This window comes from Paralcaligenes ginsengisoli, from assembly GCF_054781135.1.
In genome coordinates, this window is sequence record NZ_BAAGUZ010000016.1 from 1 (window position 1) to 44,327 (window position 44,327).

Below are 44,327 nucleotides of genomic sequence, written 5' to 3' on the forward strand. Positions count from 1 at the left end.
CTTGCATCCCGATCCAGGCGCCGGCCGCGGCGGACTCAAGCTCGCTCACCCTGCCTGGGCCGCCACCCCCGCTCGTATCAGGACTTTCCGTATGAAGACTTTCCGTATGAGGGTTTTTGCGTGAGAGATTTTGTAGGGGGGGGGGGCCTCCTTTGCATGGGGTCTGTTTTTTTGCAGTTATGAACTATGGCCGTAAGTTCACGCGATTATGTGGGGATTGCAGGGGCATCTACGTGCTTGCTTGCGGACTCGTAAGGGCTTGTTGTTCACGAGTTCGGAGTCAGTCTGTGACTGCTCGTCGGAAAAACGTTTGAAACTGGCATCCATAATTAGCGTTCCATCAAGATGTATGACATCTCATATTCTTTTATAATCTATTGTGGCCAAAGAAAAATACAATTGGAAAATCGGGTTTACTATGGATAAACTAAGATATTAGTATTTCTGCGCTTTGGCTCCGTCATGCTGCTTCAGGGTTTACGGGCCGGTTTCATGGCCGGCAAAGCTACTTTTTAATTAATGGATGGCTATGGCATACAGCCGCTGCCGTCCCTGCACGACAAGGTATATTGTGAATATTACGGGTGCTATGCTGATCGGCGCCGAAGATGTCTTCGGTTCCAACAAAGAAATCAGGGCCATCAATCCGGCCACCAACGAAACTCTGGAACCGGGCTTCAAGGGCGGCAACGCCCAGGACGTCGATCGTGCCTGCCGCCTGGCGCAGCGCGCCTTTGCCAGCTACCGCGAAACCACGCTCGAGCAACGCGCCGTGTTTCTCGAAGAGATTGCCGAACAGATCATGGCGCTGGGCGATGATCTGATCACCCGCGCTCACCAGGAATCCGGCCTGCCTCTGGGCCGCCTGCAGGGCGAACGCGGACGCACCGTCGGTCAGTTGCGCCTGTTCGCCTCGGTTGTGCGCGCCGGCCGCTGGCTCGATGCGCGCGTCGATAACGCTCAGCCCAATCGCACGCCCATACCGCGCAGCGATATCCGCCTGCGCTACATTCCGCTGGGACCGGTCGCCGTCTTTGGCGCCAGCAACTTTCCGCTGGCCTTTTCCGTGGCCGGCGGCGACACCGCGTCGGCGCTTGCCGCCGGCGCGCCGGTCATTGTGAAGGCTCATTCGGCCCATCCCGGCACCTCCGAACTGGTTGGCCGCGCGGTGCGCAAGGCCGTGCAGCAATGCGGCCTGGACGAAGGTGTGTTTTCGCTGTTGTTCGGCGCTGGCAGCGATGTCGGGCAAGGCCTGGCTGCGCACCCCATTATCAAGGCGGTTGCCTTTACCGGCTCGCGCAATGGTGGCGTAGCGCTGATGCATACGGCAGCGGCTCGCCCAGAACCTATTCCGGTATACGCCGAAATGAGCAGCATCAACCCTGTGTTCCTGATGCCCGCCGCGCTCAAGGCTCAGCCGGAAAAAATCGCGCAAGGCTTCGTGGCCTCGCTGCTCATGGGAGCCGGCCAGTTCTGCACCAACCCCGGTCTGGTCATAGGCCTGGCCTCGCCTGAACTGGATACGTTCGTACAAGCCAGCAAAGACGCTGTCGCCCAAAGCGCCACCGCCACCATGCTGACTCCGGGCATCCATAGCGCCTATCAAAAGGGTGTGGAGCAGCTTAGCCATCATGCCGACATTGAAGTGTTGGCCCGCGGCCAGGCTTCCAATGCGCCCAATCAGTGCCAATCGGCTCTGTTGCGCACAACGGCCGACGCTTTCCTGAAAGACCCGCACGGACTGGGCATGGAGGTGTTCGGCTCGAGTTCGCTGGTCATCGAATGCCGCGACGCCGCGCAAATGCTGGCCATCGTCGAAGCCCTCGAGGGCCAGTTGACCGCCACATTGCAGATCAAGGAAGGCGAAGACCAAGCACTGCTGTCCACACTGATCCCCGCCCTGGAGCTCAAGGTAGGCCGTATTCTGGCGAATGGCTATCCCACCGGAGTCGAAGTCTGCCACGCCATGGTGCACGGGGGCCCATTCCCCGCGACGTCGGACAGCCGCAGCACGTCGGTTGGAACCGCCGCCATCTATCGCTTCCTGCGTCCAGTGTCTTATCAGGATATTCCGGACGCATTGCTTCCCGAAGCCTTGAAGGCCGCGAATCCATGGAGCATTCCGCGCCTGGAAGATTGAAACGTAACCCTAGCCATTTGGCGTAAGGGCGCCATTTTAGGCGCTCTTACCTCTTTTTAAATGCGCCGACCCCGTTATTCGAGCGTATGATTTTCACATACCAAAAACACTTTAATTTTCAAGTGGAGGTATGTCATGGACGGAAAAGTAGAAGCACATAATGAACGCCCCGCAACCGTGTGGGGATCCGGCGGAGACGCCTATAACGAAATCAGCCATCAGATCGCCAGCGCGCTCGATCACTGTGTACTCAGAATCAATCCACAGCCAAACGAACGCATTCTGGATTTGGCCACAGGTACCGGATGGACATCGCGCCTGCTGGCACGCCGCGGGGCGAAGGTGACCGGCGCCGACATCGCCACCGACCTCCTCGCTGCCGCCAAAGCGCGAGCAAAAGCCGAGAACTTCGAGATCACCTACCAAATCGGCGATGCGGAAAAACTCCCTTTTGCGGATGGCAGTTTCGACGCCGTCGTTTCGACCTTTGGCGTAATGTTCGCAAGCCATCCGGAAGCGGCGGCGGCCGAGATGGCCCGGGTCTGTCGCAAAGGCGGACGTCTCGGCCTGGCGACCTGGACGCCGGACGGCAATGTCTACAAGATGTTCGTGGTGATGCGGCCCTATATGCCTCCGCCGGCGAATCCCGCGCCACCATCCCCATTCGCCTGGGGAAACCGCGATCGCGTCCAGGAGAGGCTGGGTTCCAGTTTCGACCTGAAATTCGAGGATGGCATCACCACCTACTACGATCAAAACGGCAAGGCCGCGTGGCATGCATTCTCCACCGGATACGGCCCCACCAAAGCCCTGGCCAACAGCCTGGACGATGTCCGACGGGCGCAACTCCAGAGCGACTTCGCCGCCTTCCACGACGAATTCGCCACGGACATAGGCATCGCCGTCCCCCGCGAATACCTGCTCACGATCGGCACGCGGCACTAGACTCATCGATGCCGTGCGTAGGGGCGACTCTCGCGGCCGCCCGTGGGTGACGTACCGGCCTGAACGGGCAGGCACAAAGCCCGCCCCTGCAGAGCCTGGTGTGGGCGTTCCCAGAATCCCCATGCCAGATTACGACACCTTGCGTGAGCATTCCGGGGATGTCCATGCCAGGTTACAGAACTTTGTGCGGAAAAATCCTAGAATGCCCACACCAAATTCAAACGAGCGCCGTGGTCTTGCAGGCGGCGGGCGAACTGGCCGGCGTAGGCAACGCCCAGGCTCACATTCCTGGCGAGTCTGGCCTGCACACCCAATTCGAATTGCCAGGCCTGGCGCGCCAAAGCTTGGCCCTCGGACTCAAAGACCGCATGCCGAGCGCCGTCCCTGAAACTTTGATGGGAAAAAGAGCGCACGGCACCGCTGACGTGGCGCCAGGCCAGCAGGCCCCGGATCCTGGCGGCGCCCACGGCCGTTTCAATTTCGTGCGTCAGCCTTAATCCCAGCGTGGTAAATAGCGCCGACGAGCGGGCAGGCAAAACATCGAGCGCTGCTGGCCCGCCCTGTTCGGTAAAGCCGTCGATATGGGTTCGCACCCAGGCCAGGCGCACGAAGGGCGCAAGAGTCGATGGGGATTTCGTTGCAGGTGAATGCGATGACGGGGATTGCAGGTGATCACTCGAGTCGCCCCTACCCATGAAATCCGTGCCCGCGGAGAGCGGAGATATCCGAGCCGATGTTGCCGCGCCCGCCGATGGCAACGATATGGGCCAGGCCACTTCCCCGAAGATTTGCGTGCCGCCGGCTTGATAGCGGCTTTGCAGATCATCATACAACCCGGCCACAGCGACCTTTCGGCGGCTTTCCACGCCATGCCGGGAATGCGCGGCGCCCAGCGCAAGCACGCTGCCCCGCCAGCGGCCGGCCAGGTTCAGGCCAAGGTGCGCGCTGTGAATCCGGGCATTGGCCATGGATTGGCCGCGCCACACATGGCTTTGCTGGGCGCCAAAGAAACCGCCCACGGCCCAGTCGGTGTTGACCGGCGCACCAAGCCCCAGCACCAGGCCCTGGATACTGCGCTGATCGGCCGGCGTTCCCGATTGAGCGGCTCGATCGGCCGAGGAATAATACGCTTGGCTCCAAAACCGGGGCCGATGCGATTGAGCAGGCAATGCATCCGGCAAGACGCGGGAAGTATGGCCGACCGCTTGCGGACTATCGGCATGTCGCGCTGTCTGTCGAACCGAGCGGCCTTCATCAAAAGGCAAGCCTGGCCCGAACGGGCTTGCGTGCTCAAGCACAGCCTCCCGCACAAAACGGCTATCGTCGATCAAACTGGATTGCAGCGACGCAGCCCAGCTACCCGACAATTGCTGAAATGCCGATCGGGCCTGGGGCTCATCCAGCACCACCACTTTATCGTAAAGCGCCGGCCCTGCCGATCCATCCCCTCCCGCCGCCTCGTCTTCGACGGCATCGGCCACCTGCTCTTGCGTGGGCGTTTCCGCCACCTCGTCGAACGCCGTATCGTTGCGGGTCAGAGTCAGGTACACCTGCTTGTCGTCATAGGTCAAGGACGGCGTCAAAAATGCAAAATTGCTTTGCACCGAGGCGAAGCGACTATTGTCCAGTCCTTGTTCGGCGCGCAAGATCGGATAGTGGGTGCTGGTTTGCCAATCGCCCGCTTCGGCCAGGGCAATTACATCGCCATCCAGCAAGGCCTTGCCGCCGACCTGCACAAAGTCCGCGGCGCCCAGCGGCGTTGCCTCGACCTCGAACCGCGCATTGGGCTTGAACACCAGGTCGCCCTGTACCGTCAGCGTGCCTAGGCTGTTGCCCGCGGCCAGCGTGCCGCCGTCCATGATCGTCGCCGACCCGACCGAGCCCACGCCTTGCAAGCGCGCGCCCCGATTCACCCGCACCGATCCCGAAAAAAATCGATCCACCGCCAGCGTACCCTGATTCACCGTCGCCGCGCCGAAATACGCCATGGCATCGGCACTGATCCGCAAGCGTCCCGCCCCCTGCTTCACCAGCGGCGCCGCGCCGGCCAAAGTGCCCGCCTGGATAGCCTCGCCGCTATCCACCGTCATTTGCACGCTATCGGCATAATCGGCCGGCACGACATCAGCGTACGAACCCGCCGGCACTTCCCGGCTGATATCCATCGCCTGCAACTGCAGCGTATTCAGCAGCGTGATGCCCGGCGCATAACTCAGGACCGTGCCCGTATTGGCGTTCAGCGTCCGGTAGTCGCCTCCCAAAGCGCTATTGCCGGCTACATGCAGCGTGCCTTGCAGCAGCAAGGTATTGCCGGCATAGGTGTTGGCTCCCGACAAAACCAGTGTGCCGGCCCCCAGCTTGGCCAGACCCTCGCGCGACGGCCATACATTGCCGATGGGGCCGTTCAAATGCAGGGCCGTATCCGCCAAGGTATTGATAACAGCCCGTTCGCCGATCCGCACTTCGCGGTTTGACTGAAACGATCCGCCCACATGCAACGCACCCCCAGAAAACACAAAAGGCGCATCGGGGGAACCCCATTGCGCCTCGTTCTCGATAATTTCCCAGCCATCCGGCGGCGGCGACCACAACACCGCCGACAAAGGATCGTGCTGCCGCTTGTGCTCAGTTTCGGCCAGCGGCGCGGCCACCACCAAATCGCCCAGCCCCATACAGGAAACCCCCGCGGCCGCCACTAAACTCCACAAATACCTGCAAACCGGCAACCCTTGCCGCGGCCCATTGCCCGCGCCGACCACCTGAATCCCACTTTCTTCCAACGGCAACACCGATACTCTTTGAATCGTCATTGTTTCCTCCGATAGGATAAAAAAGTCACATTCGTGACGATCGGATTATGAAACATTTAGATTTGTTTTGGTATATTTATTTATATTTTGATGCTTGGACGATGGCGTTCAATCGCCATGCGTGGGGCTGGCTGGGGGCTGGTCTAAGCGCCGCGGCCCGTCAGGGGCGCCGGCCTTCAGCAAGGAATTAAGCGCCCCTGTGCCCTTGGCGCCGCAGGACGACATGCGTGGCCTTCTCCGACGCTACGGATTCAACGCATTCGTATCCCAGCGCCCGCAAGTCAAGCCCTTCGAACAGCGATTCTCCCCGGCCGAGCAGGATCGGCGAGATAGCAATATGCAGTTCATCAATGAGCCCCTCACGCAGATACTGCCGTACTGTGCCCGGCCCACCGCCGATCCGTACGTCCATGCCGGCAGCGGCTTCGCGTGCACGGTCTAGCGCCTCGCGAATGCCGCCTGTTATGAAGTGGAACGTCGTGCCGCCTTCCATCTCGATGGGTGGGCGCGCATGATGGGTCAAAATGAAGGCTGGCACGTGATACGGTGGATTGTCTCCCCACCAGCCTTTCCAGTTGGAGTCCGGCCAGTCCCCACGAATGGGCCCGAACATGTTCCTCCCAAGGATCCAGGCCCCAACATTCTGAAAGCTACGGGCGGCGAAATCATCGTCAACTCCGGTCGTACCGCCGTCCCTGCCGAACAAGACCCTCTGGAACGTGCGTGTTGGGACTAGCCACTGATGCAGTTCCGTCCCGCCAACGCCGAGCGGATTGTCGATGTCTTGATTTGGGCCTGCCCCGTATCCGTCAAGCGAAATGGTGAAGCCATCAACGCGAACTCGTGTCATCGTTTGCCTCCGTTCAGACACCCAACAAGTAATGAGCTTAGCGACGATCTACCAGAGGCATCCGGTGCGGTAATTTATTGGACTGATGCGGTGCCATACCACTAATCTTCCGCCTTGGGTGCGCTAAGGCTCTCGCTATAGTAGCCCGATTGGTCGAAGCAGCAAACACATCGCAGCTACTCGTCGGATAAACACAAACCAGCTTACATCGTTCACAGGAAACTGCCCGAGCGCACCAATTTAGCCAAGCCCAAAAATTCCGAATCAGCTTCTGGCCACAAGGCGATTTTACAAACGCAGGGCCATCCGCTTCAACTGGCCGATTGACACGCACTGGCTAGGTGAGGTTCAAGCCACCATCCGACAGTAGAATTTCGCCCGTCAAATAGTCCGAGGCGACCAGCATTGCAACAGCCTGGGCAATGTCTTCTGGACTAGCCGCCCGACGCATAGGCGCCCGTTCTTTCCAAAGTTGCTGTGCCTGCGTCCAGCCCGCCGTCATAGGCGTATCTACCAGGCCCGGTGCGACGGCGTTCACTCGGATATGCGGGGCAAGCGAAAGAGCAAGCAAGCGGGTCACATGGTTTAACGCGGCCTTGGTCGCTGCGTAAGGAATGGATGCACCCTTTGGTCGGACCCCGGCATGCGAACTAACATTAACGACACACCCAGGCTTGCCCCGCGCGGCAGCATCCCGGAGCGCGGATTCCGCATGCGCTACCAAACGAAATGGGGCAACGACATTGACTTCATGCAGTTCCTGCCATACATCCGGCGTGGCCGCCAAGATATCCGCATGCGGAATTACGCGACTGACGCCGGCGTTATTGACCAGCACGTCGAGTCGCCCCCACACGGCAATTGCTTCGCGGACAAGCCTCTCCCGGTCCGCCTCATTAGCCAGGTCGGCTTGCACATACGCCCCCTTGGCGAACTCGCCGGCCAACGCATGCCCTGCATCGACCGAACTGCGCGAATGCAAAACGATAGCGAATCCCTCGTTTGATAGCCGTCGGGCGATGGCAGCGCCGATACCGGAAGTAGAGCCGGTGACAAGGGCAACAGGAGACGAAGAGTTCATAGACGTATCGATATCAAGAGTAAAGGGCTATCCATCGCAGAGCGCAGGACGTAATTTGGCGGCTTAACTTGTGGCCGATTGTAGCCAAATACAGATGGTCGAATCCGCCCCAAAGCAGCCTGTCGAAGATTGCCGATGAAGGCTACACACTTTCGATGTCGCTTAGCGACCAGCCCGTCGCTTTAGCAATCTGCGCATCGGGTATCTGCATTGTTTGCAGATTGCGGACAATCGCCGCCGCAGGCCGGGCAAAGACGCTGACACAAGTCTTTGATTGTGGGCAAACTGGGCCATGTTGTGAACGACCCATTGATTTTGAGAAGATGAAGTTCCTCGCCAGCCACTTAATCAGGATTTGGTGAGAAAGAGTTCAAAAGTTAGCGAGACCGGATTGCAATTGCGAGCGGCGGGTCTGCAACGGTAGCGGTCGGGCCCGTTGGTTGTGAATATTGGCAGAAGGGCGTGAGAAGCTGACGGAGGCCTCGTATTGGGAGTAAGGTACAAAGTAGAGGCCTTGATTGCCCGGCACTTTGGCCTGTGCCGCCAGCGGAAACCAGAACCTTATGAAGACCCTCCACTTAGCACTGCGGCCAGTCCTTGTCGCGGTCGCGTGCGCGTCGATTGCCGCCTGCGCGGATAATCCGCCCCGGCAAACCGATCTGGACTATCGGAGCCATCCATCTTCCACGACGCGAGGCGCGAACAGCACCCCTGGTTCTTCGGGTCAGCGTTTGACCATACAGTCCGGCGAAGGGGAAAGGTTGAATCTTCCCTGGTTCATCCGGGACACACAAGATTGGATCAACAGCAACTGATCCCGACAGGATTCACTAGTCGTGAGCGACCGCTTCTGGCCGAGGCTATGTGGAAACGTATTGGAAGCCTGAGCATGTGCGGCGTTTGGTACTGAAGCATGCCGTTGATCATACGCCGCCATCCAACTTACTTATGCGTTGAGCAGCCTTGCAAGCGATGCTTTGGCTTCTCGCTCAAGCCGACGACTGGACTGGATACGATTAAGGTATCCGTAGATGTAGAGTTTTAGCAGAACAGCGGGATGATAAGCGGGGCGCCCCGACGCAGCAGAATCAACACCACTGAAGCCCAGCGACTGAAGATCAATCTCATCGACGAAGAGGGTGGGCTCATTTTAATGGGGATCAGGCGAACAGCGAAGGGTTTTCGCAAAGCCTCGGCCGATAGAAGACATGGGCTTGAACGATTGAACTACCAACCACATTCAAGGTTAGCTTACTAAACCACGTCAGTTCATTTCTTGAAAAGATGAAGCCAAGTCAGCCAACATAATGCCATTCAGCTCCTTGATAAAACTATCTTGGGCTTTTTGAAGTGCGCCGTCAATCGCGGCATTTACAACTTTCTCCACCGGGCATTTTGGATGGTCAGACGACAGACCAATTGAAAATATTTGCGTATCACTCAGCGCGGCTTGTACTTCGCGTAGAGAGATATCCTTCGCTGGTTTCGCAAGCACCCAACCGCCACCTTTACCTCCTTCTGACTGTACGATGCCGTGAGTTCGCAGGCATCCCATCGTCCTTCTCACGACGACGGGATTGGTATTGAGCATGAGTGCAATGGTTTCTGAAGTCTCACGACCACCAAATAAATGCATATGTACCAAAACATGCAGCATGCGAGGCAAACGTGTATCGGTACGCATTTTTATCTTTCTGACTTGAAGAGATTATGGGTTGACCTCGAAGTATGCGTAACTTATCATGTTACGCATACTTCGAGTTGGGAGATTTTAGCGTGAACTACACACAGCATCGCATAATTAGCGTCAATGGAATCAACATGCATATTGCCGAACAAGGTAATGGCCCTTTAATTTTACTCTGCCATGGCTTTCCTGAAACATCATATTCCTGGCGTCACCAACTCAAAGAACTGGCGGCAGCCGGATTTCATGCTGTGGCACCGGACATGCGTGGCTATGGAAAAACGGATAGTCCTGCTGAGATTGAATCGTTCAACGTGTGCGAAATTGTCGCTGACATAGTTGGATTGCTCGATGCATTAGGAGAGGAGAAAGCAGTCATCGTTGGCAATGATTGGGGAGCCACTGTCGCATGGCAAGCAGCCTTACGGCAACCACAGCGCTTTCGTGGTGTAGTGGCATTAGGTGTTCCCATGATGCAGCGAGCACCAGTAGCTTCTTCCAGCTTCTTTCCAAAAACCGACGACGAGGAACTCTACGCCTTGTACTTTCAAACACCAGGCGTTGCCGAAGCTGAGCTTGATGTTAACGTAAAAGAAACGCTTCTTAAGATTCTGTTTGCCGCTTCTGGTGAAGCGGGCCCACGACTTCCCAACGACGGAACACCCAATCCATTCGGTATGGTCTCGCGTAGCGAAGGTTTGCTCTCCGCTCTCCCAATACCCGACCAGCTCCCACCTTGGCTAACTCAAGATGACCTGGCCATTTTTGCTGAATCATTTGAGTTCAGTGGATTTCGCGGTGGCTTGAACTACTACCGGAATCTGGACAGAAATTGGGAACTCGAAGCGGCCATGGCTGGCATTCCAATAACAATTCCTGCACTTTATCTGGTCGGCGAACGCGATACAGGACTAAGTATTCCAGGAATGAAGGAAATAATCGCGTCAATGCCTTCTTTAGTCACTGACCTTAGAGGCAGTATCGTTGTGCGTGACTGCGGTCATTGGCTTCCACAGGAGCGGCCCTCCATTCTCACTGATTCGATTATTGATTTTGCGAATAGCTTGTAAAACCAACACTACTGGATGTCTGCTTTTAGCCGATTGTAGCTAAGGATGGATGGCCGAACCCGACCCAGTCCTGCCGTTCGTCTGCTTAATCAGACTCATCGAACGCCTTGAAACGTGGGGCGGTTCAGTGCTTCATGCGAAGGGGGGCCGGCTCATATGGGCAGATGCCTGCACAAGGACAACGCATCGCTCTTTAGCACGTGTGACTGCGTTATAGAGCAAACGCCTCTTCTGGTCGGCGCTGGGAGAACGACTGCTCGACCAACTTCATGACCTCTTGCTTTGAGAACTCCAACTTCGCCCGGGTTCGACGTTGAATCTCCAGCCATTCGGTGACATCCCTGGCTGTCCTAGCTTTCGTGCACTGCTGCAAGTATTGAGCTTTTCACCTGAGTTTTATTGGTCATGGCAGATCTCCTGTAACGATCCGTTCTCGACGGCTTCCTTCAATTGTGATTCGATAAGTTAATGCTTGCATTAGTCCCAATATGGGACTATAGTTATTTCATGCGAGTGATAGCGATCTGCACCTTACGTCAGTTCTGGGAAACTCACCCTGCCGCTGAGCAAGCAATTAAAGCCTGGGTGGACGAGGCCACTCAAGCAAACTGGGCCCAACCTGCTGATATCAAGATTCAATATCGTAGCGCCAGCGTTCTGAAAAACCGACGCGTCGTGTTTAACATCAAGGGCAATGACTACCGCCTTATTGTCGCCATTGCTTACCGCATCGGCATTGTCTACGTAAAATTTATCGGCACCCACGCCGAATACGACAATATCAACGCCGAAACCGTAGAAATGGAGTAACTCATGGAAATCCGTCCCATCCATACCGATGCCGACTACAAGGCCACCCTAAAAGAAGTTTCTCGTCTCATGGAAAGCGACCCAGAGCCAGGGACGCCAGAAGGCGACCGCCTTGATGTGCTTGCTACCCTAGTGCAATCCTATGAAGCAAAGAACTATCCAATTGACTTGCCCGACCCCATTGAGGCCATCAAGTTTCGGATGGAGCAAGCAGGCCTCACCGCCAAAGATCTGGAACCGATGATTGGCCAGCGTAATCGCGTCTACGAAATACTGAACCGCAAACGCGCCTTAACGCTCCCGATGATCTGGAAGCTGCACCGGCAGCTTGGCATTCCGGCCGAAAGCCTCATCAGGCCCACCTCGCACGCATGACTAAAACTAGCCGCATCAGGGCGAATGAGGACCTTCGGCTTGCTCCAGCACCAACACCGAAAGATCAGCGACCCGCATATTTATGCGCATTGAGAGGCAACATGGAAAAGATCTCTTTAAAGAAGACCGCGCCCAAGCGGGCAACGAACATCACTCTATCTGTCGATGTTTACAATGAAGCCAAAGCCTTGGGCATCAACCTATCGCAGACTTGCGAGCGCAGCGTGCGCGAAGCGATACGCACTGCCCGCGCCTGGACTGCTGAATATTCGGATTTCATTGCGGCCCATAACCGCTTGGTGAAAGAAGAAGGCCTTCCTCTCGATCAATGGCGCTCGTTCTGACACGGCGCGTTTTTAAGCACCACCGCCCTCCCCCAAACTACGGCTTTATTTCCGGCAATTCATCCGCCAATATTTCCAGGCCCGCGCGCAACACGCGGTTGTAGCGCTGCCTTTCCGCCTTGATGTCGGCATCGGACCACTTATAAAACCCCTGGCCCGACTTCATGCCCAGGGTGCCGTTCTTGGGCTTGTCGGCCAGGACCGGCGGCGGTACGGACGCATTCGACAGCGATGGGTAAATCGTCGCCGCGGCCGCGGCGTGAACGTCCAGCCCGGCATGTTCCTTCTGCATGATGGGCCCGGCAGCCAGGTAGCGGAAGCCAAAACCGAAACGCACCGCGGCATCAATGTCTTCAGGCGTGGCAATGCCTTCTTCGATCAAGGAAAACGCCTCGCGCCCCAGAGCATGCTGCAAGCGGTTGGCAATGAACCCGGGCACATCCTTGCGGACCAGAATCGGCACCGAGCCGCAGCGGCGCATGAAGGCGATCATCGCATCGGCCACGCCCTGATCGGTAGCGGGACCCATAACGACTTCCACCAGCGGCACAATATGCGCCGGCATGAAAAAATGCAGCCCCACCATACGTTCCTGTGTGGCCAGGCCTTCCCCCACCTGGCTGATGGGAAAGCTGGAACTATTGCTGGCCAGAATTACATGGGCAGGCGCCTTGTCGGCCAAGGTTTTGAATAGCGCGCGCTTGATGTCCAGCACTTCCGGCACACACTCGATCATCAGGTTCACATCGGCCCAATCCAGATCGTCGACGGAACTCGCCACCCGCAGAAGCCCCAGGTTGTTCTGCTTGCCTATGGCCTGAAGGTTCGCTTCGATCCGTTCACGAATCGTGTCGTGCTGCGCCCGGTTCGGCTCAACCACACAGGTCCGGCAATCGGCCCGCAGCAACACCACGGCAACGTCCGCCCCCATCGTCCCGCCGCCCACTACCACAGCACGCGCGCCGGACGGCGCCCCAAGCAAGTTTTTCTGCGTCATGTATTCAGCCTTTTCGAATCAATGCCGATATCGTACCGCGATCGTGCCTAGGGTTTATCCCGATCTCTTTCACGAGCAAAGTTCTTGCAATGCGGATCGATCATCAATATATTGATATACACTAAATATTATTTATATGCGATATTTTCAATATGACTACAAATACCCTTGACACCCTGCAGGATGACTGCGAGCTGGCGGCAAAATTTTGGGGCCGCACTTTTGGAGCCTTGGGCGCTGTAGTGGTCCGAGAAAAGGGGGAGCAGGCGATCAAAACGCTATGGTCTTTGATGCTGCACCAGCATCAGCAGGGCTTTTATCGCCAAGGCTTGCAGAAACTCGGCATAAAAGACGACGAACCGCCCGCGGTGGCGGCGGCCAAATATCACTGGTACACCAACCTGATAGGCGGCCTCTCAATGGAATACGTTGAAGAAACGCCCAAGAAGGTCTGGATCCGCTATACAGCTCCCATGTGGACCTACCCCGGCACCACTCTCATGGCGATGCCCTCTTCCCTGCGGCGCACCATTTTTTCCATCTGGCATCCCGCCAACGGACGCATGATGGGCAACAAACGCCTGGGATGGGTCGCGACGAAATTCATCATGGAAGGCCATCCCTACGATGAAGGCTATTTCATCGAGTACGACCACGACCTCGCGCCGGGTGAAGAGCTCAAGTTCGAGCAAGCCCATAGCACGCCGGAATTCGATGCGGCCAAGGCGCCCAGGCTGGACCCCGAAGTCTGGCCGGAAGCCCGCATGCTCAAGGCGCGGCGGAATTGGTCGCGCGAATACGTCAACACGACGGTCGATTGCCTGATGCAAATGTATGGCCCATATACAACCCATTATTTGGTAGAGCAGACCATGCGATGCATGGCAGTCCAATACACCCACGAGTTGAAGAAAGATGCGGCGGTGAACGGAAACAATGCCGCCGCCGTGGCGGAGTTCTTCGCACGCATGCTGAGATCGCAAAATCAAGATTTTCAGGTCAAGGAACTCAGCGACACACATATCCAAATCGAACTGGCCTCGTTTCTTCCATTCAGTGGCCAGGTATCGGAAGGCCTGCGCCAAGCCAGTTTCAGTTTCCAGACCATGGCGGCATGGATCATGAACGGCCGCATTTCCGTTACACGCAAATCATCGCCGGATATTTTCAATCCCGAACGCGAAGTATGGGAAATCAAAGATACCGGGCACTGGCTTTACTAATACCGATTCAATATCCGGGGGGGGGCATACACAGTGTCTTCTTATATAGATTCCCGCCTTACGATCAGTGCGCTTCTACGCGAACGGGCTTTGCAAAACCCCGATCGGATTTTTTGCCGCTGGCAAGGCCAGGAAATATCCTATGCGCAACTTGACAGCGCTGTGGACCGGATGGCGCATCGCCTGCTTGAAACGGGCGTGGCAAGCGGACACCGGGTAATCGTGATGCTGCCGCATCACCCCGATCATATCTTTGTCTTGTTGGCGCTGATTCGATTGGGCGCCATCACCGTTCCCGTAAATACGCAATTACGCGGCGCGAGCCTGGCTTATATCCTGGAAAATGCAGAACCCACGGCGGTGATTTGTGATTCCATGTACGCAGGCCAGCTCTTGCCCGAGCTGACAGGCAAACCCACGCTCACGCTGTGGCGGACTTCCGTGCCCGCCGATGCCCCCGATTCCGCTCTGCCGCTGCCGATGGGCGAGTTCAACCTGCAGGGCGTCGAATGCCCCCCGCTACCCTGCGCGGGGAAGGCCGATGACGTCGTGGCCATCTGTTATACGTCCGGCACCACGGGCCCACCCAAAGGCGTCCTGATCACCGACAAGATGTGCCGCTGCGCCGCTACCAGCTCTCTGCTTGTCTCAGGCATGCACGATGGCGATATTCCCTTGTTCTGGGAACCCATGTACCACTTGTTCGGCATCGAAGTGCTGATTCTGGCCCTGCTGAAGCCCATAACACTGGCCATGGTGGAATGCTTCAGCGCCTCGCAATTCTGGCAATGGGCGCGGGCAAGCAATGCCACGCATATCCATTATGTGGGAGGAGTGCTGCAGCTGTTGCTCAAACAACCCCCGTCGCCGGCGGATCGCTGCCATAGCGTACGCGTAGTCTGGGGCGGCGGATGCCCGCCCGAGGTTTGGGAAGAATTCGAAGCCCGGTTCGGAGTCCGCCTGCGAGATACTTTCGGCATGACCGAAACCTCCGCGCTGAACCTGATCAACACCGAAGGAGTGCCCGGATCGGTCGGAAGGCCGTTGCCTTACTTTGAAGCCAAGCTTGTCGACGACCAGGGCAAGGCGGTTCGGGCCGGACAACTAGGGGAATTGCTGATCCGTGGAAAAGAGCCGGGGCTCACTACGCCGGGCTACTTCAGAAACGACGAGGCAACTCGCCAGGCCATCCGCGACGGCTGGCTGCATACCGGCGATTTATTGAAGACCGATGAAAACGGCCTGTTCTATTTCTTTTCCCGCAAGAAGGACTGCGTGCGTCGGCGTGGCGAGAACGTGTCCGCCTGGGAAGTCGAGCACATCATCAACAAACATCCCGAGGTAGAAGAAAGCGCATTGGTTTCGGTCGACAACGAGTTCGGAGACGAAGACCTGAAGGTGTTCATCAAGCGCACTTCCGGCGCCGACCTCAATGAACCTGGACTGCTGGAGTGGTGCGAGTCGCGGATGGCGCGATTCCAGATTCCGCGTTTTGTCGCTTTCATTGATGAATTCCCCAAGACATCGACCCAGCGCATTCAAAAGCATCGGCTCAGCAAGGCAAAAGACGATTGCTGGGATGCGGAAAAAAGGGTTGCTCAATGACACGCAGGACCGTCAGGCACGAAGCCCGACAGTCTCATTCGACAGGTTTTGTTTCAACAGAAAGGATTACACCATGGCTAGCAACGAAGTTCTTGTCGCCCGCAGCGGCGATGTCGCAGTAGTAACGCTGAACAAGCCGGAACGGTATAACGCCTGGACGCGAGCCATGCGCATGACGGTGGCCGAGGTGCTGGGCCGCCTGGGCGCCGATGACAGCGTCAAGGCAATTGTGGTGACGGGAACAGGCGACAAGGGGTTTTGCACGGGTCAGGATTTCTCGGAGTCGCAGAATTTCAAAGACGACCAGACCAGCCGCGCATGGCTATATGAAATAAAAGATTTCTATGATTTGATCCGGCGCATTGAAAAACCGATAGTCGCCGCCTTGAACGGCATTGCGGCCGGCTCGGGCTTTCAGTTCGCCCTGCTCATGGATTTTCGTATTGCTCACGAAGACGTCACCATGGGCCAACCTGAAATCAATAACGGTATTCCCAGCGTGGTAGGGCCTTGGGTGATGTCGGAACGCATCAGCCTGACGCAAACGGTAGATCTGGCTTTGACAGGCCGGCTGGTAGGCAGCAGCGAAGCCAAGGCCATGGGCCTGATTAATAAAATCGTGCCGCGCGACCAAGTCTTGCCTACCGCGGTGGCGCTCGCCGCCGAACTGGGTTCGAAACCCCCTGTTGCCTTGCGTTTTACCAAACGGGCATTCCGCCAACGCACCCAGGCGGGATTCGATCTCGCCTTCCAAGTCGCGGAAGAGGCTCAGATCTCGGCATTCGCCTCGGGCGAACCGCAGCGTTGCATGGAAGAGTTCTTTCGCATACGCGAAGCCCGAAAAGCGGGCTGACCCATTGTTCATATATCAACAAGGCAGGCAGTGAATCAAAGAGGACCGGATGTGCTGATTACTTTTCGACAGCTGGTGCAGCTGAGGGCTATGGAAAATGGCGCCGACACGTTTTGTCTGTTCGGCGACGAAATCCTTACCTTCGGCGAGCTGAAACAACGAATCGATGAAACCGCGGCGGCGCTCCGCTCGGCCGGAGTGCGGCCTGGCGACCGGGTGGCCTTGATGCTGCCAAATTGCCTGGATCATATCTATTTGTTCTTTGCACTGGCCTGGATAGGCGCCATAGCGGTTCCCGTCAATATTCATCTGCGAACATCCGGCCTGTTCCTGCAGCTTAAAAACGTCAAGCCGCGCTTTGCCATTGCGGACTCCGCATATACCGAATTAAGCGAGGCATTGGCCCAGCTCGCCGATGTCGAACAGGCCTTTTGGCGGGGCGGTTCCATTCCTCCCAACTCCCGGGGCGATGCGTCTCTTGAAGACGTCCTGCGTCATGGCCGGAACGACCCCGTACCGGATTTTGACGCAGGTCTGGATCAGCACTGCGCCATTTCCTATACCTCCGGCACCACGGGCGAGCCCAAAGGGGCTGTGCTGAATCAGCGCTGGTTTCAAATAGGGGCGAAGAACGCGGGCCTGCTGGCGGATGTGCGGCCCGGCGACGTCCTCTTCATGTGGGAGCCATTTTTCCATGTATCAGGATGGATGACCGTGCTGATTTGCCTGCAACACGGCACCGCGATGGCCATGGTCGAACGCTTCAGCGCCAGCCAGTGCTGGGATCAGATCAAACGCTATGGCGCGACTCAGTTCCATTACCTTGGCGGAGCGATGAACCTGCTGCTCAAGCAGCAGCCCAGCCCCGTCGACAAGGACAATCCTGTGCGCATCGCATGGGGTGCCGCAGCTCCGGCGCATAGCTGGCGCGAATTCGAATCGCGTTTTGGGGTGACCGTCAGAGAGGGCTATGGCATTACAGAAGCCGGGAACTTCACGATGCTCAACCTGAACGGCCCGGTGGGTTCGATCGGCAAGCCGGTCGAAGAGTTCGACGCATGGATCGAGACAGACGATGGCAAAAAGGCCGTTGCAGGCGAAGTGGGCGAAATCGTGCTGCGCGCCAAAGCGCCTGGTATCGCCATGGTCGAATACTTCGGCCAGCCGGGGAAATCCGCCGAGGTGCTGCGCAATGGCTGCGTGTACTCGGGCGACTTGGGGTACCAGGATAAAGACGGGTTCTTCTATTTTTCCGGGCGCAAGAAGGAAGCCCTGCGCCGCCGCGGCGAAAACGTGTCCGCCTGGGAAGTGGAGCGGATTGTCAACGCGCATCCAGCGGTGGAAGAGTCCGCCGTGATAGGCGTGCCTTCGGACATGGGGGAACAAGACATCAAAGTCTTTGTGCGCGTGGCCGCGGGCATGGCAATAGAACCGCTGGAAGTCATCCGCTGGTGTGAACGCAGCCTGGCGTATTACCAGATCCCCCGCTACGTAGAATTTGTGAGCGACTTTCCACGCGGCCCTACGCAGCGTATTCGTAAAACCGAACTCCCGATTGCGGTCGCGGATAGCTGGGATTTTGAAACATCGGGCCAGGAATCGGACGCCCACCGCGTGAAGACAGCGAATTAAACGCCATCGGGCCGGCACGGCCGGCATCTGAAAGGCGTGGCCGAAGTCGGGCCTTGCGGTATTCTGCCGCTGCGATCCATGTAAATGGGCGCCACGGCGAATGTGTAGTCACCATATTATTAATGAGACAGGAGACCTACCATGAAAAATAGTGAACTCAAGGGGCCGGCAATGAGCCGGAGATCATTGCTGAAGGCTGCGGCAGCATCCGCCATCCTGGGTGTGGGAACCTTGCCATGGGCGCGACGGGCCATGGCGGCCAATCCCCTGGTCATGGTCAGCTATGGCGGTTCGTATGCCGATGCGCTCAAGACGGTGATAGCCGATCCGTTCAGCAAGGAAAGCGGCATTCCCGTACAAATCCTCAATACGCCGGACCTTGCCAAAGTAAAAGCGCAAATCACTTCCGGCAATGTCAGCTGGGATATATTCGACGCGTCGGGCCCCTTGATCATGGCGGGGTCAAACGCTGGCTACTGGGAAAAAATCGATACATCCATCGTGGACACTTCCAAAGTCGTCGGCGGACTGGGCCCAGACCGCGTACCCAACTACATTTTTTGCGGCGGCGTAGCCTGGAACCAGGAGCAGCACCCCAGCAATCAGCCCAAAAATTTCAAGGACTTTTGGGATGTGAAAAAATTCCCCGGGCACCGGGCCTTGCGCAATCGTGTTTCCGAAACATTGGAAATGGCTTTGCTTGCCGATGGCGTGGAGCCTAAAGCGCTGTATCCGCTGGATGTGGAACGCGGCTTCAAATCATTGGACCGTATCAAACCCCATGTCAGGAAATGGTTCGAGCAAACAACCCAGATGGTCACCTTGATCCAGAGCAAGGAAATCGACTGGATCTACGCCTACCCCAACCGGATCCGTGTCGCCCAGGAATCAGGTGTACCTCTCCAGTTCTCGTTCGCGCAGACGCTGAACGCTTTCAACTATATGGCGGTCTTGAAAGGCGCCAAAAACAGGAAAGCGGCGATGGAGTACATTAATTTCGCGCTTCGCCCTGAAATACAAGCCAAGCTTGCCGACAAGCTTGGCCTGGCGCCCGCGGTCAAAGGGGCGGACGCCATGATGTCCGAAGCGTCGCGCAAGTGGCTGCCCGATGTCAAAAGCCCGAACAATGTATTCATAGACGACGAATATTGGGGGAAAAATTACGCGACATTGGACAAGCGCTTCAAAGAATGGATACTCGTCTAATTGTCTATGATCAAACGCGTTCCTCATATCCAGCCATCGCTTCTGGCCTTTGCCTTTTTGGCAATAGCGGTCTCTGTGCTTTTCTTCGTGGTGCCCATGGTGCTTATCAGCTCGCACATCGGCAGCGCGGAGAAAAGCATAGTTGCGGGGCTGGTCGAGGTTCTTCAGTCGAAACTGGTCTATGTGGTTTTCCTGAATACGCTGGAAATCAGCTTTACCGCCGCGATACTAAGCGTGGCGCTGGGATACCCGGTTGCACTGCATATCATGCGGCAGAAGGGCCGTTTGAAGATAATCTGCTTCATGCTGATATTGATGCCGTTCTGGACCAGTATCCTGGTCAAGAGCTACGCGTTCCTGGTGATTCTTGGCGACAATGGCTTTATCAACAACCTATTGCGTGCAGTTTTCGGCATAGAGGGTTTGAACATGATGTTCAACCGTTTTGCGGTCATGGTGGGGATGACCAATTTCCTGGTTCCTTATGCGATTTTCCCCATCCTGGCCAGCCTGACTGCGCAAAACCTGTTGGTGCAACGCAGTGCCGAAGTCATGGGAGCCTCCAGGCTAAGGATCTTCTGGAGCATTACATTCATACAAAGCCTGCCCGGGGTACTGGCCGCACTGCTGATGTGCCTGGTCATTTCGATGGGCTTTTTCGTGACGCCGGCTTTATTGGGCGGAAGAAAGGACATGATGATGGCCAATGTCATCGATATGTACACCCGTGAAATACTCGATTGGCAGAGCGCATCGTTGATTTCCTTATTCCTGCTGGTATTTTGCGCCTGCCTTTCAGGGCTGATCCTGAAAATCCAATCGCGCACCGGAGGCTAAGCGGCCATGGCCATCTCGACCCGCTCCGATTCCATCCCGCCCCAGGCGCCGCCATCCGACACCCGCCGCAAGCGGTTGCGCTGGCCTCATATTTCGACGCTTCTGGCCTGCTTCATTTATATCTACCTGATCCTGCCCAGCCTGACGGTCATCCCGATCTCTTTTTCCAAAGATTTTTCGCTGAGGGCATCGAGCTTCTCTTTAATCCTCTATCGCAAGCTATTTGCGTCGAACGAATGGACCTCGGCCATTGCGCACAGCGTCACGGTTGCCGTACTGGCATCCACGCTGGCCGTGCTTGCGGGCATTCCGGCGGCGTATGCGTTTGCGCGAGGCCGCTTCAAAGGCAAGTCCATAGCGCAGTTGATGGTGATATGCCCGCTCTTTGTTCCGGTTATCGTTATAGCGCTGGGCCTGTATTTCCTGGGTGCGGCAACGGGCATCCTGGGAACCCTGACCATCCTGGTAATGGCCCACACCATGTATGCAATGCCTTTTGTCGTGGTGATGATTCTAAGCGGGCTACGCCAGGTGGACCCCAGCCTCGAGCGCGCCGGCCTGATCATGGGCGCATCATCGCTAAGAGTATTCCTGCAGATCGTACTGCCGCAGCTGTACATCGCCATATTCGCAGGCTGGCTATTCGCATTCCTGGTCTCATTCGATGAAATCGTCATTGCCTGGTTCGTGTCGGGGCCCAAGACGGTCACCCTGCCCGTACGCATGTACAGCAGCATCATGTGGGACAACACGCCGGAAATAGCCGCCGTATCCACTCTATTGACATTGTTCTCGTTTGCCATTTGCCTGGCTTTTGTATGGCTTGGGGCAAGCCCCTTGCATCCGGCCAAGCCGCCACGGCAAGATCCCGCCAGGCGAATCCAGGGCTAGAACCACTGAACGACACAAAAGGAAGAGACATGGGCAGTGTGACTTTAGAAGCGATCGGCAAGACATACGCGGACTGCATCGCACTGGATGGCGTGAGCCTGACGGTAAAACAGGGCGAGTTCATGACTCTGCTGGGCGCAAGCGGGTCTGGCAAAACAACGTTATTGAATGTGGTCGCCGGCATGATTGCCCCGGATCAAGGCAAGGTCCTGATCGACGATGTGGATATGACCTGGATCGAATCGCGCAAGCGCGGACTCGGCATGGTGTTCCAAAGCTATGCCCTGGTGCCGCATATGTCCGTGCTGGAGAACATTGCATTTCCCTTGAAGATCCGCCGCGTTCCCAAGAGCGAGATAAAGCGGCGCGTGATGTCGATACTGGATATAGTCCAGTTGGGGCATTTAGCCAATCGCAAGCCCAAGGAACTTTCAGGAGGCCAGCAACAACGCGTAGCCATCGCCCGATGCCTGGTTTATGAACCTCCCGTCATTCTCATGGACGAGCCATTAGGCGCCCTCGATAAGAAACTGCGCGATCAGCTACAACAGGAAATCCGCCGCATCCATCGCGAGACCGGGGTAACCATACTTTACGTCACCCACGACCAGGAAGAAGCACTGTTTCTATCGGACCGCATCTGCTTGATGCGGGGAGGAAAGATCGAGCAATTGGGCACTCCGACAGAACTGTATTTCCAACCGCAAAATGCATTTGTCGCCGACTTCCTGGGCGAATCCAATCTTTTCGACTGCATCCTGGAATCAAAAAATAGCGCGCGGCTGGCAAATGGCCAACCTGTGTCGGTGGCCAACAGCGATCAAATCGATTTGAACAGCAAAGCGCAACTGCTTGTGCGCCCGGACCGCCTTTCCTTCCTGACCGCATCCGAACATCGAACCAATGAAGTGAATGGAATAGTTGAAGAAACAGCCTTTGTCGGCGAGGTAACACGCTATAGCGTCCGCGTCGGCGGTCAGATTATCCTGGTGAAATCCAACGGCCACAGGCTGCCAGGCGGCCTTGGCATTGGCTCGCCCGTTCGGCTGGGCTGGGAATGTGCGGATAGTTTGCTTCTGGCTCAGTAAAGCAAAACAATCAACGTGGCTGGCCCGAAATCGCCGCGGCTGTCGACATTACCAGATCGGCTATCCGTTTCTCATCGCGATGCGCATTCCAACGGCTTTTGGAAACGGATACGTTAACGGCACCGATGGGATTCCTATTGCTATCCAAGATAGCAGCAGCGGTGGAAACATCGCCTAGATAATATTCCCCCTCTGCGCGCACGAATCCCGCCGCCCGTATTTTCTTCAGACGAGCCAGGATTTCTTCCGGGCTATTGGATGTATAGGGCGTATAGGCAATCAGGTTAGTGCGAGCCAGTATTGCCTCTGCTTCTTCACTTGGCATATACGCCAATATTGCCAACCCGGGTGCGGCACAAAAAGCCGGAATGCGCGTGCCCACAATTACGTTGGGCGCAAGCATATGGGAACTGGCAATGCGCATAACATAAACGATATCAACATCGTCCAGTACCGTCAGATTGGTGGCTTCTTCCGCTTCCTGGGCAAGATGTTGAATATAGGGAATTGCCCTACGCGCCAATTCGTTCGAGGCCAAATAACGGTATGAAAAATCCAGCAATCTCGGCGCCAACTCGAATTTTTTCGTAGCGGCGTCCTTACTCAGATAACCGAGCGTAGTCAGCGTATACGTGGCGCGCTGGGCAGAACTCAGATCCAGATCAGTATGATCGGCAATTTGAGACAGTGAAAGCTGCGCCTGAGTGCCATCAAAAGCCAACAATACACGCAAGGCTTTATCGACCGAATTAACAAACAGCGTAGATTCTTTTCCCTTCAACGCCCGCGACCCGGTTGACGGTAATACGCCAGAGTCAGAGGGATGTATTGAAACCCTCTCGAGCATTGCAGATTTTTTTGGGGCTGTCATAGTGACTGCTTATCAATATTGCGACATAGAGAATTGTATGATAACCAATACTCCTTCATGAAAAAACGTCGCAGCCCTCATTGCAGTCGCCCTTCAAATGCAACGACACCAATCCATCGCCACCCGGGCGGGCACAAGGCCCGCCTCTACACGAACCGAGCGGTGGTGACCACAAGGGCCAACCCACTACGGGTCGATCCAGCCAGCTACCGCCGAGCAACCCCCATATACTCCAAGGTCCGAATCACCCCCCTTAACTCCGCCAGTCCTTTCAACCGACCTATATACGAATACCCAGGATTGGTTTTCTTATTGATATCATCACCCAGCAAATGACCATGATCCGGGCGGAACGGGATTTCGATCTGCGCATGGCCCTGCTCACGGCGGCGGCGTTCTTCCTTCAGCAGGCACGCCACCACACCTATCATGTCCGACGAACCGTCCAAGTGCTCGTCCTCGAAAAACGAACCATTGGCTTCATAGGTCACATCGCGCAAATGCGCGAAATGGATGCGATCGGCAAAGGCCTTCACCATATCCACCAGCACATTGCCGGCCCGCACACCCAAAGATCCCACGCACAAAGTCAGGCCATTGGCCGCAATCGGCACGGCATCCAGCAAGCGCCGCAAATCGTCCTGCGTGGACACAATGCGCGGCAAGCCGAACAAGGACATCGGCGGATCATCGGGATGTATGCCCAGGTGCACGCCTTCGGCCTGGGCGACTGGCGCGACCTCTTCCAGGAACAGCGTCAGGTTGCGGGCCAGGTCATCGGGGCTGATGTCGTCGTACTGCGCGATCAGGCGCTTCAAGCCCGCTCGATCATACGAAAAATCGGCGCCCGGCAGGCCGGCGATAATGGTTTTCTCCAGCCGCTCGGCGTCGGCATCGCCCAGGCGCGCGAAACGCTTTTCGGCCTCGAGCACGATCTCATCGCTGAAACTGTCGCGCGCCTTCGGGCGCTGCAAAATAAAAATATCGTAGACCGCGAAATCGTTGATATCGAAGCGCAGGGCATAGCCTGTGGAAGGCCGCTGCCACATCAGGTCGGTGCGCGTCCAGTCGACAATCGGCATGAAGTTGTAGCAAACGGTGCGTATGCCCGCCCGGCCGCATTGCGCCAGGGAAGCCTTCCAGGCCTGGATATCCGACTCGAAACTGCCCGTGCGCAGCTTGATCGATTCCGGCACGGGAATGCTCTCGACCACAGACCAGCGCAAACCCGCCGCTTCAATCGTGGCCTTGCGCTTGGCAATTTCGGATTCAGGCCAGGCAATGCCGGCGGGCACATGGTGCAGGGCCGTCACGATGCCCGTCGCGCCGGCCTGGCGAATATGATTCAAAGGGATAGGGTCGCTTGGGCCGAACCAGCGCCAGGTTTGTTCCATTATTGAACTCTCGCAGAAGCCAGGGCGGACAGCGTGGCGCGCACGCCCTGGGATAACAGGTTTTGCAATGCGTGGACAACACTGCGTACAAAAACAGGATTGCCGGGCAGGTCGCGCCCGAACACCTGGGCAAAGCCCAGCACAGCGGCGACCAGGCCATCGGCCTGCGTACCGACGCGGGCCAGCGCCTGCGCCAGTTCGTCCGCCATGGGATCATTAATAGCCAGCACGCCGTGCTGCTCGTCGCGGCCCATCAAATAGCGGATCCAGGCGGCCACCACCAAGGCATGACGGTCGATCGGCAAGCCGCGCGCCAGGCGCAGGCGGATCGGCTCCAGTATGCGCTGCGGCAATTTTTGCGAACCGTCCATGGCAATTTGCGCGGTCAGGTGGTTCAGCGACACATTGCCGAAACGCTGCACCAGCGACTGCATGTAATCGTCCAGGCCGACCCCCGCAGGCATGGCCAGGGTGTCGGCCGCATCGCCCATCAGCGCGCGCACAAACCGCGCCAGGCCCGGGTCCTGCATGGCCGCGGCCACGGTTTTACAGCCCGCCAGTCCGCCCAGGTACGCCAGGGCCGAATGGCTGCCGTTCAGCAGGCGCAACTTCATTTCTTCGAAAGCGCCGACATCATCGGTAAAGGTCGCGCCCACACTTTCCCACGCGGGGCGATTCGACGAAAACGCATCTTCGATCACCCATTGCGAAAACGGCTCGGCCACCACGGGCGACGCATCGTGCGCGCCCACCAGTTGCTCCGCCCTGGCCAGGTCGGCCGGCACGACGGCCGGCGTAATGCGATCAACCATGGTGCAGGGGCAGGCATAGTGGTCCAGCAAATGGCGTTTCAGCTGCGCATCGCTGAACATCGGCTGCGCCAGTTCGGCATAGCGTTCCAGCACGCGCCGCAGGGTCAGGCCATTCGAGGGCAGGTTGTCGCAGCTTAGAATCGTGAACGGCTTGACGCCGTTCTTCTTGCGCTCATAAATCGCCGCCACCAGCAGGCCTATGGCCGTGTTCGGATTCCACGGCGCGGCCAGGTCGGCTCGGATATCGGCGTGCGATTCGTCCAGCGTGGCCGATGAGGGCTCATAGCAATAGCCCTTTTCTGTAATCGTCAGGCTGACAATCTCGGTCAAGGGCGAACACAATTGCTCTTGCAGGCGCCGCCGCGACTCGCCCAAGCACAGCACCTCTTTCAGGCTGCCGATAACACGCGCCCGCGTGGTCCCGTTATCGTCGACCAGCAGCGTGTACAGGCCGTCTTGCGGTGTCAGCGCCTGGCTGATGGCCGGGCTGCGCAGGCTCGCCGCCGCAATACCCCAGCGGGTATCGCCGCCGGCCATGACATCGTCGGTATATACCGCCTGATGGCTGCGATGAAATGCGCCCGCCCCCAGATGCACGATGCGCGACTCCACACGCGCCCGGTCATAGGAAGGAACGGCCACCCCCGGCTTCAAGCCGCCTAAAGTACCTTGCGAAAGTCTGTTCATAGTGTTGGGGCAAACCTGAATACAGGCGGCCGGCGAGCGATGGCCATGAATCAGTAATCCACCATGCCGCCGCGCTCGGGGTCGGCCCAGCGCGTATTCGGTATCAGCGGGAACCAGCCCGGGCGCGCCGGGTCGCGGTCGTACAAATAACCGCCCTCTTCCTTGTACAGCTCGGCATATTGCTTCAGTTTTTCGCGATCCAGTTCCACGCCCAGCCCCGGGCCGGAAGGCACCGCAATCTTGCCGCCGCGATATTCCATTTTTCCGCCCACGATAATGTCGTCGACCAGGTGATGGTAGTGCGCATCGGCCGAGAAGGCCAGGTTGGGCAGCACCGCACCCAGATGCAGCATGGTGGCCAGTTGAATGCCAAGCTCGCCCGACGAATGCACCGCAATGCCCAGCTGAAAAGCCTCGCAGATGCCCGCCGCCTTGATGCAGGGCCGGATGCCGCCCCAAAAGGTCGTGTCCAGCAAAATGACATCGACGGCCGGGCTTAATATATTGCTGGCCAGCTGCTCGAAATTCACCACCACGGTATTGGTTGCCAACGGTATCGAGGTGTTCTCGCGCACGCGGCGCATGCCGTTCAGGCCCCAGGCCGGATCTTCGTAGTAATTGTTGTTCAGGCCGTCGATGGCCTTGGCGAAGCGTATGGCCTCTTCAACGCTGAGCGCGCCGTTCGGGTCGTAGCGCACGCCGTCATTGCCCACGGCATGCGCCATGGCCTGGAAGGCCTCGGCCTCGTAGTCGGGCGGGAACACGCCGCCTTTCAGCTTGTGCGAGCTGAAGCCATGCCTGGCCTTCAGGCTTAGCGCGTTCTCGACCAACTGATCGATCGTGCGCACCTCGCCCTCGCCCGTGGTTTTGTTGGGATGGCGGAAAAACAGGTAGCTGGCGAATTCCACCGAATCGCGCAACTTGCCGCCCAGATAATCGTAGGCCGGTATGCCCAGGAACTTGCCGATGATATCGATGCAGGCGAATTCGATGGCGGCATGGATTTGCGTGCGATTGTTGTACAGGCTGGCCGTGGGGTTGCAGATATTGAAGCGCAGGCTTTCCAGCTCGAACGGGTCGGTGCCCACCACGTACGGCTTCAAGCCCTGGATGGCCTGTTCGGCGCTTTCGCCGCCGCCGCCCAATTCGCCCAGGCCCACGATGCCGACGTCGGTTTCCACTTCGACAATAGTGCGCACAAAGCGGCCCCAGTGCGCGCCATTGGCATGACGCAACGGCGCCTCGAGCGGAACCGTGACGGTGGTGGCTTTGATATCAACAATCTTGGGTCGTCGCATGGTGCGCCTTGCTAGCAAAATTTAAATTGTATGGTAGTGTACAATTTATGGTCAATGACTAAAATAAGAAATAAATCAACAGGAGGCATACATGTCAGACGCCGGTTTGGATATGAACCAGCCCAACTGGCTGCGCGGCATCAAGCGGGGGGATCCGGCCCAGGCCCGCACGGTAATGCAGGTGGTGTACCAGCGCCTGCTGCACGAAATCCTTACCCTTGAACTCAAGCCCGGCGAAGTGCTGTCGGAAAACATGCTGGCCGAACGCCTGGGGGTAAGCCGCACGCCGGTGCGCGAAGCGCTGGTGCTGCTGGCCACCAAGCAGTTGGTCGACATCTACCCGCAACGCAAAACCATCGTCGCCCCCATACGCATCAGCAACCTGAAAAAATCGCAGTTTATCCGCGAGTCGCTGGAAATCAATCTGATCAAGAAGGCGCTTGAATCCGAACATCACCTGGCCCTGTACGAAGAACTGAGCAAGCAGATCGCCCTGCAGGAAACCTGCATCAAAACCGGCAATACCGACGCCTTCTATGCCTCGGACGAAGAATTCCACCGCTGCATCGTGTACTACGCCGACCTGCCCGAACTGTGGGCCGACATCGCCGACGCCAAGCTGCACATGGACCGCGCCCGGCAATTCACGCTGAAGCACATCGACAGCATGGCCGAGATCATCGAACAGCATCGCGCAATTGCCCTGGCCATCAAAAGCGGCAAATCCGAAACCGCCGAAATCGCCGTCAAAGAACATTTGCGCAAAATCTTCCAGCACCTGAGCCTGACCGCCAAACAATTCCCGGAATTCTTCGAGCTGGATTCGTAAATTCGAGCACACCGCCCCATTCCATAGGGGTGGCCCTTGCGTCGACATACGAAACGTCCATACACGCTGTGCCGTCAACCGCTCCAACCCAAATGGCTTAGAAAATCCTTGGTCCGCGCCTGTTCGGGGTTCACGAAAATCTGATCCGGCGGGCCCTGCTCCAATACCGCGCCCGCCTCGAACACTACGACCCAATTGGCCACCCGGCGCGCGAAGGTCATCTCGTGGGTCACCACAATCATGGTCATGCCTTCGTTGGCGAGCTTCTTCATTACATTGAGCACCTCGCCCACTGTTTCCGGATCCAGCGCCGAGGTGGGCTCGTCGAACAGCATGACTTCTGGCTCCATCGCCAGCGCCCGGGCAATCGCCACGCGCTGCTGCTGGCCGCCCGACAAATTGCTGGGGTAGCTCTGCGCCTTGTCGGTCAAGCCTACCTTGGCCAGCAAAGCCATGGCGCGTTCGTTGGCGGCCTTTTCGTCCATGCCCAGAACCGTGGTCGGCCCTATGGCGATGTTTTCAATCGCGGTCTTGTGGGGAAACAGCTCGAAGCTCTGGAACACCATGCCCATATGCTGGCGCACCTGGCGCAGCGACTTGGGATCCTTGCCCAGCGCCTTGCCGCCGAAGACCACCTGGCCGCCATCGATAATCTCGAGCCCATTGGTACAGCGCAGCAGGGTTGACTTGCCCGAGCCCGACGGCCCGATCAGGCACATGACCTCGCCGCGATTCACCTGCAACGACACGCCCTTGAGCGCCACAAACGAGCCATACGACTTTTGCACATTCTCGTACACCAGCATAGGCGGCTCGTTCGAGCCCTTGCGTTCGGTCGCCCCGGTATTGGCCATGCTCATTCCTTAACTCCGTATTTCTTGTTGATCCAGTCCACGAGCTTGGCCTGCGGGTAGCCCAGCAGCCAGTAAATCGCCGCCATCGCCGTCAGCATTTCTATTACGCGGAAGGTTTGCGAGCGGATCTGCATCGCGGTGTAGGCCAGCTCGCCCACCGCAATCACCGACACCAGCGAGGTGTCCTTGAACAAAGACACCCAGGCGCTGGCCAGCACCGGCAGCACCCGCCGCCAGGCCTGCGGCAGCACAATCTTGAAAAACGCCTGGGCGTTGCTCATGCCCAGCGCCAGCCCGGCCTCTTTCTGCCCCATGCGTATCGAATTGATGCCGCCGCGAAAAGTCTCGGAGTTGTACGCCGAATTGTTCAAGGCCAAGGCCACCAGGCCCGTCATAAAGGGAGAAAGCCCCACGCCCGTCAAGACCGGCATCACATAAAACGCCCAATACACCACCAGGATGATCGGCACATTCCTGAAGAACTCCACAAAACACGTACTGCCGGCCGACAAAATGCGAAACCGCGACAGGCGCATCGACGCCAGCAAAATACCGCCCGGCACGGCAATCAGCATCGTGAATACCGTCAGCAGTATGGTCAGCAGCACCCCATGCGCCAGCAACTGCCAGTGATCAGTAACAACGGACCAGTCCAGATTCATGATCGGCCTAAATGCGCCACGCGCCGATAGAACACATCGACAATGCGTGTCACAGGAAAAATAAGAATAAAGTAGATCACCAGCGCCACCGTAAACACCTCGATGGGCCGATAGCTTTGCGTGGCGATCGTATCGGCGCGGCGCATCAGCTCCGGCACCGCAATCACCGTGGCAATGGCCGTATCCTTGATGGTGCGGGAAATAATCGAACCGAAATCCGGCAGCAAGCGCACAAAGGCCTGCGGCAGGATAATCTTGCGCACCAACTGCGCGGTCGACATGCCCAGGGCCAGCCCGGCGCGCGTCTGGCCCGGCCGAATCGACTCGATGCCGGCCCGCAGGATCTCGGCCACATAGGCGGCCAAATGCAGGCTCAATGCCGCCAACGCCGCCCAGAACGGCGGCAGGCTGAGCCCGGTAAGAATCGGGAAGGCGAAATACGCCCACACCAGAATCACCAGCACCGGAATCGCACGCATGCTGTCGATATAAAACGTCAGTATCCAGGCCAGCCAGCGCGGCCCGTAGCAGCGCCCCAGCCCCATGGCCGTGCCCAGAATCGCCCCGCCCAGCACCGCCAGCAGCGACAGCAAAATAGTCACACCCACACCCGAGAGCAAAAACCAGCCGCTCTGGAAAACAGGGCTAAAGTCGAACTCCATACCTATCCCGCGAAATAGCGCCATCGCACGGCACGGCCCAACAGGGCCATGCCGAAACCGATCGCAACCTTACATTTTTTCAATCGAGGCTTTTTCGTCCGCGGTGAGCTGCGGCTGCATGTGGTCCTTCACGGCCGTCAGCCAATTCAGGAACTTGGGCTGGTTCTTGTCGATGGCCAGGCCAATGTCGGACGCCATCTCGGTGCTGTCCTGGCAGTTGTTGCCCAAAGGCAAGGCATGCAGGCCTTTCACTTTCTTGTTCAGCGCAATCCATGGAATACGATTGATGGGCGTTACATCAGCGCGATGCGCCATGATCTCTTCCACCGGGGCCGCCACACCACTGGCCACACCGCGCAGCTTGGCCTTCGGAAATCGGGTCTTCACCCAGGCTTCTTCGCCACCACCCGTCAGATACGCCACGGTGATGTCCGGCTTGTTGAAATCGTCCACCGACTTGGCGTTTTTCACCTTGGGATTATCCGCCCGGCCAAATACGCACAAGCTGGTTTTCGAATAGGTGACAAAATCCACCACCTTTTGCCGAGCCGGCGTTACCGACAGCGGCGAAATCGTCATATCAACCTGATTGGAAGCCAGCACCGGCACCTTGGTTTCGTGCGACACCAGCACCGGCTGCAGCTTTACGCCCAGCAGCTTGGCGTATTCCTTGGACAGCAGCCAGGCCGGACCCGACCAGGCCTCGCCGCCGCCCTGGGTGTTTTCCACCAGCCAGGGCGGGTTCGACAATACCCCCACCTTCAGCGCCCCGGCCTTTTTAATGGCCTGGATGCGCGGGCTGTCCGCCGGCGGAGTCAGCGCATCGGCATGACCCACCGCCGGCAACACCGCCAGCCCAAGACACGCCACCAGCGAATACCGCTGCGTAGCGCCCAATACCTTCCGTAGTGAAAACCGAGTCATTCCTATGTCTCCTAATAAGTGAATCGTGATCCGCTTGCCACGGCCGGCCAATTCGACCCGCCAGGCAGCGCTGAATTCTTGATTGGATTCTAGTATACATTTCAGAAAAAGTTAATATTTTTCTGATCGGATTTGTAAGACGGGCCTTAAATTTTCGTAGAGAAGGGCCTTGTGCCTGCCCGTTCCGGCCAACACACCAACCCCGGGCGGCCACAAAGGCCGCCTCTACGTGGAATTATGCTTACCCTCTTCATGTCGCATACAGGCCCAGAAGATAATCAAGGTCAACAGGAAAAAAAGGATCCCATTGTTGCGCCCCAAAATCACCTGAGTCATGCCGAACAAAAAAAACGACACCATCAGGGAGGCTCCTGACACCGCCAATACCCGAACCATCAGACCGTCATGCCTCAGCCGTCGGCAAAAACGCCAGAACGCATAGAAGTAAAGGGTCAAAAGAGCCAACAAGCCAAACAAGCCTTGATGCAGCCATACTTCCAGGTAATTATTATGTGTGTTTGAAAGGCCGGACACAAACGGATCTATCTTCTTTTCTGCAGCCAAACGATCAAGCTTGGCGTCATAATCTTTATAACTCCAGCCAAACAGCGGCCTTTCTGAAATACCAGCGATGGCCAGATGCCAAGCGCCTAATCGAGCCCCAACCGAAGTATCGGATACTTGCCGGTTACGGTACATTTGCACTTCTTTCACTGCCTGGTCATACCGGGCCTTAATGCCCAGATCTGGTGCAAGGGATAACACCACTCCAACAATAATCAATAAAGCCACAGCTGCACGTATGGTTCGTTTGACGTTATATTTTCTAGCGAACGCAATAAAAAACAGGGCCACTACCGGAGGCACGGCCAACCAGCCACCTCGTGTTTCCGAGGCAATAAAACTATAAAAGCCAGCCAAGGTTCCTAGCACCAAGGCGATGCGCCAAAGCCGGGCATAGCGCCTCAAGGTATGGGTCCAGAACATACCGGCTACACACAATAGCGCAATCATCAAGGCAATATCACCATAAGGTATCGCACTTGTCACAAAGCCATCGACACGAATAATGCCCAGCCAATGCCGTTGCCACAGCGTAACTACCGCCGACGCCACACCGCCAACCAGCAATCCGCCCCACACAAACGGCAAACACGGAGGTATTTTGAGCAACAAAAGCAGAATCGGGATAGCTAATAAATAGCGGCTAGTTTGATCTATGGTTTTAGGTGGATTGTCGTGCAGCAAGAAAATTAGAAATGAGATTAGAAAAATCGCCAGGAATATTATCACTAGCGTTTTATCTTCTCTTGGCAACACTAGGCGTGGCCGCGTGAATAAAAACCATAAACTACTTAGAAATAGCAGCGCTGCTCCGTAAGAGTAGCCCGATGGTGCAGATAGAGTCAGCGAAAAAAATAAAAAAGCACCGACTGATATAACCAAATGCCATCGGCTACGAAAGGGCTCTATTTTCATCATGATTACGTTTACTGAGCATACACAAGCCACGATAATAGCCCGACCGTTGGGGCTACAAGCGCAAATCTGACTCGGCTTGAGAAAATAAATATTTCAAATCGTACAGGACATGCCGGGCCTTGCCATATTGACGAATCGTCGCGATACCAAGTTTTGCAAATTGCTCGTGCGCAACCGCCAGGACAATCGCATCATACCCACCTGAAACGGGCGCTTTGACCGGTGTAATACCATACTCGCGTTTAGACTCAACTGGATCTACCCAAGGATCGTAAACATCCACAGCCACTCCGTAGTCGTGCAACTCATTCACGATATCCACGACACGCGTATTACGGATATCAGGGCAATTTTCTTTAAAAGTCAACCCCATAATCAACACGCGCGCGCCCTGAGCATGTATGGCACGCTTGGTCATGGCCTTGACCAACTCCGCCACCACATACACACCCATGGAGTCATTCAAGCGACGGCCAGCCAGAATAACTTCAGGATGATAGCCCACAGCCTGAGCCTTATGAGTCAAGTAATAAGGATCCACACCTATACAATGCCCACCAACCAGCCCTGGTCGAAACGGCAAAAAATTCCATTTAGTACCGGCGGCTTCCAAAACCGATTGTGTATCAATACCCATTTTGTTGAAGATCAGCGCCAATTCGTTAACTAACGCTATATTTACGTCGCGCTGCGTATTCTCAATGACCTTGGCCGCCTCGGCTACTTTTATGGAAGGCGCTATATGCGTACCCGCCTTGATAATTTGCAGATACAAAGCATCAACCAGCTTAGCGATTTCCGGCGTAGAGCCCGAAGTCACCTTTTTAATGCTGTTAACCCGGTGAGTCTTATCGCCGGGGTTAATGCGCTCAGGGCTGTAGCCTACAAAGAAATCCCGGTTAAAAACCAAGCCCGACACGCGCTGCAGTTCGGGTACGCATACCTCTTCAGTCGCCCCCGGATATACGGTTGATTCATAAATAACAATATCTCCTTTCTTCAGCACTGAGCCCAGCATCTGGCTCGCACCAATTAAAGGAGTCAAATCAGGCTGCTTGAATTCGTCAATGGGGGTGGGAACCGTCACTATGTATGTATTCGCATGGCAAAGCCGATCCTTGTCCGCCGTGAACACGAGGCGAGTTGCCTCGGTCAACTCCTCGAAGCTAACCTCCAAGGTACTATCAAACCCAATGGAGAGCTCTTCGACACGATCCTGGTTTATATCGAAGCCAACAACGCTACGAAACTTACCAAACTCGACCGCCAGAGGCAATCCGACATAGCCCAAGCCGACTACCGATAAAGAAATATCATTCAAATTCATGCGTCACACGCTACTTAATAAAGAATGCCATTTGGAAATCACATAAAACTCGCAGTGATTGTACGCCCTCCATTTATACCGTAAGTCGCCGGCAACAATCAGTTTCCAGCGCTCTTCAACCCTGACTATTCAGGGGCTGTTAACATTTATAATAGAAAGAAGCATCAACGCCCTCTAATAGCCAACCTTTTAAAAAGGCTGCAAAAGCCGTGGAGTACAGTGTGGAAAACCAGATTCCCCCCAACCATTCACAACAGGACGAGGTCGATTTATTCGACCTTATACAAGCACTATGGTCGGCCAAGCTCCTTATTTTTATTGTCACGCTACTGGTTACCTGTGTTGCCGCAGCCTATGCTTTTCTTAGCACCCCGGTGTATCAGGCCGATGTCCAGGCGCTGCCTCCGACAGCTAACGACTTGTCCTCTTATAACATCGGTAGTCAGCTAACAGGGGCTCCAATCAGCGGCATCACGACAGGGCTTGTAATCAATGGCACCACTCAGGTCGCCGTACCCAATAGCATCAGGGAATTAAGCCCGAAAGAAGCTTACAGCACATTTTTACAGCACCTGGCTTCCCAAACCGTACGCCAACAATTTTTCGAACAGTTGTACTTGCCCGCGCACCATGCCCAACAGACTTCCGTTAGTAAAGAACGTTTGTGGAAACAATTGAATAAAGATCTGAAAGTAATAACACCGCAAAAACCCACCGACATTGAAGCAAAAATCTCTATCGATGGTACAAACCCCAAAACTCTCGCAGAGTGGGCGAATGCGTATGTAGCCATAGCAGCCAATGCAGCCAAAAAAGAACTAATGGCGGATCTTGCTGGAGAAATCCATGTCCGTCAAAAAAGCATCACAGAACAAATTGCCGCCGTACGCAAGATTGCCTTAATTGTCCGTCAAAACCGTATTCAGCATCTGAACGATGCAATAGAAGTTGCAGAATCCGTTGGACTTCTTCAGAACTCTGCTCCAGTAGGGCCCCATGTCAATCCCTTCCTTGCCAACCAGACATATCTGTTGGGCGCCAAAGCACTTCGAGCCGAATTAAATATATTAAGCCAGCGCAAAAGCGACGACCCCTATATTCCAGAATTGCCAGACTTACTCAAAAAACAGGCACTACTTAACAGCGTCGACCTGAACCCTGACCATTTATCGGTGGCAACAATTGATCGTGCAGCAACAGCTCCCGAAGAGCCCATAAAGCCCAAGAAAGCATTGACACTGATTTTAGGGGTTATTTTAGGCGGCATCCTGGGGGTCTTTATTGCCTTAGTACGCCGAAAGCTGAAAAAATCATGACAACCTAAAATGCACATAATCACTCTTTACATTAACAATACCAAGCAATACATCAGGATACATAATGTCCAATTTTTTACCCTACGCACTCCCCGAAATCGGGCCTGAGGAAATCGCGGAGGTCGTAGATAGCCTGAAATCGGGCTGGGTCACCAGCGGCCCGAAAACTCGACGATTCGAGCACGAATTCGCCGCGTTTTTGGGGGATGATAGTCTTGATAGCATCGCCGTAAATTCGGCAACAGCAGGCCTGCACCTGGCCCTGGAGGCATTGGGCGTAGGGCCAGGCGACGAGATCATCACCACTACCTTGACATTTACCGCAACTGCAGAAGTGGCGCGATACATGGGCGCCGATGTGCGCTTGGTCGACATAGACCCCACTACATTGAATATGGATGTAAATGCCTTGCGTGCTGCCATTAGCCCGACAACCAAGGCTATATTGCCAGTCCATTACGGCGGCCTAGCCTGCGATATGGAGGCTATTATCAATGTAGCACGCGAGTACAATCTACTAGTCATTGAAGACGCCGCGCACGCCTTGCCCAGTTACTATAATGGCAAGTTGATAGGCACCCTTGACACCGACGCAACCGTGTTTAGTTTTTATGCCAACAAAACCATGACGACGGGGGAAGGCGGCATGGTTGTAACGCGTAATAAAGAAGCTGCCGCCAGAATGCGGATTATGCGATTGCATGGCATTAGCCGCGACGCCTTCGACCGTTTTGTGTCTAAAACCCCAGCCTGGTATTATGAAATCGTTGCACCCGGCTTTAAATATAATATGACCGATATCGCGGCGGCAATGGGCATACATCAATTAGCCAAGCTGAGCCGTTTTTGCGAACGGCGGCAGGAGCTTGCGCAGCGCTATTTAAGTGCATTAAAACCGCTGCCCTTAGTACTTCCTGCTACCGCCCCCAGTGCCGGACAACACGCATGGCATCTTTTTGTGGTACGAGTTTCAGAAGGCTCTACTAAGACCCGCGATGATGTCATCAACTATCTATCCGAACAGGGGATCGGCACCAGCGTTCACTACCTGCCCTTGCACCGGCAACCCTACTGGCGCGACAGATACCAATTAAAAGCGGCCGATTTCCCAGAGGCTGATCAGGCTTATCACACCATGTTGAGCCTGCCGTTATACACTGCTATGAACAACGAAGATCAAACCCGGGTCATCAACGCTTTAACTCAATGTCTAACGTGATGGCGAAGCGAATTTTCGATATCATATTTTCATTATTGGCATTGATCCTTCTTAGCCCAGTATTTTTGGTAGTTGCAATATGGATAAAAGTCGATTCGAAGGGCTCGGTTTTTTTTCGTCAAACCCGGGTTACTCGATACGGAAGGAACTTCCGCATATTCAAATTCCGCACCATGCGCAAGGATGCCGAAAAGTTAGGGCTGCAAATTACGGCCGGAAATGACCTTCGGATCACCAAAGCGGGGCTTCTTCTTCGAAAATATAAGCTCGACGAACTCCCTCAGTTCATCAACGTGCTGATTGGAGACATGAGCGTTGTAGGCCCTCGACCAGAAGTCCCCAAATATGTGGCACATTACCCCGAGGACGTGCGCAGTCTAATATTGAGCGTTCGCCCGGGAATTACAGACAAGGCATCAATAGAGTTCAAAGACGAGAATAATCTGTTGAATATCAGCGATGATCCAGAAAAAATTTATATAGAAAAAATACTACCAATCAAGGTTCAACATTATGTTGAATACGTTAGAACCCAGAACATATTTAATGATATCTCAATTATTCTAAATACTGTTTCCAGCGTTATTTTCGATAGAAAAAAAAAATAACCAAAACCGAATCAAGGCTAGTTATTGTGGAAGAAAATCTGATCCACTTAGCTTATATGAGGGCGGCCTTTTGGTTGACAACAATAACGAATCAGGATGCTGACAGAATATATGAATATAATAAAAATTAAACAACCACCATTAAATAAATGATAGTTTTAAATAATCGCGAATTTTACCGAGTACTTACTGGACAGGTACACGAGCACATTTCTCAGATACGCATATGGATCATAGTCGTTAAGTTTGGCCGACTCCACAAGCAGATGCGCTAGTACTGTGGTCTAGTCGGAAAAAAAGCCGCCTTGCGGCGATGTTTGATAAAATTCACTGGTTATTGGCGTCCGGTCGGTTCTGGCACTAATGACTAAAGGCCTTGCTCGTCAAAAGACAATCAAGGCCTTTATTTATGGGAGCGTAATACACAGGACTTTGCGGTTGTAGTCGTCGATGATATCGAACAATCGGATACTACGTCCATTGACCAACTCGTCATGTTTTTTTCGACGGCTTCCTTCAATATCTTGGCCCTTAAGCCAGTTACTCCTCGTATATCCTTTGAGTCTTGCGTTTTCTGACTTCAGACCCTTCATATGCCATACCAAATCCGCACTCATTCCACCATACTTGGCGCATCATTTATAGAACACATTGCTCATACCATGCTCACGGTAAAGCCATGACCGGCTTCAGTTTGCTGCAGGATGGCGGTGATTTGGCTGTCGGTAAAGCAGGGGATTACCGGCTGTAGGAAATGCGACTCATGAGTTACAGTGGGTATTCTAAATGCGACATCAACAGTGCGACTGGCTTAGTTACAAATGAGTAAATTGCCACATCTTTAGTTAACGAAGAATGAGGTAATCTTCGACCAGGGACTAAAGATGAAGCCTCAGCTAATTTCGAGTCGTGGTTTTTGCTTTGGACTTTACCGATTAAGATTGGACGACAGTATAGGGGAATGTTGGGGCGGTGTCTTACACTCATACGTCTATCAAATTTTGACTTTTTGTTATTTGGAGTGGTTGTGAGTATCACGCTTCGTTATTTATTGATTTTTCTATTTGATTTCTTAGCTGTAGTAGTTGCATGGCTAGGTAGCTATCTAATTCGCTTTAATTTTCAATGGCCGGTGGAGTATCAACATCAAATCTTGTTGGGAATATTGCCTTTGCTTGTGCTGCAAGTGGTTTCGTGCAAATGGGTAGGGCTTTATCGAGGGATGTGGATGTTTGCTAGTTTGGCTGATTTAAAGCGCGTTATTTTCGCAGTTGCGATTTCAAGCTTCGGTCTGCTTGCCTTTGGCGCTTTTGCTATGGCAAGCCAAACAGTACCCCGCTCCGTCTTATTGTTGTACCCAATATTATTAGTGTTGATTATGGGCGGTGGGCGTGCTATTTGGCGAATGCTACGTGAACAACAAATGTACGGGGCTTTGTCCGACGAAGGTAAGCCAGTTGTTGTAGTCGGAGCAGGTACGGGCGGGGCTATGTTGGTTAAAGCCTTAGAACATAGTCCCGATTGGCACGTAGTAGGTTTAGTGGATGACGATGAAAGTAAATGGGGCTTAGAGATATTCGGCCGTAGGGTCTTAGGAGCCACTGAAAGGCTGGTGGAGGTGCTGGAAAGCTATGGCGCACACCATGTGATTTTTGCAATGCCATCGGCAGGAGCAAGCGTCTTGCGCCGCGTCACCGAGTTGGCTGTCAATGCTGGTGCTCGTGTTTTTACTGTGCCTGCACTAGCCGAGCTGATGAGTGGACGCGTAGCCATAAATACTATGCGCCCCGTTAGAATTGAAGACTTATTGGGGCGTGAGCCAGTAAACATTGATGCCAACAATGTGGCCCAGATGCTAGAGCGAAAAGTTATTTTAGTAACAGGCGCTGGTGGCTCAATTGGTAGCGAGCTGTGCCGACAATTGGTTCAATATAGTCCAACTTGCATTCTGCTAGTAGACTCCAGCGAATTTGCGTTGTATATGATCGAACAGTGGTTTACGCAGTACGCAAAAGATATCCGAGTTGTGTCTTTGATGGGTGACGTCAAAGACGCCGATCGCATGAACGAAATCTTTTTATTGTATCAACCGCAAGTTGTCTTTCATGCAGCAGCCTATAAGCATGTGCCTTTGGTTGAAGTTGGCAATGCGTGGCAGGCCGTGCGTAATAATGTATTAGGTACCCTCACAGTCGCGCAATGTTCTCAGCGTTATGATGTTGAGCGATTTGTATTGATTTCTACTGATAAAGCTGTAAATCCCACCAATGTAATGGGAGCGACAAAACGTTTAGCCGAGATGCTATGCGAAGCGCTACATACAATGAAGCGCGGAACGACAGTGTTTCAGATGGTGCGCTTCGGTAACGTTCTGGGCAGCACAGGTAGTGTTATCCCTAAATTTCAGGCTCAAATAGCTGCAGGCGGGCCGGTTACAGTCACGCATCCCGAAATTAATCGCTATTTCATGTCCATTCCTGAAGCTGCCCAACTGGTATTACAAGCAGCGACCATGGGGCTAGGTGGTGAGATCTTCGTTTTAGATATGGGTGAGCCGGTAAAAATTGTAGATATGGCGCGCAACATGATTCGCTTGTCTGGTTATAGCGAAGATGAAATACACATTGAGTTTACAGGCCTACGTCCTGGTGAGAAACTATATGAAGAATTGCTAGCAGATGCTGAACAAACATTGGAAACGCCTCACGATAAATTGCGTATTGCTCGTTCTAGGCCTGTGCCAGAATTATTCTTAACAGAAATTATTGCCTGGCTGATTGAGTCAACCTCTCATTCAGATGAGGAGGTAAGGATGAGCTTATTGCGTTGGGTGCCAGAGTATGCACCGCAAGTTAATCGGGAGCATTAGAAATGCGTAAACATAAGGACATTAGAGGTTATAGGCCGGAAGTGCTTAGGATCGGATTCACAGGATAGCCCAGTATGATGTACGCTCTATAAAGTTACACAAAATGGAAAGTAAAAATGGTAGATGAGGTCGATTTGGTGGTTGAGCGCTACGAGCGTAGAAAAGCAATGGGCGTGGACAGTCGCTACAACATAATAAACGCCGCTGTTTGGCAAGCTTTGCTTGAAAAGCAAAAAGCTCTTTTTAGATTGCTCAGTGCACATTTGAATACACAAATTTCAGAGACTACTCTTTTAGAAATCGGATGTGGTAGTGGCTCAAACTTGGTAGAGTTGATTCGGTTGGGATTTGATCCATCAAATCTTATTGGTAATGAACTGTTAGATGAAAAGCTAGCATTAGCGCGGAAAAACTTACCCAATAGTGTTGTCCTCTATCCGGGTGACGCAACATCGCTGAATATTTTGGATGAAAGCCTAGATCTCGTTTATCAGTCGACTGTGTTCAGCTCACTAATAGATAATGAATTTCAACAAGATCTAGCGAATAATATGTGGCGCTGGGTTAAGCCAGGCGGTGCAATATTATGGTATGACTTTATCTATAATAACCCCTCTAATCCTGATGTTAGGGGAGTTTCACTGAAACGCGTAAAAACATTATTTCCTGAAGCAAAAATATCAACGATTCGAGTGACCCTTGCACCACCAATAAGCCGACGAGTCACTAAAATCCATTCCTCACTCTATACCTTGTGTAATTTATTCCCATTTTTAAGAACACATGTGTTTTGCTGGATTCAAAAAAATTGAAGTGCCTTGCCCCTTAAAAAAGGCCTGGGTTAATTCGAGCGTATTAACAATTATTCCATCTAAATGAAATCGAAACAGCCTCGATCATCAAACGGTAAAAGTAGCTCGGCTTTTTGCTGTTGCAATTTTTTAGATACCGTAACTCCAAGCACGTATTCCATCAGGCTTTTAAGAACGAAGGTAAACATTGCGCAAGTTGCTTTTACGAACCCTGAAATAGCCTTTAATAAGAACTAATTAAATCAGGAGGTAAGTATCGATATATACACATTGCCTGTCATGTCCTTAGATGAAAGATCCGTCCCACGCGTGTCTGTATCGTCGTTACTAGCTCTGCCGCCACTTATTACAATGGCGAAACTGTATGACCCGCAAATGGAAGGCTATGCCAACCCATAAACTTACAACATCTCTACATGAACGGCTGAAAGACGCTAAACGCAACGGATTTATTCGTTCCGTCTCCATTTTAGTTAGCGGGACAGCCGCAGGGCAAGCGCTTACAATGCTTGTTCTGCCTCTACTAACTCGCTTATATACACCAGCAGATTTCAGCATCTTGGCGGTTTACACCTCTCTACTTGGCATAATCGCAGTGCCAGCCTGCTTGCGTCTAGACATCGCAATCCCTTTGCCAAAGCATGATACTGACGCAGCTAACATCCTCGCGTTAGCATTAGGCTTTGCGACGGCTGTATCAACACTTGTGGCATTACCCGTTTTAATCGCACCCGCTTTTGTTAGCAAATTACTCGGGTCAACGCAAATCGAATTTTACCTTTGGCTTTTACCCATCGGAGTTTTATTCGCTAGCACTTACAGTGCCCTGCAATTTTGGGCAACCAGGAAAAAGGATTTTTCTGTTATTGCTAAAACTAGAGTATCACAAGCTTTTGGTAATATTTCCACGCAAGTGGGGTTTGGCTGGTTCGGGGCTTCACCGATAGGCTTAATCTTAGGTCAAATAATCGGGAACAGTATAGGTATCGCCAACTTAAGTCGACATATTACCGTCAAAGACGGCAGAATCTTCAAAGCTATTCGTTTGAGTGAAATGCACCGTTTATTAATTCTTTATAAGCGATTTCCTCAATATTCAGCAATGGAGGCCCTAGCAAATAACGCGTCTATTCAAATACCTATTATTATCATTGCCAGCACAGCTGCAGGCCCCGAAGCTGGCTTTCTTGCCTTAGCCATGCAAGTAATGCAAGCCCCCTCAAGCATAATCGGCGGGGCTATTGCACAAGTGTATTTATCCAAAGCCCCAGAAGAACACAGACAAGGGAACTTGGGAAAATTTACAACCAATATTTTAGGTGGGTTAATGAAAACCGGCGTTGGCCCCTTGATCTTCGCGGGGATTATCGCTCCTGAGGTGTTCTCATTGCTTTTTGGCGAAAAATGGCATCGGGCTGGCGTGTTAGTAATGTGGATGACACCGTGGCTTACTCTGCAATTTCTAACGTCACCGATATCCATGGCATTACACGTTACGGGAAACCAGATATTAGCTCTCGTTTTACAAGTTTTTGGATTACTTGGCCGTCTTATTGCTGTGCTACTAGCAGCGATGTATTTCAAAAACTACATTTCTGAAATGTATGCAATTTCTGGGGCAATTTTTTATCTAATTTACCTGATTTTAATCATAAAAATTGTGGCTGCACGTGGCCATGAATTGCTGCAGCAAGTTAAACATAGCTGGATCTACATTTTAGTGTGGGGCGTTTTAGGCCTTTCGGTCAAACTTCTAATCGATACAATTTGGCGCATATAAAAAGCGAAACGCCAATCTGCTGGCAACTTAATATCAGATCAATCCTGAATTCGGGGACGTACATACGCCGACTTTGGCGCCCACCGTGTTCGATATATCTCTTCGCATACAGGTGTCCACCTGGGTAAATGGAAAAATCAAATTCGAGGTTAGCTTGGTAGAATGTTGCTAATTTTTAAAACAACAAAAGATATTTCAAAATGAAAGATAAGCACGTCCTGTCTCAAAAATACCGTCCTGATGTTGACGGTTTGCGTGGCGTTGCCGTAATTCTCGTTCTTCTATTTCACGCCGGCTTTGCATCTATCAGTGGTGGGTTTGTTGGAGTTGACGTCTTTTTCGTCATTTCCGGATATCTAATAACAAAGATTCTATTTAGCAACTGTCAGAACAATCAGTTTGACTACTTCAAGTTTTTATCAAAGCGCTTTTTTCGGCTCTATCCGAGTCTGGTTACCATTCTCGCATTAACCTTGGCGTTTGGCTATCTTCTGCTTTCGCCCCAACACTTTCAAACCCTAGGGCAATCGACAATAGCAGCTTTGTTTTCGGTTTCGAATATTGTATTTTTGAAGAACTCGGGATACTTTGCGGAGGCTGCGTCTACTAATGCTCTTCTGCATACGTGGTCTCTTGGCGTCGAGCAGCAGTTCTACCTACTTTGGCCCCTCATCCTTCTGGTTGCATTCAGGTTTCGGGCTTGGGCTGTCCCAGTCGTCATAGCTGTAATTGGCTCCGTATCACTGTACTATTCGCAACAAGCTGTACGACATGAGCCATCTGCGGCTTATTTCCTGACCCAATTTCGCGTATTCGAGTTTGCCATCGGTGGACTAATACCGTGGTTAGAACGGTTACGACCCACCAAAAATGTCATGCTAGAAGTCTTGCTCGCTTGCGGGATTGCAGCATTACTCTATAGTGCAATCACGCTGAACAAAGATCACCCGTTCCCCGGTCTTGCCGCGTTACTGCCTTGTTTGGCGGCTGGCCTATGCATCTTCGCTGGCCCAGCGCAGTATATTGGTACACTGCTTCGAAACCGACTAATGGTGAACATTGGCCTGATTTCCTACTCTCTTTACCTAGTTCACTGGCCAATTATCGTTTTCTATCGGTATTTCATATACACCGAACCAACAACCCATGAAAAATGGGACTTGGTCGTAATCCCGTTTCTTATCGCCTATCCCGTTTATCTATGGGTGGAAAACCGATACCGGCGCCTTAACTTTTCAACTCTCGGATGGACTCGAGCCTTTACTTCGGCATGCGCAATCGGGGTGGTGATCTTTACGTCCACTCAGGCGATATACACAAATGGCTCTCCGTGGCGCCTTAATAGTGACGCTCAAGCCAAACTGGCGAATGCAGCTCATTTTCATCAAACGAACTACGGCGGAGACGGTTTTCGAGGCCGTAAGCGTCATTCGAAGGCCGTCTTGACGGCCGAATTATTCAGGCCCACTTGGCGCCA

At 54.2% G+C, this 44,327-nt stretch carries 39 protein-coding genes and 2 pseudogenes; 23 read left to right on the forward strand and 18 right to left on the reverse strand.

Translation table 11 applies throughout. The features are described from left to right. The first annotated feature begins 571 nt into the window (after window positions 1-571). Together ACYVIS_RS09525 and ACYVIS_RS09530 are read left to right on the forward strand one after the other, a co-directional pair. Window positions 572-2,140 (forward strand): aldehyde dehydrogenase (NADP(+)), encoded by a 1,569-nt coding sequence (locus tag ACYVIS_RS09525; protein ID WP_460873840.1) that lies wholly within the window; start codon window positions 572-574, stop codon window positions 2,138-2,140. 135 nt (window positions 2,141-2,275) lie between these two features. Then, window positions 2,276-3,085: a class I SAM-dependent methyltransferase gene (locus ACYVIS_RS09530; protein ID WP_460873841.1), complete on the forward strand. Its 810-nt coding sequence runs from the start codon at window positions 2,276-2,278 to the stop codon at window positions 3,083-3,085. Between the two features lie 197 nt (window positions 3,086-3,282). On the opposite strand, the gene ACYVIS_RS09535 is transcribed toward ACYVIS_RS09530, so the two are convergent. The 3 genes from ACYVIS_RS09535 to ACYVIS_RS09545 form a co-directional block, all read right to left on the reverse strand. Then, entirely contained in the window at window positions 3,283-5,895 is a 2,613-nt protein-coding gene (locus ACYVIS_RS09535; RefSeq protein WP_460873842.1) for an autotransporter outer membrane beta-barrel domain-containing protein, read from the reverse strand. A 187-nt stretch (window positions 5,896-6,082) separates the two neighbouring features. Then, window positions 6,083-6,745 (reverse strand): dihydrofolate reductase family protein, encoded by a 663-nt coding sequence (locus ACYVIS_RS09540; RefSeq protein WP_460873843.1) that lies wholly within the window; start codon window positions 6,743-6,745, stop codon window positions 6,083-6,085. Window positions 6,746-7,082: 337 nt separating this feature from the next. Further along, window positions 7,083-7,826, reverse strand: a complete 744-nt coding sequence (locus ACYVIS_RS09545) for an SDR family NAD(P)-dependent oxidoreductase (protein WP_460873844.1) — start codon at window positions 7,824-7,826, stop codon at window positions 7,083-7,085. 563 nt (window positions 7,827-8,389) lie between these two features. Here ACYVIS_RS09545 and ACYVIS_RS09550 point away from each other — a divergent pair. Beyond that, entirely contained in the window at window positions 8,390-8,641 is a 252-nt protein-coding gene (locus ACYVIS_RS09550) for a hypothetical protein (protein WP_460873845.1), read from the forward strand. Window positions 8,642-8,793: 152 nt separating this feature from the next. Here ACYVIS_RS09550 and ACYVIS_RS09555 read toward each other — a convergent pair. Beyond that, window positions 8,794-8,964, reverse strand: a pseudogene (locus ACYVIS_RS09555) (transposase); the annotation flags it as partial. 126 nt (window positions 8,965-9,090) lie between these two features. Further along, the gene (locus ACYVIS_RS09560; protein ID WP_460873846.1) at window positions 9,091-9,510 is read right to left on the reverse strand and encodes an RrF2 family transcriptional regulator; all 420 of its coding nucleotides are present in this window, start codon (window positions 9,508-9,510) and stop codon (window positions 9,091-9,093) included. Between the two features lie 92 nt (window positions 9,511-9,602). On the opposite strand from ACYVIS_RS09560, the gene ACYVIS_RS09565 reads away from it, so the two are divergent. Next, window positions 9,603-10,583, forward strand: a complete 981-nt coding sequence (locus ACYVIS_RS09565) for an alpha/beta fold hydrolase (protein WP_460873847.1) — start codon at window positions 9,603-9,605, stop codon at window positions 10,581-10,583. Window positions 10,584-10,715: 132 nt separating this feature from the next. On the opposite strand, the pseudogene ACYVIS_RS09570 reads toward ACYVIS_RS09565, so the two are convergent. Next, window positions 10,716-10,820 (reverse strand): annotated as a pseudogene (locus ACYVIS_RS09570) (ATP-binding domain-containing protein); the annotation flags it as partial. 270 nt (window positions 10,821-11,090) lie between these two features. On the opposite strand from ACYVIS_RS09570, the gene ACYVIS_RS09575 reads away from it, so the two are divergent. From ACYVIS_RS09575 to ACYVIS_RS09585, 3 genes are all read left to right on the forward strand, one after another. Next, entirely contained in the window at window positions 11,091-11,393 is a 303-nt protein-coding gene (locus tag ACYVIS_RS09575; RefSeq protein WP_460873871.1) for a type II toxin-antitoxin system HigB family toxin, read from the forward strand. Window positions 11,394-11,396: 3 nt separating this feature from the next. Next, complete coding sequence (locus tag ACYVIS_RS09580) at window positions 11,397-11,768, forward strand: helix-turn-helix domain-containing protein (protein WP_232741582.1); 372 nt, start codon at window positions 11,397-11,399, stop codon at window positions 11,766-11,768. Window positions 11,769-11,869: 101 nt separating this feature from the next. After that, complete coding sequence (locus ACYVIS_RS09585; RefSeq protein WP_232741583.1) at window positions 11,870-12,112, forward strand: type II toxin-antitoxin system CcdA family antitoxin; 243 nt, start codon at window positions 11,870-11,872, stop codon at window positions 12,110-12,112. 37 nt (window positions 12,113-12,149) lie between these two features. Here the strand turns inward: ACYVIS_RS09585 and ACYVIS_RS09590 are convergent, their stop codons facing one another. Continuing rightward, window positions 12,150-13,109, reverse strand: a complete 960-nt coding sequence (locus ACYVIS_RS09590) for a 3-hydroxyacyl-CoA dehydrogenase family protein (protein WP_460873848.1) — start codon at window positions 13,107-13,109, stop codon at window positions 12,150-12,152. Between the two features lie 152 nt (window positions 13,110-13,261). Between ACYVIS_RS09590 and ACYVIS_RS09595 the strand changes: the two genes are divergently transcribed. From ACYVIS_RS09595 to ACYVIS_RS09630, 8 genes are all read left to right on the forward strand, one after another. Then, window positions 13,262-14,332, forward strand: coding sequence for a hypothetical protein (locus tag ACYVIS_RS09595; RefSeq protein ID WP_460873849.1), 1,071 nt, complete (start codon window positions 13,262-13,264; stop codon window positions 14,330-14,332). Window positions 14,333-14,365: 33 nt separating this feature from the next. Further along, entirely contained in the window at window positions 14,366-15,937 is a 1,572-nt protein-coding gene (locus ACYVIS_RS09600) for an AMP-binding protein (protein WP_460873850.1), read from the forward strand. Window positions 15,938-16,010: 73 nt separating this feature from the next. Then, entirely contained in the window at window positions 16,011-16,790 is a 780-nt protein-coding gene (locus tag ACYVIS_RS09605) for an enoyl-CoA hydratase/isomerase family protein (protein WP_460873851.1), read from the forward strand. Window positions 16,791-16,841: 51 nt separating this feature from the next. Next, window positions 16,842-18,422: an AMP-binding protein gene (locus ACYVIS_RS09610; protein WP_460873852.1), complete on the forward strand. Its 1,581-nt coding sequence runs from the start codon at window positions 16,842-16,844 to the stop codon at window positions 18,420-18,422. 141 nt (window positions 18,423-18,563) lie between these two features. Further along, entirely contained in the window at window positions 18,564-19,628 is a 1,065-nt protein-coding gene (locus ACYVIS_RS09615) for an ABC transporter substrate-binding protein (RefSeq protein ID WP_460873853.1), read from the forward strand. Window positions 19,629-19,634: 6 nt separating this feature from the next. Beyond that, window positions 19,635-20,465 (forward strand): ABC transporter permease, encoded by an 831-nt coding sequence (locus tag ACYVIS_RS09620; RefSeq protein ID WP_460873872.1) that lies wholly within the window; start codon window positions 19,635-19,637, stop codon window positions 20,463-20,465. A gap of 6 nt (window positions 20,466-20,471) precedes the next feature. Then, window positions 20,472-21,356, forward strand: a complete 885-nt coding sequence (locus ACYVIS_RS09625) for an ABC transporter permease (RefSeq protein ID WP_460873854.1) — start codon at window positions 20,472-20,474, stop codon at window positions 21,354-21,356. A 29-nt stretch (window positions 21,357-21,385) separates the two neighbouring features. Further along, on the forward strand, window positions 21,386-22,444 hold the full coding sequence (locus tag ACYVIS_RS09630; RefSeq protein WP_460873855.1) for an ABC transporter ATP-binding protein: 1,059 nt from the start codon (window positions 21,386-21,388) through the stop codon (window positions 22,442-22,444). Window positions 22,445-22,454: 10 nt separating this feature from the next. Here the strand turns inward: ACYVIS_RS09630 and ACYVIS_RS09635 are convergent, their stop codons facing one another. The 4 genes from ACYVIS_RS09635 to ACYVIS_RS09650 all read right to left on the reverse strand — a co-directional run bounded on the left by ACYVIS_RS09635 (window position 22,455) and on the right by ACYVIS_RS09650 (window position 27,506). Then, entirely contained in the window at window positions 22,455-23,315 is an 861-nt protein-coding gene (locus ACYVIS_RS09635) for an IclR family transcriptional regulator (protein ID WP_460873856.1), read from the reverse strand. A 206-nt stretch (window positions 23,316-23,521) separates the two neighbouring features. Further along, window positions 23,522-24,709: a mannonate dehydratase gene (gene uxuA / locus ACYVIS_RS09640; RefSeq protein WP_460873857.1), complete on the reverse strand. Its 1,188-nt coding sequence runs from the start codon at window positions 24,707-24,709 to the stop codon at window positions 23,522-23,524. After that, complete coding sequence (locus ACYVIS_RS09645) at window positions 24,709-26,208, reverse strand: mannitol dehydrogenase family protein (RefSeq protein WP_460873858.1); 1,500 nt, start codon at window positions 26,206-26,208, stop codon at window positions 24,709-24,711. Before ACYVIS_RS09645 ends, uxuA begins: the two co-directional genes overlap by 1 nt. Window positions 26,209-26,258: 50 nt before the next feature. Beyond that, on the reverse strand, window positions 26,259-27,506 hold the full coding sequence (locus tag ACYVIS_RS09650) for an enolase C-terminal domain-like protein (protein WP_460873859.1): 1,248 nt from the start codon (window positions 27,504-27,506) through the stop codon (window positions 26,259-26,261). Window positions 27,507-27,597: 91 nt separating this feature from the next. Here ACYVIS_RS09650 and ACYVIS_RS09655 point away from each other — a divergent pair, with 91 nt between their 5' ends. After that, a complete protein-coding gene (locus ACYVIS_RS09655) occupies window positions 27,598-28,335 on the forward strand; it encodes a GntR family transcriptional regulator (protein WP_460873860.1) in 738 nt (245 codons plus the stop codon). Between the two features lie 74 nt (window positions 28,336-28,409). On the opposite strand, the gene ACYVIS_RS09660 is transcribed toward ACYVIS_RS09655, so the two are convergent. The 6 genes from ACYVIS_RS09660 to tviB form a co-directional block, all read right to left on the reverse strand. Then, on the reverse strand, window positions 28,410-29,141 hold the full coding sequence (locus ACYVIS_RS09660; RefSeq protein WP_232744705.1) for an amino acid ABC transporter ATP-binding protein: 732 nt from the start codon (window positions 29,139-29,141) through the stop codon (window positions 28,410-28,412). A 50-nt stretch (window positions 29,142-29,191) separates the two neighbouring features. Then, complete coding sequence (locus tag ACYVIS_RS09665; RefSeq protein ID WP_232741589.1) at window positions 29,192-29,851, reverse strand: amino acid ABC transporter permease; 660 nt, start codon at window positions 29,849-29,851, stop codon at window positions 29,192-29,194. Then, on the reverse strand, window positions 29,848-30,513 hold the full coding sequence (locus ACYVIS_RS09670; protein ID WP_232741590.1) for an amino acid ABC transporter permease: 666 nt from the start codon (window positions 30,511-30,513) through the stop codon (window positions 29,848-29,850). The genes ACYVIS_RS09665 and ACYVIS_RS09670 overlap by 4 nt, the downstream gene beginning before the upstream one ends. A gap of 69 nt (window positions 30,514-30,582) precedes the next feature. Continuing rightward, the gene (locus ACYVIS_RS09675) at window positions 30,583-31,437 is read right to left on the reverse strand and encodes a substrate-binding periplasmic protein (protein ID WP_460873861.1); all 855 of its coding nucleotides are present in this window, start codon (window positions 31,435-31,437) and stop codon (window positions 30,583-30,585) included. Window positions 31,438-31,662: 225 nt separating this feature from the next. Next, window positions 31,663-32,919, reverse strand: coding sequence for an O-antigen ligase family protein (locus ACYVIS_RS09680; RefSeq protein ID WP_460873862.1), 1,257 nt, complete (start codon window positions 32,917-32,919; stop codon window positions 31,663-31,665). Between the two features lie 52 nt (window positions 32,920-32,971). Beyond that, on the reverse strand, window positions 32,972-34,246 hold the full coding sequence (tviB, locus tag ACYVIS_RS09685; protein WP_460873863.1) for a Vi polysaccharide biosynthesis UDP-N-acetylglucosamine C-6 dehydrogenase TviB: 1,275 nt from the start codon (window positions 34,244-34,246) through the stop codon (window positions 32,972-32,974). Between the two features lie 221 nt (window positions 34,247-34,467). Between tviB and ACYVIS_RS09690 the strand changes: the two genes are divergently transcribed. The 3 genes from ACYVIS_RS09690 (at window position 34,468) to ACYVIS_RS09700 (ending at window position 37,389) form a co-directional block, all read left to right on the forward strand. Then, window positions 34,468-35,562 carry an LPS O-antigen chain length determinant protein WzzB gene (locus ACYVIS_RS09690; protein WP_460873864.1) on the forward strand — a complete coding sequence of 365 codons (1,095 nt, stop codon included), beginning with the start codon at window positions 34,468-34,470 and terminating at the stop codon, window positions 35,560-35,562. 64 nt (window positions 35,563-35,626) lie between these two features. Continuing rightward, window positions 35,627-36,781, forward strand: coding sequence for a DegT/DnrJ/EryC1/StrS family aminotransferase (locus ACYVIS_RS09695; protein WP_460873865.1), 1,155 nt, complete (start codon window positions 35,627-35,629; stop codon window positions 36,779-36,781). Next, window positions 36,781-37,389: a sugar transferase gene (locus ACYVIS_RS09700; protein ID WP_460873873.1), complete on the forward strand. Its 609-nt coding sequence runs from the start codon at window positions 36,781-36,783 to the stop codon at window positions 37,387-37,389. The genes ACYVIS_RS09695 and ACYVIS_RS09700 overlap by 1 nt, the downstream gene beginning before the upstream one ends. A 158-nt stretch (window positions 37,390-37,547) precedes the next feature. On the opposite strand, the gene ACYVIS_RS09705 is transcribed toward ACYVIS_RS09700, so the two are convergent. After that, complete coding sequence (locus ACYVIS_RS09705) at window positions 37,548-37,649, reverse strand: transposase domain-containing protein (RefSeq protein WP_460873866.1); 102 nt, start codon at window positions 37,647-37,649, stop codon at window positions 37,548-37,550. Window positions 37,650-38,410: 761 nt separating this feature from the next. Between ACYVIS_RS09705 and ACYVIS_RS09710 the strand changes: the two genes are divergently transcribed. From ACYVIS_RS09710 to ACYVIS_RS09725, 4 genes are all read left to right on the forward strand, one after another. Next, entirely contained in the window at window positions 38,411-40,258 is a 1,848-nt protein-coding gene (locus tag ACYVIS_RS09710; RefSeq protein ID WP_460873867.1) for a polysaccharide biosynthesis protein, read from the forward strand. Between the two features lie 116 nt (window positions 40,259-40,374). Further along, a complete protein-coding gene (locus ACYVIS_RS09715; protein WP_460873868.1) occupies window positions 40,375-41,070 on the forward strand; it encodes a class I SAM-dependent methyltransferase in 696 nt (231 codons plus the stop codon). Window positions 41,071-41,434: 364 nt separating this feature from the next. After that, window positions 41,435-42,850: a lipopolysaccharide biosynthesis protein gene (locus ACYVIS_RS09720; protein WP_460873869.1), complete on the forward strand. Its 1,416-nt coding sequence runs from the start codon at window positions 41,435-41,437 to the stop codon at window positions 42,848-42,850. Between the two features lie 200 nt (window positions 42,851-43,050). Then, window positions 43,051-44,327, forward strand: a 1,277-nt coding sequence (locus ACYVIS_RS09725) for an acyltransferase family protein (protein WP_460873870.1), incomplete at its 3' end; no start/stop codon positions are given.

What these genes read in the sequence shown, in the direction of transcription:
- ACYVIS_RS09530 (WP_460873841.1), top strand. Translation starts at nt 2,276, where the DNA reads ATGGACGGAAAAGTAGAAGCACATAATGAACGCCCCGCAACCGTGTGG.
- ACYVIS_RS09535 (WP_460873842.1), bottom strand. Translation starts at nt 5,895, where the DNA reads ATGACGATTCAAAGAGTATCGGTGTTGCCGTTGGAAGAAAGTGGGATT.
- ACYVIS_RS09540 (WP_460873843.1), bottom strand. Translation starts at nt 6,745, where the DNA reads ATGACACGAGTTCGCGTTGATGGCTTCACCATTTCGCTTGACGGATAC.
- ACYVIS_RS09545 (WP_460873844.1), bottom strand. Translation starts at nt 7,826, where the DNA reads ATGAACTCTTCGTCTCCTGTTGCCCTTGTCACCGGCTCTACTTCCGGT.
- ACYVIS_RS09550 (WP_460873845.1), top strand. Translation starts at nt 8,390, where the DNA reads ATGAAGACCCTCCACTTAGCACTGCGGCCAGTCCTTGTCGCGGTCGCG.
- ACYVIS_RS09560 (WP_460873846.1), bottom strand. Translation starts at nt 9,510, where the DNA reads ATGCGTACCGATACACGTTTGCCTCGCATGCTGCATGTTTTGGTACAT.
- ACYVIS_RS09575 (WP_460873871.1), top strand. Translation starts at nt 11,091, where the DNA reads ATGCGAGTGATAGCGATCTGCACCTTACGTCAGTTCTGGGAAACTCAC.
- ACYVIS_RS09580 (WP_232741582.1), top strand. Translation starts at nt 11,397, where the DNA reads ATGGAAATCCGTCCCATCCATACCGATGCCGACTACAAGGCCACCCTA.
- ACYVIS_RS09585 (WP_232741583.1), top strand. Translation starts at nt 11,870, where the DNA reads ATGGAAAAGATCTCTTTAAAGAAGACCGCGCCCAAGCGGGCAACGAAC.
- ACYVIS_RS09590 (WP_460873848.1), bottom strand. Translation starts at nt 13,109, where the DNA reads ATGACGCAGAAAAACTTGCTTGGGGCGCCGTCCGGCGCGCGTGCTGTG.
- ACYVIS_RS09595 (WP_460873849.1), top strand. Translation starts at nt 13,262, where the DNA reads ATGACTACAAATACCCTTGACACCCTGCAGGATGACTGCGAGCTGGCG.
- ACYVIS_RS09605 (WP_460873851.1), top strand. Translation starts at nt 16,011, where the DNA reads ATGGCTAGCAACGAAGTTCTTGTCGCCCGCAGCGGCGATGTCGCAGTA.
- ACYVIS_RS09615 (WP_460873853.1), top strand. Translation starts at nt 18,564, where the DNA reads ATGAAAAATAGTGAACTCAAGGGGCCGGCAATGAGCCGGAGATCATTG.
- ACYVIS_RS09620 (WP_460873872.1), top strand. Translation starts at nt 19,635, where the DNA reads ATGATCAAACGCGTTCCTCATATCCAGCCATCGCTTCTGGCCTTTGCC.
- ACYVIS_RS09625 (WP_460873854.1), top strand. Translation starts at nt 20,472, where the DNA reads ATGGCCATCTCGACCCGCTCCGATTCCATCCCGCCCCAGGCGCCGCCA.
- ACYVIS_RS09630 (WP_460873855.1), top strand. Translation starts at nt 21,386, where the DNA reads ATGGGCAGTGTGACTTTAGAAGCGATCGGCAAGACATACGCGGACTGC.
- ACYVIS_RS09635 (WP_460873856.1), bottom strand. Translation starts at nt 23,315, where the DNA reads ATGACAGCCCCAAAAAAATCTGCAATGCTCGAGAGGGTTTCAATACAT.
- uxuA (WP_460873857.1), bottom strand. Translation starts at nt 24,709, where the DNA reads ATGGAACAAACCTGGCGCTGGTTCGGCCCAAGCGACCCTATCCCTTTG.
- ACYVIS_RS09645 (WP_460873858.1), bottom strand. Translation starts at nt 26,208, where the DNA reads ATGAACAGACTTTCGCAAGGTACTTTAGGCGGCTTGAAGCCGGGGGTG.
- ACYVIS_RS09650 (WP_460873859.1), bottom strand. Translation starts at nt 27,506, where the DNA reads ATGCGACGACCCAAGATTGTTGATATCAAAGCCACCACCGTCACGGTT.
- ACYVIS_RS09655 (WP_460873860.1), top strand. Translation starts at nt 27,598, where the DNA reads ATGTCAGACGCCGGTTTGGATATGAACCAGCCCAACTGGCTGCGCGGC.
- ACYVIS_RS09660 (WP_232744705.1), bottom strand. Translation starts at nt 29,141, where the DNA reads ATGCTGGTGTACGAGAATGTGCAAAAGTCGTATGGCTCGTTTGTGGCG.
- ACYVIS_RS09665 (WP_232741589.1), bottom strand. Translation starts at nt 29,851, where the DNA reads ATGAATCTGGACTGGTCCGTTGTTACTGATCACTGGCAGTTGCTGGCG.
- ACYVIS_RS09670 (WP_232741590.1), bottom strand. Translation starts at nt 30,513, where the DNA reads ATGGAGTTCGACTTTAGCCCTGTTTTCCAGAGCGGCTGGTTTTTGCTC.
- ACYVIS_RS09675 (WP_460873861.1), bottom strand. Translation starts at nt 31,437, where the DNA reads ATGACTCGGTTTTCACTACGGAAGGTATTGGGCGCTACGCAGCGGTAT.
- ACYVIS_RS09680 (WP_460873862.1), bottom strand. Translation starts at nt 32,919, where the DNA reads ATGATGAAAATAGAGCCCTTTCGTAGCCGATGGCATTTGGTTATATCA.
- tviB (WP_460873863.1), bottom strand. Translation starts at nt 34,246, where the DNA reads ATGAATTTGAATGATATTTCTTTATCGGTAGTCGGCTTGGGCTATGTC.
- ACYVIS_RS09695 (WP_460873865.1), top strand. Translation starts at nt 35,627, where the DNA reads ATGTCCAATTTTTTACCCTACGCACTCCCCGAAATCGGGCCTGAGGAA.
- ACYVIS_RS09700 (WP_460873873.1), top strand. Translation starts at nt 36,781, where the DNA reads ATGGCGAAGCGAATTTTCGATATCATATTTTCATTATTGGCATTGATC.
- ACYVIS_RS09715 (WP_460873868.1), top strand. Translation starts at nt 40,375, where the DNA reads ATGGTAGATGAGGTCGATTTGGTGGTTGAGCGCTACGAGCGTAGAAAA.
- ACYVIS_RS09720 (WP_460873869.1), top strand. Translation starts at nt 41,435, where the DNA reads ATGACCCGCAAATGGAAGGCTATGCCAACCCATAAACTTACAACATCT.